Raw genomic sequence first — 56,110 nt, 5'->3', positions numbered from 1 at the left:
TGCGGCGTCCACCGTCTCTTCAATGATGGCGCGATCTTCGGGCGTCGCGGGCGGCGTGGTGATGTAGCTGCGATAGCGCGGGAAGAAGATCAGCAGCGCCAGCATCGCCTCGCGCAGCGTCTCGGCATCCGGCGGGTCGAGCCGATCCACCACGAGCGCCGCCTGCGCGAGGTCGATCAGTTGGTGCAGCTCCGCGGCGAGGTCTTCGGGGATCACCTGCGCGCGCGCCTCGCGGCACATCGTCTCGTAATCATCGCAGCCGCCGGTGCGGTCGCGCCAAAGCGTGTCGAGCCGCGCGAAGCCTTCGGGTTCGGTCAGCAGGCGGCAAATCTGGCGTCCCGCCTCGTATCCGGTCGTGCCGTCGGTCTGCCACTCGGCGGGCATCGCCTCGTCGCCGGTCAGGATCTTCTCGACCCAGATCGGGATCGCATCGCCCACCGTGTGGCGCAGCCGCTCCAGATAGGTGGCGGGATCGGCCAGCCCGTCGATGTGATCGATCCGTAGCGCGTGGGCGAGCCCCTCGCGAACCAGCCGCGCGGGCAGCTCGGTCATCGCGGCGAATACCGCCGGATCCTCTACGCGCATCCCGATCAGCCCGGTGACGTTGAAGAAGCGCCGATGCGAGAGCGCGCCGCGTTCGCGCGTCCAGTCGCGCAGCTGCCAGTGCTGGTGCGTCAGCACCGCAGCGATGTCTCCCAGCGCCGCCGTGCCGGGCGCGAGCGGAAGCCAGCCGCCTTCCCATTCCACCGCGCCACCGTGATCCTCAGTCAGTCGCAGCTCACCCTTCGCCAGCATGTCGTCGAGCGGCTCCGGAAGGAAAGGCAGGATCAGTTTTTGCGACCAGTCGATCGCGAAGTAATCGGCATAGGCGCTGTCGGGACCATGGCGCATCGCATCGCGCATCCACGGATTGTCGAGCGAGAGTGCGGTGTGGTTCGGCACGAGGTCGAGTACGATGCCGAGCCCCACCGCCTGCGCGGCGTCAGAGAGGTCTCGAAACCCGTCCTCGCCGCCAAGCGCCGGGTCGATCTCCTGCGGATTGGCCACGTCGTATCCGTGGGTCGATCCCTCGGTCGCGGTGAAGATCGGCGACAGGTAGAGATGGCTCACGCCCAGTTCGGCGAGATAGGGCAGGAAGGTTTTCGCCGCCGCGAAATCGATGCCGTTTCGCAATTGCAGCCGGTAGGTCGCGATCATGGGGTGAACGGTGGCAGCGGGCAGATCGGACGGCATCACTCAATCCTCATGTCGATGGCGAAGACGTCCCAGCGCGGGTCGCCCATCGAGAATAGCGCAGGCTCCCGGCGCGGCGCATTGGAGGCGGGTGCCCCGAGGCTGACGAGAATATCGAGCGTCCCCGCCGCGAAAGGCCAGCGTGCGTGGAAGGCCTTCGCCCCGTGGCGCGTGACCTCGCCGGGCCCGGTCTTGCCGCTGCGCGAGAGTGGCAGCACATGCGTCCGGCGCAAGCTCAGAAGGTGGCGCGTCAGCCGCAGCCACTCCTGCGCGCGAGGACCGGTGTCGCGGTAAGGGTAGCACAGGCGCGGCGTGTCGGGAGAAGCCGGATCGATCATCGCCCCCGTGTCATAGCCGATGCCTTGCAGCTCTTTCGCTCGGCCTGCGCGCAGCGCGGCGACGGCGTCCGGCGGCGGATCGGCGAAGAAGGGGAAGGGCGCGGTCGAGCCGACCTCTTCGCCCATGAACAGCATCGGCGTGAAGGGCATCAGCAACAACAGCGCATGGATCACCGCACCCGCCTCGTCGCCGATAAGGCTCAGGAGGCGTTCGCCCCCGGGGCGGTTGCCCGCTTGGTCATGGGTGAGGTTGGCGTTCACGAAAGCGGACCACGGTAGATGGGCGGCGGGCGCGCCGCGCGCTTTCGTCCCGTCGGCCCGCGTCTGGCCTTCCTCGACCTGGCCCCGCGCCATTGCCTGCGCAAGGTCACCGAACGGATCGGCGGCATGGGCTTTGTAGTAGCCCTGCGTCTCGCCGGTCAGGGCGACATGCAGCGCATTGTGCCAATCGTCGTTCCACTGCGCATCGAAACCGGCCTCGCGCAGGTCAGGGAGGTTGCGCTCGTCTTCGAGGATCAGATGGATCGGACGGCCTCGATCCTGTGCGCGGATCGTTTGCAGAAGCTCGATCAGGAAATGCGGCTTGGACGGATCTCGGATCGCGTGGACCGCATCGAGCCGCAGCCCGTCGAGCCGATACTCGTCGATCCATCCCGTCGCCGTGTCGCGCAGCAGGGCGCGCAGCTCGGGCCGTGTGAAGTCGATCGCATCGCCCCAAGGCGTGGCCTCCCCGCCGAAGGTCTGGGGCGCATAGGCGTGCAGGTAGTTCCCGAAGGGGCCGAAATGGTTCAGCACCAGATCGAGGATCACCATGATCCCGTGGCCCTGCGCTGTGCGAATGAAGGCGCGCATCTCGTCGGGGCTGCCATAGTCGGGATGCGGCGCGCGCAGCAAAACCCCGTCATAGCCCCAGCCATGAGCGCCGTGGAATTGCGAGACCGGCATAATCTCGATGGCCGTGATGCCGAGCTCTGCCAGTTCGGGCAAGCGTTCCGAAGCAGCAGCGAACGTGCCCTCGGGGGTGAAGGTGCCGATATGGATTTCGAGGATCACCGCTTCGTCCCATGGCCGCCCTTGCCACGGCGCGCCCCAATCGAAAGTGGCCGGATCAGCGGTCAGCGACGGCCCGTGAACATCGCCTTGCTGGCGGCGCGCGGCCGGATCGGGGTAGTCGGTGCCGTCGAGGTGGAATGCGTAGGGCAGTCCGTCGCGGGCCGCGACTGAGATCTGCCAGCCGCCGTCTCCGACCGGTGTCATGTCATGTGCCGCTCCGTCCAGCACCAGCTCTGCGCGCTTCGCGGCAGGGGCCCAGATGGCGAAGTCCCAGTTACCCTCCGCCCCCGGATGCGCACCCCAGCGAAGGGGCTGCCGATCGCCTGCCGCCGTCACGCGTCGCCCTCGTCGCTCGCAGCTTCACCCTCACGACAGAACGCGTGCAGCGATTGCCACGGCAGCGACTGCACTCCGTCGACTGCCTCGTCGCAGCGCGGATCGTCCCGGGTCGTGTCGAGGATATGGTGCCAGCCGTCGCCGGGCAGGGTGAACTCGCATGCATCGCCCGCATTGGCGACGATCAGCAGCTCGGGGTAGCCGTCCAACCGGTGCCGCAATCCCACGCAGCAAAGCCCCGCTTCCTGCCAGTCGCCATCCTTCATCTGCCGCCCCGACGCGTGCCACCAGTCGCTGACCGGGGTCGCGGCGTTAGGGGCGAAGGCGGGCGGGGCGAGGTGGTAGCGCCAGTCCTGCCGGAACGCGACCATCGCGCTGAGGCTGTCGCGCAGGTCGGTCCGCGCGCCCTCCCAGTCGATCCAGGTCGTCTCGTTGTCCTGACAATAGGCGTTGTTGTTGCCGTTCTGGCTCTGGCCCATCTCGTCGCCTGCGAGGATCATCGGCACGCCGTGGCTGACCATCAGCGAGCCCAGCATCGCGCGCGCCCTACGCAGGCGGGCGGCATTGATCTCGGCGTCGTCGGTCGGTCCTTCGACGCCCATATTGTCGGACAGGTTATGGTCGTGGCCGTCGCGATTGCCCTCGCAATTGGCCTCGTTGTGCTTGTGGTTGTAGCTCAGCGTATCCCACAGCGTGAATCCGTCATGTGCAGCAAGGAAGTTGATCGACGACGTCGCGGGGCGATGCGTGTGGTCGAACTGCACCGGCGAGCCCATCAGCCGCTGGGAAATCTTCGGCAAGAGCCCCGGATCGCGGCGCCAGAACGCGCGGGTGTCATCGCGGAACTTGTCGTTCCATTCGCGGAAGGGCCAAGGAAAGCCGCCCACCTGATAACCGCCTTCGCCGATATCCCACGGCTCGGCGATCAGCTTTACGCCGGACAGCACCGGGTCCTGCCGGATCGCGTTGAAGAAAGCGCCCTCGCGTTCGAAGCCGGCGGGTTCGCGGCCAAGTGTCGAGGCGAGGTCGAAGCGGAAGCCGTCGACATGCACCGCCTCCACCCAATAGCGCAGGCTGTCCATCACGAGGCGCAGCACCATCGGATGGGCGACGTTGAGCGTGTTCCCGGTGCCGGTCGTGTCGAAGCCGTGGCGTTTGTTTTCCGGCGACAGCAGGTAGTAGCTGCGATTGTCGATGCCCTTGAAGCTGAGCGTCGGGCCGAGCTCGTTACCCTCGGCGGTGTGGTTGTAGACCACGTCGAGGATCACTTCGATCCCGGCCTCGTGGAACCGTTTCACCGCGGCGCGCACCTCGCGCACGTCCTCGCCGGCGAGATAGCTGCGATTGGGTGCGAAGAACCCGATGGAGTTATATCCCCAGTAGTTCGACAGGCCGTTCTCGACCAGGTGGCGATCCTGCACGATGGCATGGATCGGCAGCAGTTCGATCGTGGTCACGCCGAGCGTCAGCAGGTGGTCGATGATCTGCGGAGAGGCGAGCGCGCGGAAGGTCCCGCGATCGGCCTGTACGACGCCCGGATGGCGCATCGTCAGGCCCTTCACATGGGCCTCGTAGATCACGGTTTCCGACCACGGGCGGTGCAGCACCTGATCCTGATCCCAGTCGAACTGGGTATCGACCACGATGGCTTTCGGCATGAACGGGGCGGAGTCGCGGGTGTCCTGTTTCAGATCGGAGCCGCCAATGGGATAGCCGAACAGCGCATCGTCCCATTTCAGATAGCCCCGCATCGCCATCGCATAGGGGTCGAGGAGCAGCTTGTTCGGGTTGAAGCGCAGCCCTTCTTCGGGGGCGAACCGCCCGTGGACGCGGTAGCCATAGGCGAGGCCTTCCTGCGCGCCGGGCAAATGGCCGAACCAGATCCCGCCCTCCTGCTGCGGCATCTCCAGCCGCGCGAGTTCCTCCTGGCCCTCATCGTCGAAAAGGCACAGCTCCACCTTCTCGGCCTCTTCGGAGAAAATCGCGAAATTCACACCGTCTCCGGTGACGCGCGCGCCAAGAGTATCGGGTCGCCCCGCATACGGATCGAAACGCAGCGAACTGGGGGGCATAGGGGGAGGCTCCATGTGCGGAAGAAACGGCGATGCGCCAACGTGATCAATGCGCTGCAGTGTAATCGGTTCCCAAGCGTAAGTCGCTAAGGGCCGGATCGGGACGGGCTGCACGCATTTCGACCAACATATCGGAGCCGTGAATTCAGTCGTGGAAACTTCAAGGAACTGCGCCACGCCCCCTGCGTTTCCGAACCGATATTTTCCAAAATTAGAGGTTCCGACATGACGAACGACAAGCGCGGACGCCCCGCCACCACAGACGGGGGTGCACCCGTCCAAAGTCTCGAACATTCGCTCACGGTCGGTTCCGACGGTCCGATCGTTCTGAACGATCACTACCTCATCGAGCAGATGGCGAATTTCAACCGCGAGCGCATCCCGGAGCGCCAGCCCCACGCCAAGGGCTCGGGCGCGTTCGGCCATTTCACCGTGACGGGCGACGTCTCGAAATACACCAAGGCGAAGGTGTTCCAGCCGGGCGCGAAGACTGACATCGTCGCGCGGTTCTCGACCGTCGCAGGCGAGCGCGGCAGCCCCGACACATGGCGCGACCCGCGCGGCTTCTCGGTGAAGATGTATACCGAGGAAGGCAACTTCGACATGGTGGGCAACAACACCCCCATCTTCTTCGTGCGCGATCCGCTGAAGTTCCAGAGCTTCATCCGCAGCCAGAAGCGCCGCGCCGATAACGGTCTGCGCGACCACGACATGCAGTGGGACTTCTGGACCCTCTCGCCCGAGAGCGCGCATCAGGTCACCTATCTGATGGGCGATCGCGGCATCCCGCGCACCTGGCGCGAGATGAACGGCTATTCGAGCCACACCTATTCGCTCGTCAACGAAGCGGGCGAGATGTTCTGGGTGAAGTTCCACTTCAAGACCGATCAGGGCGACGGCAACGCGCATTTCACGCAGGAAGAAGCGGACGAGATGGCGGGCGCCGATAGCGACTATCACCGCCGCGACCTGTTCAACGCGATCTCCGAGGGCAACGCTCCGAGCTGGACGCTCTATTTCCAGATCATGCCCTTCGAGGATGCCAAGACCTACCGCATCAACCCGTTCGACCTGACGAAGGTCTGGCCGCACAAGGATTATCCGCTGATCGAGGTCGGCAAGATGGTGCTCGACCGCAACCCGACCGATTTCCACACCGAAATCGAGCAGGCGGCCTTCGAGCCCAACAACATGGTCCCCGGCGTGGGTCTCTCGCCCGACAAGATGCTGCTGGCACGTGGCTTCTCCTATGCCGATGCGCACCGCGCGCGGCTCGGGGTGAACTACAAGCAGATCCCGGTGAACAAGCCGCAGGCCGAGACCAACGCCTACACCAAGGACGGCGCGCTGCGGGTCAACAAGTCCGAGGATCCGGTCTATTTCCCGAACTCCTATGGCGGGCCGGAAGCGCATCCGCAGAAATCCGAAGCCGGTCTGTGGTACTCCGATGGCGAGATGGTCCGGCAGGCCTACACGCTGCGTGAGGATGACAACGACTGGAGCCAGGCAGGTTCGCTCGTGCGGGACGTGATGGACGACGCGGCGCGCGAGCGTCTCGTGAACAACGTCACCGGTCACCTCTGCGACGGTGTGAGCGAGAAGATTTTGCAGCGTGCGTTTGAGTACTGGCGCAACATCGACGGCGATATCGGCGCGCGCATCGAGAAAGCGGTCCGCGACAAGCTAGGCGGTGAATCGAAAGCGCCGGGCATGGCCTCGGCGAAAAGCATCAGCGGCTAATCTGATCGTTAGACATGCCACCAAAGGAAAAGGCGGGGCCGCGGCTCCGCCTTTTTGCTATCCGCTTAGCTTAGAGAGGCGTCACTCCTCGCCATCGACATAGAGCGCGACGACTTCCTCCTCCAACACGCCGCCGATCGCTTCGAAGGCTTCGCCTGCGTCGCGGAACTCGGACAGGGTCAGATCGGGGAACACGAAATACTTCCCGGCGACGTTTTCCTTTTGCGCCCCAAAGACGATCCGCTTGATCCCGGAGAACCGCGCCGCCGAGAGGCACATCTCGCAGGGCTGCAGGGTCGTCAGCAGCACGCAGCCCGCGAGCGACGGATCGTCCTGCGCCCGTGTCGCTTTCGCGATCGCCACGATCTCGGCATGGCGGGTCGGGTCGCAATTCAGATGCACCTCGTTCTCCCCCTCGGCGATGATCTCCCCGTCGCGCAGGATCGCGGCGGCGATCCCCGCCTTGCCCGGCTCCTGTGCGGCCTCTTTCGCCTTGGCGATCAAGCGGGCCATCGTCTCGCGTTCGGTCGGTGTGGTGTGCTCGGGCATGGATGCGATCCTTTCGGCGGTCGGAGGTAAACGGGCGGGCGCGGCGGCCGCGCAGGGACGAACGCCCACGGCTGCGCGCTGTTCCTCGCTTGCGGTTGCGACCAATCCCACACGCGCGCCGATTTTTTCGGGAACCCATGTCGACATTCGGCGTTGGGCGAGACTTACAGGTGACCGAAAGGCGCGCCGCGAAGCTGCTGCGTCTTCGTGGGGTCCAAGTCTCCACGGGGCGAATCGGGTGGTGGTTTCAGGTGCGGTGACGTGTCCGGAAGCCAAAATCCGGCCTCTCCCCCGTGTGAGGCTGTCCTCGCGCTCCCTCGCGCCTGCGTGACCTGCAAGGGCTGCGCGGGTTTCAAGAGGTAACATCCGTTCAGATGACCTTGAGGTGGAGGCGTCTGTCGGCAGGTCCCCGCTGAGCTCTCGGCATTTGGCTGCTGGTTCCATCGATGGAACCGTGTGCGGCCCTTTTGTTCGTCGCCGAAATTTCGAATTTGCGCCCTTCGACACGCATTCGAAGGGACATCTATCATGGCAAAGGCATCAGGACTGCTCCGTCGCGAGTTTCTCCTGGGCGCGGCGGGCGCCCTCGCAACCCCCTATATCGTCACCCCGGCACAGGCAGGCCAGACGGACGAGCGCCGCCTGCGCTTCCACAATCCGCATACCAACGAGAATTTCGACGCGGTCTATTTCGCGAAGGGCCAGTATGACGACGACGCGATGCGCGAGTTCTACCGGATCGCCCGCGACTGGCGTCAGGAGAAAGAGGTGAAGATCGACAACCGCACGGTCAACATCGCTTACAACATGCAGAACATGCTCGAGCAGAGCACGCCGCTGATGCTGGTGTCGGGCTACCGCACGCCGAAGACGAACCGTCTCGTGCATGGCGCGACGCATAGCTACCACATGCGGGGCGAGGCGCTCGATCTGACGCATCCGCATGTCTCGACCAGCATGCTGCACAAAGTGGCCCTGCGCATCCGTGGCGGCGGTGTGGGCTACTATCCGAGCGAGCATTTCGTGCATGTCGATTGCGGCCCCGTCCGCACCTGGCGCGGCTGAGCGCAGGCCTGCCAAAGACCATCGGCGCGGCGCGCGGTTTCCCTGCCTTCACGGGATCGACACGAGGGCAGGACGCCCCGCCGCGCTGACGCGCCGGCACCCCCGGCGGTTCCATCTTCTCGCGAAGTTTTCACGACAATTTAGTGCCTCGCGCCACTCGTGCCCTAGGTGGAGAGCGGCCAACCAGCGCCGCGCGAGCGCTCACCGATGAAACGGCGAGGAGGAATTCATGAAATTGAAAATCAACGGCAAGTCCGTCGACGTGCAGTCCGGCCCGGATACCCCGCTCCTTTGGGTGATCCGCGATGAGCTCGGCATGACCGGCACGAAATTCGGCTGCGGGATCGCACAATGCGGCGCCTGTTCGGTGCTGCTTGATGGCACGGTTCAGCGCAGCTGTGTGCTGCCGGTCAGCGCCGTGGGCGACAGCGAAGTCACCACCATCGAAGAAATCGAGAACGACCCCGTCGGCAAGCGTGTCGTCGAGGCCTGGGTCGACAAGGAAGTGCCGCAATGCGGCTATTGCCAGTCGGGACAGGTGATGGCGGCGACCTCGCTGCTGAAGTCGAACGACAAGCCCACCGAAGATGACATCACGGCAGCTATGACCAACCTGTGCCGCTGCGGCACCTATAACGCGATCAACGATACGATCGCCTCGATTGCCGGCACCGATGCAGCGAAAGCGGGGGATGCGCAATGAACGACCACGATCCCAAAATCTCCGATCCCGGCTACCCGACCGGCGCGCCCGAGAACGTCTCGCGCCGCCGCTTCCTGCTGGCCTCGGCTGGCATCACCGCGGGCTCGCTCGTGCTGGGCTTCGGCCTGAGCGTCGCGCCCAACAAGGCAGCCGCAGCCGCGGCGAAGGACATGCCGCCCGGCTCGAACGTCCCGGCCTTCCTCGAGCTGCGCCCCGACGGCAAGGTCCGCCTGCTGAGCCCGTTCAACGAGGGCGGCCAAGGTGTCTTCACCGCGATGGCGCAGATCGTGGGCGAGGAAATGGACGTGGCCCCCGAGAGCTTCATCGTCGAGAACGCACCTGCAGGCAGCGATTACCTCGTGGTCTATGGCAAGATGCGGATCACCGGCGGCTCGATGTCGGTGCGCACCAGCTACGACACGATGCGCAAGCTCGGTGCGGCGGCACGGCAGATGATGCTGGAAGCGGCGGCGAAGAAGCTCGACGCGCCGGTGTCGGATCTGTCGACCGAGCCGGGCAAGGTGGTCCACAAGGCCTCCGGCACGTCGCTGGGCTACGGCGAGCTGGCGGGCGATGCGCTCGACCAAGACGTGCCCAGCCCCGACTCCGTGACTCTGAAAGACCCGAAAGACTTCAAGTGGATCGGCGAGCCCGTGAAACGTGTCGACGTCTACGAGAAATCGACCGGCAAGGCGATGTATGCGATGGATGCCAAGGTCGACGGCATGCTCCACGCAGCCGTCCAGCACGCGCCGCGTCTGGGTCTCAAGCCCGGCGACATCAGCAACCTCGATGAGGTGAAGGGCATGGCCGGCGTGATGTCGGTGCATAAGCTCGACGGCGCTGTCGCGGTCGTGGCCGAGCGGTTCTGGGATGCGAAAACGGCGGTCGAAGCTGCCAAGGTCGACTGGCAGGAGCCGAGCGAGGACGAGAAGTCCAAGATCCGCTACATGCCCGCCGATTTCTCGACCGAGGACTTCGCCAAGCAACTGGCCAACACGAAAGGCGACGGCACCGAGGCCGAGAGCGAAGGCGACATCACCTCGGGCTTCGACGGCGCGGCCAAGACCGTCGATGCGACCTACCAGAGCCAATATCTGCACCACGCCCAGATCGAGCCCGCCTCGACGCTGGCGCGGTTCAACGAGGATGGCACGCTCGACATCTGGCTGCCCAATCAGGCGCCCGAGCAGTTCCAGGCCCAGATCGCGGATGCGGCCGGGATCAAGCCCGAGCAAGTGAAGGTCAACTCGCCGATGCTCGGTGGTTTCTTTGGACGACACTTCCTGTACCCCTCGGCCAACCCCTTCCCGCAGGCGGTCCAGCTTGCGAAAGAGGTCGGCAAGCCGATCAAGGTGATCTGGACGCGCGAGCAGGAATTCCTGCGCGACCCGCTGCGCCCGATGGCGGCGGTGCGCTTCCGTGGTGCGCTGGACGATCAGGGCATGCCGGTGGCGCTCGAGGCGATCTCCGCCTGCGAAGGCCCGACGGAGGCGCTCAACGGCAACAACCCCGACAAGGTCGACGCGATGGCGGTCGAAGGGCTCACCGGCAAGAGCTACGCGATCCCCAATCGCCGCATCGCGCAGAACTTTGTCGAGAACCCGACCTCGCTCGCCTATTGGCGCTCGGTCGGTCATTCGATGAACGACTTCTTCTACGAGGCCTTCCTCGACGAGATGGCCGATGCGGGCGGGCAGGATCCCTATGAGCTGCGCATGAAGCTGCTCGAAGGGAACGAGCGTCTGACCAATCTGCTCAAAGCGGTCGGCGATCTGTCGGGCGGCTGGAAACGTGGCCCCTTCGATGCCGAGGACGGCACCCGCCGCGCCCGCGGTGTCGCGATGGCCTCGCCCTTCGGCAGCGAGGCGGCGGCGATTGCCGAGGTCTCGATTCAGGACGGCCAGATCGTCGTGCATGACATCTGGGACGTGCTCGATCCGGGCAGCATCGTGAACCCGGCGATCATCAAGGCGCAGATCATGGGGGCCGCGACGCTCGGCACCTCCGAGGCGCTGATCGAAGAGGTCGCCTACAAGAACGGCGAGCCGACCGCGCGCAACTTCGACTACTACCCGATCCTCGGTGGGGCGCGGGCGCCGCGCATCCATGCGAAGGTGATCGAGAGCGGCGCGAAGATGGGGGGCGTGGGCGAACCGCCGCTGCCCGCCGTGCCGCCGGCGATCGCGAATGCGGTCTCGGTGCTGACCGGGCAGCGCGTGCGTTCGATGCCGATGGACAAGCTCGACCTGAAGAAGGGCTGAGCCCGTCCGGACGGAAAGATTGGGGGGAGGCGGCGCGATCCGCCTCCCTTTTTCAGTCCTGCGGGGCGACAGCCTTGCGGGCGAGCGCGATGAACTGCGCGGCCTCTTCCTCGCTCAACCCTTCCAGAATCTCCGCCTGCAGCCGCGTCACTACGGGCCGCGCGCCGTCCAGTGCCGCTGTCCCCTCCGGTGTCAGATGCAGGCTGCGCGCGCGCCGATCAGTCTCGCTGATGGCCCGCGCGACAAGCCCCTTCTGCACCAGCCGCTTCACCACGTCGCCGATCGTCGCGCGGTCATAGGCGATGCGCGCGGCCAGCTGCGCCTGATCCATTCCCGGCTCGCGCGACAGCGCGTCGAGCGCCGCGAATTGCACCGAGGTTAGCTCCACCGGGGCGTCCTTGATCCGCTTTTGGAACACCGCCGTCGAGCGTTGATTGAGACGTCGGATCAGGTGGCCGGGCAGGGTTTCGAGATCGCGTTTCATCGAGGGCGCTCCGGTTTGGGGGTCCTATTCGATATGTATACTTACCATATTGACGTGGCGCCAGCCTTTCCGGTAATGGTAAGTATGCATATCAATTGGGAGGGCGCGCTATGCAGTTTCATCTGAACGGGTTCACTACCGGCGATCCGGCCATCGCGCCGCGTCATCCGCAGGCGGGGGAGACGCTCGACGCGGTCGATGTGCTCATCGTCGGATGCGGCCCGGCGGGGCTGACGCTTGCGGCACAGCTTGCAGCCTTCCCCGAGATTTCCGTGCGCATCACCGAGCGCAAATCCGGCCCGCTCGAAGTCGGGCAGGCGGACGGCATAGCCTGCCGCTCGGTCGAGATGTTCGAAGCTTTCGGCTTCGCTGAGAAGGTGATGAAAGAGGGTTATTGGGTAAACGAGGTCGCCTTCTGGCGGCCCGGTGCGCAAGGCGAGGGCCTGCAGCGCGCCGACCGGATTCAGGACGTGGCCGATGACCTCTCAGAGATGCCGCATGTCATCCTCAATCAGGCGCGGGTCCATGATTTCTACCTCGAGACGATGCGCAACGGCGCGCGCCGTCTGGCCCCGGATTACGACCGCGCGCTGACCACGCTCACCCGCACCGACGACCCCGATTACCCGCTGGTCGCGACATTCGACTGCCTCGATGCGCCGGGCGAGACCGAGACGATACGCGCGCGCTATGTCATCGGCTGCGACGGCGCACGCAGCACGGTGCGCAAATCCATCGGGCACGAATTGCATGGCGAATCCGCGCGACAGCTTTGGGGCGTGATGGATGTACTGCCGGTCACCGATTTTCCCGATATCCGGCTCAAGGCGGCGATCCAGTCGGCAACCGAGGGCAGCATCCTGATCATCCCGCGCGAAGGCGGCTATCTGGTGCGGCTCTATATCGAGCTCGACGCGCTGCATGGCGACGAGCGCGCCGCGGATCGCAATGTCAGCGCCGAGATGCTGATCGAGAAGGCGCAGTCGATCCTCGCCCCCTATACGCTGGAGGTGAAGGAGGTCGCGTGGTGGTCGGCCTATGAGATCGGCCAGCGTGTCTGCGACGGGTTCGACGACAGCGACAGCGACAGGGACGGCGACGGCGCGACCGAGCCGCGCATCTTCATCGCGGGCGACGCTTGCCACACCCATAGCCCGAAGGCCGGGCAGGGGATGAACGTCTCGATGGCGGACACGTTCAACCTCGGCTGGAAACTGGCCGCTGTGCTGCGCGGACAGGCGCGGTCCGAATTGCTGCAGAGCTATTCCGAGGAACGTCAGGCCAAGGCGCAAGAGCTGATCGACTTCGACCGCGACATGGCGCGGCTGTTCAGCGCGAAGCCGCAGACCAAGGAGGAAGAGGCGCAGTTTCAGGCCTATTTCCAGAAACACGGGCGCTATACCGCCGGGGTCGAGACGCAATACGCGCCGGGACTTCTGATTGGCGACGCCGCGTATCAGGCGCTGGCGGCTGGGCAGGTCGTGGGCAAGCGCTTCCACTCCGCGCCGGTGGTGCGTTTGGCGGATGCGAAGCCGGTGCAGCTGGGACATGCGTTCAAGGCGGACGGGCGCTGGCGGCTGCTGGCGTTTGCGCCGACGGGAGACACCGGCGAGACGGGCGGGGCGATCGCGCAGCTATGCGACCGGCTCGACGGGCCGGAGGGGCTCATTCACCGCTTCACGCCGGAGGGCGCGGATATCGACAGCGTCATCGACCTGCGCGCGGTCTTCCAGACGCCGCATCGGGAAATGCGCATCGAGGCGCTGCCCGCGCTCCTGCGTCCCAAGAAGGGGCGCTACGGGCTGGTCGATTACGAGAAGGCCTTCTGTCCCGCCGTCCCCGGCCCCGACATCTTCGATCTGCGCGGCATCAACCGGGCGCAGGGTGCCTTGCTGGTGCTGCGGCCCGATCAATATGTCGCGCAGGTCTTGCCGCTCGACGCGGTGGATGCGGTCGCGGATTTCTTCGACCGCATCCTGATCCCGCAATCGGCAGGCTGAGGGCGCCTCAGTCGCGGTTCACCTGCACGACGCCGGTCATGTTCTCTGCGCCATGACCGGCCTCGCTGGCCCGCGCAAAGAGGCGTTTCGCGGCCTCGGTCATCGGCATCCGCGCTTCGCCGCCCTCGGCGATGGCATAGCGGAAGTCCTTCGAGATCAGATCGACCGGGAATTGCGGCGTGAAATCCGAGCGCTGCATCGTGCCGGTGATATAGGGCGCGTTCGGCGTCCAGATCGGGGTGGAGGACAACGCCTCCAGCGCAAGATCGACATCCATGCCGCCGCGCTCCAGCATCGGAATGATCTCCGCCCAGGCGGCGACCTGAACGCCCAGCATCGCATTCGTGGCGAGCTTCATCCGCGCGCCCATGCCCCAGGTGCCGACATGGTGCTGCGCCTTGGCCAGCGGGTCCAGCACGTCATGCACCCGCTTGGCGGTCTCGGCCTCGCCGCCGAGGAAATAGACCAGCACACCGTTCTCCGCCTGCGGCAGCGTGCCGGAGACCGGCGCTTCGAGAAAGCGTCGCTGCTGCGCGGTGGCAAAGCTGGCGAGCTCTGCCGCCCCCTCGGGCGTGATGGTCGAGCTTTCGATTGCGATGGCATCTTCGGGAAGCCCGGCGAAAGCGCCGGTTTCCGGGTCGCACCAGACCTCGCGCGAGACCTCGGTGTCGCGCAGCATCGAGATCGTGAACTCGGCCTGTGCTGCGGCGTCGCGCGGGGTCTCGGCCTGCGTGGCCCCGGCCTCGACGAGCGGCGCGCAGCGCTCCGGCGTCCGGTTCCAGACGATCAGATCGTGGCCCGTATCCAGAAGTGTCCGCGCCATCCGCGAGCCCATCGCGCCCATGCCTAGAAATGCGATCTTTGCCATGCTCTGCTCCTGTTCGTGAGGGTGTTGCTGGCCGAATGCGACGTGCCTTCGCGGGGTTCCGGAGGTGGCGCGCACATCCCGGTGACCGGGCCGATTTCAGATGCGGCCGCGTTCGTTTGCGAGAATACGTGAGGGGATATCGAACGCGCATCCCGCGGCCTTTGTTCCTTGACGATAACGTGCGGTAGCGGGCGGTTGCTGGCCCCGACTGCGGCCCTACCGTCAACCTACGCCACCCCGAATGCGTGAAAGCGTCACGATTATGACGAAGGCAGCCACGATCCGACCGCTCCTTCCGCGCGATTGCGCGGGGATTGAGGGTCACTGCGCATGGCTGTTGCTTACGCTCCGTTTTTAGCCCCGGGAGGAGGATGCCATGAGCCTCGACCGCAGACGTTTTTTGATCGCCCTGGCAGGCACCGTGCCACTTGCAAGTTTGACACCCGGTTTCGCCCGTGCCGCCGATAGCGCCGCGCCCAGCGATGCCTTTCTTTCCGTGAGCCGCGCGATCTGCGGCAATGACAGCCTCTCGAAGGAAACCGCCGCGCGGATCGAGAAGCTACTGAGCGAGGACGAGGCAGGCTTTGCCGGTAAGCTGGACGGGCTCGCTAATGCGTTCGACGGCAAGGACCGCGCCGCCGCGATTGAAAGCCTCAGTGACGACCAGACCACCCTCGCGCTGAGCATCGCGAAGCCGTGGTATCTCGGGTTCACCGGCTCCCCCTCCGCGCGCATCCTGAAAGACGATGCCGAATTCGCGACCTTCCTCGAGGCGCAGGCGCTGACGAAGGTGAGCGACATCGTGCCCCTGCAGACTTACCCCTCCGGCGGTGCCGGCTGGTGGCAGGAGGTGCCCAAAGGTGTCGATGCCTCGGACCTGCCCGAGGAAGCCACGAGCTGGGAGTACCAGCCCAAATCCAGCTACGAGCTGCAATATCCCGATCCGGCATGGCTGGCCTATGCCAAGGGTGAGGCCGACAGCGTCGACGCCGCCCGCAAAGCGCAAGGCGCGGACAGCGGAGGTGGCACCGGTCAGGGCGCCAGTGGCTCGCCCAACCCGGCATCCAATTCCGACTCCCAGCAGGAGGCACAGTAATGGCTGATTTCGATGCAGACGTGATCGTGGTCGGGTCGGGCTCGCTCGGCGGTCTGGCCGCGCAGCAGATCGCACAGGCGGGCCATTCGGTGATCGTGCTGGAGGCAGGTCCCGACATTCCCGACTGGAAAGTCACCGAGAACTGGCGCAACTCGCCGCGCAAGAACAACTTCAACGATCCCTTCGGCGATGTGCCCTATGCGCCCAACAGCTTCACGCCCGGCTATGTCGATCCGCATCTGACCGGCGGGCTCGAGGTGTTTCCCGGCACGCTGCGGGTGCTGGGCGGTACGTCGCGGCACTGGACGGCGGCGACGTGGCGGCTCTTGCCCGAAGACATGGCGATGCACTCGACCTATGGCATCGCCGAGGACTGGCCGATCAGCTACGACGATCTGGAGCCCTTCTACACGCAGGCCGAATACGAGATCGGCGTGAACGGCCAGAAAGGCTTCGACGAGAGCGGTCTGGGCAAGGGCGAGACCTACCCGCCGCGCTCGAAACCCTATCCGCTGCCGCCCGAGGCGAAACCCTACGCGACCCAGCGGTTGCAGCAGCAGGTGGCGTCGATGGGCTTCCGCGTCGATATCGCGCCCTCGTCACGGCTGTCGCAGCCCTACGACAACCGGCCCGCCTGTATCGGCAACAATATCTGCAACTGGAATTGCCCGATCGGTGCGAAACATTCGGGCTATCACGTGGTTCAGAAGATCCGCGACCTGGGCGTCGAAATCCGCACGCAGGCCATCGTCGACAAGATCGAGACCGGCGACAAGGGCAAGATCACGGCGCTGTCCTATATCAACCCCGAAGGCGACCGTACCCGGCTGACCGCGAAGATGTTCGTGATCGCCGCGCATGGCTACGAGACGCCGAAGCTCTTGTTGATGAACGATCTCGCGAACAGCTCCGACATGGTCGGGCGGCGGCTGATGGTCCACCCGACGATCGATATGACATGGCTCTCGCCCGAGCCGTATTGGACCGGGCGCGGCCAGAATATTCACGGTGCGATCATGCAGCGCCGCGCGCTTCCCGATCGCGACAAAGTGCCGTCGACGCGCTACGACCTGCTCAATGCGCCACCCGAGGAAGGCATCGCGCAGGAGCTGTTGAAGGACGGCACGCTCGGCCCCGAACTCGACGCGAAAATTCGCGACCACTCGGCCCGCGTCTTCACCGCAGAGGCGCTGACCGAGGACCTTCCCGATCCCGCGAACCGGATCGAGGTGAATCCCTCGTGGAAAGACGCCGTGGGCCTGCCCGGCATCAAACTGACCTACAAGCTCTCGGATTACACCAAGGCGAACCTGCCGCGGCTGATGGAGGATTACGCGCGCTTTCTGCAGGCGACTGGTGGCACCCGCGTCTCCGCGCCCGAGAAGTTTATTTGCCAGCAGCACGTGATGGGCACGACAGTCATGGGCAGCAAGGCCGACGAGGCGGTCTGCGACGCCGATCTGCGCTGTTTCGACCACGAGAACCTGTTCCTTGTGACGACCGGCGTGATGCCCACGGCGGGCGGTGTGAACCCGACGCTGACCGGCATGGCGCTTGCGATCCGCGCGGGCCAGACCATCGCGAAGGAGCTTTGAGATGCGTGTTCTGATCCTAGCGGCCTCCGTCTTCGCTGCGATGTCCCCGCTCGCAGCCAACGCGCAATCCGGCTCCGATGCTTCGGGAGGCGACCTCGTGAAGCGCGGCAAATACCTCGCCATCGCGGGGGATTGCTCCTCCTGTCACGCGGAGAATTTCTCGGGCGGCAAGGAGATCGAAAGCCCGATCGGCGCGATCTATGCGCCCAACATCACGCCCGACCAGAAGACCGGGATCGGCGACATGACCGAGGCGGATTTCGAAGGTGCCCTGCGTCGCGGCAAGTCCGACACGTGGCTTTACCCCGCGATGCCTTACACCCATTACACCGGTCTGACCGATGCCGATGTGAAAGCGCTCTGGGCCTATTTCAAACAGGTCAAACCGGTCGAGAACGACGTGCCCGAGACCGATCTGGGCTTTCCCTTCGTGCGTCCGGCGATGATGGGCTGGAACACGCTGTTCCTCGACAAGGGGCATCCGCCCGGCGCGGCGGATGTCTCGGGCGATCAACTTCAGCGCGGGCGCTATCTGGTGGAGACGCTGGAGCATTGCTCGTCCTGTCACAGTCCGCGCGGGACGCTGATGCAGGAGGATACCAGCAAACACCTCGCCGGGGGGATGCTGAACGGTTGGTATGCGCCGAACCTCACGCCGTCTGACAAAGGCGGTCTGGGCGACTGGAGCGAGGCCGATATCGTGGCCTATCTCAGCAAGGGCCGAAATGCGCATGCCGTCGCCGGCGGCGAGATGGGGCTCGTGGTCTCGCGCTCCACCTCGAAGCTGTCGAGCGACGACCTCACGGCTATTGCGAAATACCTGAAGGCTGTGAAGCCGGTTGACACGCAACCCGAGGCCAGCGGACCCGACGGTCAGGCGACGCTCGATCTGGCCGCTTTGGAGGTGCCCAATGGCGATTGGCAATCCGTGGTCGGCCACAATACGACAGACGGGGCGACGCTCTATCAGGGCGCCTGTGCGACCTGCCACGGCATGAACGGGCAGGGGACCGCCGCGCCAGCGCTGTCCAAGATCTCCGACGTGCGCTCTGCGAATGCGGCGAATGTCGTGCAGGTGATCGCGCATGGGATCAACATGCCAAACGATACGCGCCACGTCGCCATGCCCGGATTTCAGCGCACGATGAGCGATGCGCAGATCGCTTCAGTTGCGAGCTATGTGCGCACCAATTTTGGCGGCGTCGATGGCGAGGTGACCAAAGGGAGCGTCGCCAACATCCTGAGCGGCAAACAGCAGGTCAGTTGGATCATCGCGAACGCCGCGCAGTTGGCTTGGGCGGCGATCGCCGTGGCGGTGCTTCTGGTACTGGCGCTGATCGGTTGGGCTGTGATGCGGACGCGGCGCAGGGCCTGACGCCGCGCCTCACCCGGCAGGCAGATCGACCCGCGTATGATGCCCGTCCGCGCGCATCTCGAAGCTGAGCGTGCCGCCCAGACGGGTCAGCGCGTCGTGCGCGATCGAAAGGCCGAGGCCCGAGCCATTCGCGTCCGCGCCCTTGCCCTTGACGAATTTCTGCCCCGCCTGCTGCGCGATCTCGGGTGGCAGGCCCGGCCCGTGGTCGTGAATGTCGACCAGAAGCGCGGCGTCGGAGGTGGTCACGCTGACCTTGATCGCCGCGCCGTCCGGGCTCGCCTGCACCGCGTTCTCGATCAGGTTGCGCAGGGCGAGCGACAGAAGCAGCGGGTCGCCTTCCACCGTCGGCGCGCCCGGCGCGCTGTCGAGTTCCAGCGTCACGCCGCGCCGCGTGGCCAGCCCCGCCAGATCGCCAAGTACCTGCCGCAGAAGCCCGTTCAGCTCCACCGACGTGGCGCGCGCCTCGCGACTGTCCACCTGCGCCAGATCGAGAAGTTGGCGCACCATCCGATCGGTCCGGTCCACCGAGGTCGAGATCGCGGCGAGCGCGTGTTCGCGCGTGTCGGTATCGGGCGCGTGGCGCGCGATGTGCGCTTGCGTCTTCAGCCCGGCGAGCGGCGTTTTCATCTCATGCGCGGCATAGGCGATGAATTCGCGTTCGCGCCCGCGCGCCGCAGCCAGACGTGCCAGAAGGTCGTCGAGAGCGCCTGCAAGCGGGCGGATCTCGCGGGGCTGTCGCGCGGTGCCGGGTAGGGCGCGCAGATCTTCGCTCGGCCGCGCGTCCAGATCGCGGGCGAAGCGGTCGAGCGGGGCCAGACCGCGCGAGATCGCAACCCAGATCAGCCCCCACATCACCGGCAGGATCACCAGCGCGGGCCAGAGGAACCCCTCTATCACATCGCGCACCAGCCGGTTGCGCATCGCGAGACTGTCGCCCACCGTGACCTGCCCGCCCAGATCGGGATCGATGATCGTGTAGACCCGCAGGCCCTTGCCGTCGCGTGTCACATCGCGGAAGCCGGTCGCATCGGCGGGCACCAGCTGCGCGCTCGGCGCCCCGTTCGAGCGTCCGACGAGCCCTTGGGTGAAAGACCAGATCTGGCAGAATTGCTGATGCTCGTAACTCTCGTTATGCGACAGTGTGATCTGTGCGGGACCGTCCCGATTCAGCGAGATCTGGTTCTTCGACACCAGCGACGAGACCATGCGCGCCGCCTCCACCAGTCGCGCATCGAGCACCCGCGTCACCTCGGCGCGGGTGGAATTCTCGATCCAGAACACGGCGGACAGCCAGACGGCCAGCGTCGCGCCGGTGAGGATCAGGAAGAGGCGGAGGCGGAGCGAGATGGCGAGGTCTCCTCTGGGCGCAGACGGTAGCCGATGCCGCGCAGGGTTTCGATGAAATCGCGCCCGAGTTTGGCGCGCAGATGGTGGATATGGACTTCGACGGCGTTGCTCTCGACTTCCTCATCCCAGCCGTAAAGCCGGTCTTCGAGGTCCGATTTCGCGAGCACCCGTCCGGGGCGTTCGGCCAGCGCCTGCAACACCGCGAATTCCCGGCGCGAGAGTTTCAGTGGCTGGCCGTTGAAGGCGGCGCTGCGGGTGCCGGGGTCGAGCTCCAGCCCGGCATGGGAAATCTGCGCGACCGCCCGCCCGTCCGACCGACGCGAAAGGGCCCGCAGCCGGGCGGCCAGCTCGTCCAGATCGAAGGGCTTGCCGAGATAGTCATCCGCGCCTGCATCCAACCCCGCGACCCGGTCCTCGACCTGATCGCGCGCGGTCAGCAGCAAGACCGGCAGCCCGGCGCGGCCCGCGCGCAATTCGCGCAGCAGTTCGAGACCGGAGCCATCGGGCAGCATCAGGTCCAGCACGAGCGCGCGATATTCCGCCCCGGCCAGTGCCGCGCGGGCGTCCTCAAGGCAGGACACGACATCGGCGGTGAACCCGGCCATGCCGAGCCCGACCCGCAGGCCGTCCGCCAATATGCTGTCATCTTCGACGACGAGTATGCGCATCTTTTCTCCTTCGCGGCGGATACACCGCACGAATCTTAAGACTGACTTAAGCTTCACCCGCGATCCGGCCAACATGAACGCAAAGGCTCTTTCCCGTCTATCGCTGCGCGCCCTCTGGGGCGTGTTTCTGGTCTCATTGCTGTTGCCCGGCCTCGCTGCGGCGCAAAGCTTCGATCTTCTGAAGCCCAAGGGAGGCAGCGGTCCGCTGTCGCCCGAAGAGGCGTTTCAGGTCGAGACCGCGTGGCAGGATGACGGGACGCTTGCGGTCTCCTTCGATATCGCGCCGGGCTATTACCTCTATCGCGAGCATCTGACGGTGAGCGCCGAGGGCGGCGATTCACCCGCGATCGAGACGCAGCGGGGCGAGATGAAGGACGATCCGAATTTCGGCACGGTCGAGGTCTGGCACGATCATACCGAGGCCGTGGTGAGCGACATTACCGCGCCCTTCACGCTGCATTGGCAGGGCTGCGAGGAAAAGGGGCTGTGCTACCCGCCGCAAAGCCGCGAGATCGTGCCGCCGGGCGGGGCTGCGACTGTACCCGCATCCGGCGCGGCGCAATCGAACCAAGCCGCCGGGGTACCGGATTATGCGCAGAGCGCCGCGTCCTCCGCGCCTGCTGCGAGTTCCGAGGCCGATAAGCCTACGCCTCCCGCATCCGCCTCCGAAGCGAGCGGAAACAGCCTGAACCTCTCCTCCGATGACGGCCTCGTCGCGGGGATCGCGGCGAAGGGCGGCTGGGCACTGGTCGTGGCGTCCTTCTTCGGCTTCGGTCTGCTTCTGGCCTTCACCCCTTGCGTGCTGCCGATGGTGCCGATCGTGGCCGGGATGCTCGGCGCGCAAGGCAAAGACCTGACGCCTGCGCGGGGGCTGGCGCTGACCGGGACCTATGTGCTGGCGATGGCGGTGGCCTTCGGGCTTCTGGGCATCGTGGCGGCGTGGTCGGGGCAGAACCTGCAATTCCTGATGCAGGCTCCTGCGACGGTGATTGCGCTGGCGCTGTTGTTCGCCGTTCTCGCGCTGTCCTCCTTCGGCCTGTTCGAGCTGCGTCTGCCGCAGGCGCTGACCAACAAGGTCAGCTCCGTGCAGGGGCGGCGTGGCACGCTGGCGGGGGCGGCGATCCTCGGCTTCTCCTCGACGCTGATCGTCGGGCCTTGCGTGACGGCTCCGTTGGCAGGTGCCTTCCTCTATATCGCGCAGACGGGCGATGCGGGGCTCGGAGCTTCGGCGCTGTTCGCGCTGGGGCTGGGGCAGGGTGTGTTGCTGATGGCCGTGGGGCTGTTCGGCTCGGCGATCCTGCCGCGCATGGGCGAATGGATGGTCGGCGTGAACCGCGCCTTCGTCTTCGTCTTCCTAGGCGTGGCGATCTGGCTCTTGAGCCGCGTCATCGCTGGGCCTGTGATCCTCGCGCTCTGGGCGCTGCTGCTGATCGGCGCAGGCGTGGCCCTGGGCGGTCGCGACCGGTTCGGACCGGAAAGCTCGGGCCTGCGCCGCGTGGGCGGCGCACTGGGTGTCGCGGCGCTGCTGGCCGGTGCCATCGAGGGTGTCGGCGCGGCGAGTGGGGCTGCTGATCCGCTGCGCCCCCTCGCGCCCTTCACCGCAGGCCAGACAGTCATGGCGGCCTCCTCGGACGTGCTGACCGAAGACGACTTCACCCATGTCGAGACGCCCGAGGCGCTCGACGCTGCGCTGGCCGCCGCGAAGGGCGCGCCGGTGATGCTGATCACCACGGCCGAATGGTGCACCGAATGCGTCACCATCGCGCGCGAAGTGATCCCCGACCCGCAGGTGCAGGCCGCGCTGCGCCGCGTCACGCCCATCGCGGTCGATGTGACCAAGACCGGCGCGCCGCAGCAGGCGCTTCTCAAGCAGTTGGGCGTGATCGGCCCGCCGACGCTGATCTTCCTCAGCCCCGACCATTCGGAGGCGCAGGGCACCCGGCTGATCGGGGATGTAACCGCGCCGAAACTCACGACCTCGCTTTCGGAGATCGCTCAATGACCCTCACCCGCTTCGCCCCGCTCGCGCTGATCGCCCTCGCGGCCTGCGCGCCCGAGCCTCCCAGCCCGGCCCCGCAACCCGCGCCGCAAGCGCCGCAGCTCAGCGCGCGCGTGAAAGCAATCTACGGCGCGATGGAGGATGACGGGCGCACGATCCCGGCGGTGGATCCGAAACTTCTCAGCGAAGAGAAAGCCCGTCAGGAAGTCGATTACTGGACCGACGAGCCGCCGGGCACGATCGTCGTCGACCCTTGGGCGCGCAAGCTCTACCTCGTGCAGAAGAATAACCGCGCGCTGCGCTACACGGTCGCCGTGGGAGAGGATGGGCGCGGCTTTTCCGGCGAGGGGCATATCCCCTATCAGCGCGACTGGCCGAGCTGGACGCCGACCAAGAGCATGATCAAGGAAGACCCTGAGCTTTACGGCCCGGTGAAGGACGGGCTGGCAGGCGGGCTCGACAATCCGCTCGGCGCGCGGGCGCTTTACCTGCATCGCGGGAACAAGGACACGCTCTACCGCATTCACGGAACGATGGATGACAGTTCCATCGGCAAGGCGACCTCGGCAGGCTGCATCCGGCTGTTCAATCAGGACATCATCGACCTCGCCGACCGCGTCCGCTCCGGCACGCATGTCGTCGTGCTGACCCGTGCCGAGAGCGGCAAGGGTACGGTGCCGCCGGGCCAGCCGCTGCCGTCCGTTCCCTACTCCCCCGAAGATTTCCCCCAAACCACAGGAGACGACACATGATCGATCGCCGGAATTTCCTCACCCTTGCAGGCGTTGCCGCGGGCTCCACGCTGATCCTGCCGACGGCGAGCCTCGCGCAGGCCGATATTTCGCCCGAAGCGGTGTTCCACGACCCCAAAGCGCCCGCGCTCGGTAACCCGGATGGGGACATCACGCTGGTCGAGTATTTCGACTACCAGTGTCCCTACTGCAAATCGAACCATCCGGTGGTCGAGAAGGTGACAAAGGAAGACGGCAATTTGCGCGTCGTGATGAAGGACTGGCCGATCTTCGGCGCGCCGTCGGTCTATGCCTCGCAGCTTGTGCTGGGCGCGCAGAGCATGGGCAAATACGAAGCGGGCCTCGAGGCGCTGATGGCGACGCAAGGAAAGCTGTCGAACGACCTGATCGAGAAGACGCTCTCCGAGGCCGGTGTCGATCCGGAGAAGGCGATGGCGGGCTACAAGGCCAACCGCAAGGAGATCGACGCGCTGCTCTCGCGCAATGATGCGCAGGCGGTGGCGATCGGGCTGCGTGGCACGCCCGCCTATATCGTCGGGCGCGACGTCTATCCCGGCGCGGTCGATGCCGACACGCTGCGCAAGGCGATCAGCGACGCGCGCCAGGCCTGAGCCGCGCGCCACTTCGCCGGACAAACAAAAGGCCCCGGGGGTGAAGCAAACCCCGGGGCCTTTCTCATCGCGGGTCTTCCCCAGACGGGGAAGACGCCTGCGATTAGCTGTTGTCGCCGTTTTTCCAGATGCGCAGCGTGCTGACCTTCGCGCCGCCGTTCAGGCCCGAGCTGTCGAAGACATAGACGCGCGGTTTGCCGCTCTCGACATTCGCGGTCGCATTGGCGTTGACGACGGTGATGCCCGCGCCTGCGCCGACATGCCATTCGCCGCCATTCTGCACTTCGCTGACCGATTTCTTGGTCGGGAAGACGTAGATCTGGCTGGCCTGCTTGGCGCCGAGCTGGAGGCCGACCGACGCTTTGCCGATGTCGTAATAGCCCTGAACCTTTCCATTCTCGATCAGCGCGCCGGAGCCGCCCGAACCGCCGATACCGAGGTCGACTGTGGTCACTTCGGGAAAGACCAGAACGGCTGCGGAATTGGTCGCGACCTGCTGGCAGGTCTCCTGGAGGCTGGCGCATTGCTGCAGTGCTGCAGCGACGTGCTTGTCGAGATCCGGACGCGGCTTGACGCCTTTCGCGTGGTCCATCGCATTGGCGGGCGATGCAGCGAGCGCCATCGTGCCCATCAAGGTTGCGGCGATACCAGCGGTGAGGGTGCGGGTCTTGGATTTCATGAGATGCCTCCTTTTGAAATTACGAAGATGAAACGGCCTCGCACGCTCAACGTTCCTTTTCGGATCAATCACATAAGGCAAAAAATCGTGTCGGAACCGAAGGCGCGATCCGTGAATTCGCGCGCCCGGAGGGAAGAGGCGAGGCCGCCCGGTTTTCGTTCCGCTCAGAGGCTGTCGAGCACCGCGCCCATGATCGCCGCCGTGTCGCGCCAATCCGGCAGGGCGGTCCCCGCCACCGCCGAGGCCGCGCCCATTCGCTCCCGCAGAGCAGCGTCTTGGAGAAGCTGTCGCAGTGCCTCGGCGAAGTCGAGATGCGCGTCCACCGGCACGAGAAACCCGGCATCGGGCGGCACCGTGTCGGGCACCGCGCCCGTGCGGCAGGTTACGATAGGCAGCCCGTGCAGCATCGCCTCGCCGAAGACGATCCCGTAGCCCTCATAGCGCGTCGCAAGCGCGAAGATCGAAGCCGCGCGATAGGCCGCATCCAGAGCGTCGCGCTCCATCCGTCCGGCAAGCTGCACCCGCTCGCTCAGGCCGAGCCGTGCGATCCTTGCCGCGAGCGCGTCGGCGACCTCCGGATCATGCGCGCTGCCCACGATCTGCGCGCGCCAGTCCAGATCGGCGATCTCCGCCAAGGCATCGATCAGCACGTCATGACCCTTGCGCGGCGCCAATAGCCCGACCGCGAGAATCAGCGGCGGGGTCGGTCTCGCGCCCTCAACGACCGGCGGACGGTCGAAGCCCGGAAGCGCGATCGAAATCCGTTCAGGGGCGACGCCGAACTCCTTTTGCAAAATGGCGCTGGTATGCGGGCTCGGCACGACGACGTGGGCAGCGCGGCGCAGGTTCTCTGCCTCACGTGTCAGCAAGTGCTGCGCGCGGTCCTCGGTCAGCCCGGTCTCGAGCCCAAGCGGATGGTGCAGCATCGCCACCACGGGCGCGGACATCGCGTCGAGCACCTCCGGGTCGATCGAGCCGAAGACCAGCCCGTCGATGATCACCGGCACCTCCGCGGGAATGGCGGTCAGTTGACGTCGCGCGGTCTTGGTCTCCTCGGGCGTCGCATCGGGGAAGCCGGGCGGCAGTTCCAGATGCTCCACACGGCGACCTTCGGCCCGCAGCGCCTCGAGCAGCTTGCGCTCGTAGATGAACCCGCCGGTCAGTTGCGTGATATCCCCCGGAATGGCGAAAACGGCTGGCGTCATGTCATGTCTCTCCCGATCTTATCTGGCGCGTTGCTCTGCCCCGTAGCGGCGCAGCACCACGCGCTCGACCCGCTCAATTCCGAGATAGGCCGCGACCGCCACGAGGGCGAGGAGAACGACCGAACTCCACAGCATTCCGTATTCCGAGGTCGCGGCGGTCAGCGCCTTCAGCCCGCTTAGTGCCCGCGCGTGGATCGACGTTGCATGACCTGGAAGCCGAGGTCGACGACCTTTTCCTGCGCCGCACTCCCCGACAGCGCATCGAGGATCAATTGCACCGCGCCTTCGCCCATTTCGCGGCGGAACGTGCGCACCGAGGAAATCGAGGGCTCCGCGGCGGCCATCATCTCCATGTCGTTGAACCCGCAGATGCCCAGATCGTCCGGGATCCGCAGGTTGCGGCGCTGCGCTTCGAACATCGCCCCAAGGGCTAGGTCGTCATTGATGCAGAAGATCGCGTCGGTCTCGGGGGCGAGATCCATCAGCTGCGCGAGCAGATGACTGCCCAGCGTCACCGAAGAAGGGCGGGTGGTCGTCTGGATGCGCTTGCCTTCCTCGATGCCATGGGCACGCAGCTCGTCGCGGAACCCGTGCAGACGGCGCTGCGTGCGCGGATCCATCCGCGCGCCCAAGAAACCGGGGCGGCGATAGCCCTGCGCGATCAGATGCGCGGTGGCGGCGCGGGCGGCATCGTAATGCGAGAACCCGATCATCCGGTCATAGGGGGCGCTGCCGGTCTCCATGATCTGCACCACCGGGCAGCCCGCCTCGCGCAACAGCGCCTGCGCAGCCTCGGTCTGATCGATCCCGGCCACGATCAGCCCGGCGGGGCGCTGGCGCAGGAAAACGCGGATCAGGTTCTCTTCCGACAGCGGCGCGTAGCGCGAATAACCAAGCTGCACCGAATGATGCGTGCCCTCGACCGCGGAATAGATCCCGTCCATCACATCGGCAAAGACGTTGTTCGACACCGAGGGCAGGATCACCCCGATAATGTCCGACCGTGTCGACGCGAGGGCGCGGGCCGCAGGGTCCGGCAGGTAGCCGAGCGATTCGATTGCGGCGGCGATTTTGTCCCGCACCGCCGGCGAGACGACCTCGGGATTGCGCAGGGTGCGCGAAACAGTGGCAACGCTTACACCGACATGATCGGCGACGTCGCGCATCGTAACTGATTTGTTTACATTGTTTTTATTCATTGCCCCTCCCCGTGGCCGCACCCCTTTTTTAAAAGGGAGATTGACGAATGTAACCGCTTACATTACGCCTCTGTGTCCAAGAAACACCTGCGAACCCGGTAAGGCAAGATGGTAAACAGCAGCAGCGCAAACGCGACACCGGTCCTTGTGATGGGCGTTTGCGGCACCGGCAAGACGACGGTGGCGCAGCGCGTGGCGCAAGCGGTGGACGGCGTGTTCCTCGATGCTGACGATTTCCATCCGCCCGAGAATGTCGCGCATATGGCTGCCGGTCTGCCGCTCAACGACGAGATGCGCTGGGACTGGCTCGACCTCGTGGCGAAGGGCGTGATCGAGGCGGGGCGGGACGGCCGGACGGTCGTTTTCGCCTGTTCGGCGCTCAAGCACTCTTACCGGGACCGCCTGCGCCAGAGTCTCGGCGTGATGCATCTCGCGCATCTCACCGGGCCGCGCGACCTGATCGCCCAGCGGATGGCCGCGCGCGAAAACCACTATATGCCGATCGCGCTGCTCGACAGTCAGCTGGCCGATCTGGAAATGCCGGGGCCCGACGAGGCCCCGCTGAGCTGCGATATCCGCGAAGCGCCCGAGGCGCTTTGTGCGCAGATATTGAACGCCTGGGGCCTCACGGCCCCACAAGTTTGATTTCGTCTTTTAAGGGAGGACACCATGACGAAACCGATCCGTAAAATCGCCCTCGCGAGCGTCGCCGTCGTGGCGCTGGCCAGCGCTGCGAATGCCGAAACCCACAAGTACAAGTTCCAGAGCTCGGACCCGGCGGGTAACCCGAACTTCGAACTGCAGCAGAACTGGGCGAAGGACCTCGCGGAGCGCACCGATAACCAGATTCAGGTCGAGATGATGCCCGTGGGCTCCGTCGTCGAGCATAACGAGACGCTGGACGCCACCGGTGCCGGTATCATCGACGGCATCGTGACCGACATCTCCTATTTCGCGGGCAAAGACCCGGCCTTCTCGCTGCTGGGCAACCCGGTCGGCGCATGGTCGAGCACCGATCAGCTGCTCGACTTCATGAACAATGGCGGTGGCCAGCAACTCGCGAACGACCTGTTCGAACCCTATGGCGTGCATTACGTCGGCTCGACCACGACGGGCCTCGAGTCGCTCGTCTCGAAAGTGCCGCTCGACGGCGTGGCGGACCTGAAGGGGCTGAAGATGCGCGCGCCGGAAGGCCTCGTGCAGGACGTCTTCGCGGCGGCTGGCGCGGCTCCGGTGAACCTGCCGGGTTCGGAAGTCTACACCGCGCTCGACAAGGGCGTGATCGACGCGGCCGACTACACTGTGTTCTCGACCAACCAGGCGCAGGGCCTCAACGACATCGCGCCGAACCCGGTCTATCCGGGCTTCCACTCGATGCCGCTCGTGGGCGTCGCGATGAACAAGAAGGAATGGGAGTCGCTCTCGCCCGAGCTGCAGAAAGCCTTCGAAGAGTCGGTGAAGCAATTCGCGGACAAGGAAGTCAGCGACCTCGCAGAGGCCGACAAGAAGGCCGTGGCCAAGGCTGAAGAAGGCGGCAAGATCCACATCCACGACTGGTCGGATGAAGAGCGCGCCAAGTTCCGCCGCATCGCGATCACCCAGTGGGAAAAGGTTGCCAAGAAGTCGGACAAGGCACAGCACGTCTATGACGTCCTGACCGACTACCTGAAGAAGAACAACCTTCTCTGATACCCTATCGGTGCGGGGCTGCGATCGCGGCCCCGCATCTTTTCCAGTTTCCTGACAGCAGCGGTTTTTGCAATGTCACAACCCGAGAATAACGGGGTGGATCACCCCGCACATGATCCGCACACGCCGGAACCGGTGCAGACCGAGGACGAGGCGGCGACCATCCCCGAAGCGGGCATCCTCGGCCGCGCGATCAACGCGGTGGGCATCGTCTTCGCGCTCGGCATCATCGCCTCCGCGCTGATCCTTCTGAACGAGGTCGTGCTGCGCTACGGCTTCGACAGCCCGACGATCTGGGCGCATGAGACGACGATCTTCCTCTGCGCGATGGCCTTCGTCTATGGCGGGCTCTACTGCGTCGTGCGCAACAGCCATATCCGCGTGGTGCTGATCTACGACATGGTCACCGGCCGGGCGAAGCGCATCCTCGACGCGATCATCTCGCTGATCTGCCTCTTCGCGGCCGGCTTCTTCGCCTGGGCCGCCTACGGCATGGTGATGAAGGCGACCTTCCGCCCCGGTGGCGATGTCCATTTCGAGACCTCGGGCAGCGCCTGGGATCCGCCATTCCCGGCCTATCTCAAGATTTTCCTTCTCGTGGTGCTCTGCCTCATGGTCGTGCAATTCATCATCATGGCGGTGAACTACCTGCGCGGCGCCTTCGCATCGGAGGCGGGTAAATGATCGAACATCTTCTGAGTTTCGACCTCTCCGCGCTGGGCATCGGCTACGGCACGGTTCTTCTCTTCGCGCTGCTGATCGGTCTTCTGCTGACCGGCATGCCGCTGGCCTTCGTGACGCTGCTCGTCGCGCTGATCTTCGCGCTTGGCTGGTTCGGGCCGATGGCGGTGCCGCTGATCACCAGCCGCGTCTATTCCTTCGTCTCAAGCTTCGTCTTCGTCTCGGTGCCGATGTTCGTGATGATGGCGGCGTTGCTGGACCGATCGGGCATCGCGCGCGATCTGTTCGAGGCGATGAAACTCGTTGGCGGCCGGATGCGCGGCGCGGTGGCGGTGCAGACGATCTTCGTCTCGGTCATCCTCGCGGCGATGTCGGGCATCATCGGTGGCGAGATCGTCCTGCTGGGTCTTCTGGCTCTGCCGCAGATGATCCGCCAGGGCTACGACCGAAAGCTCGCCATCGGTGTGATCTGCGCGGGCGGCTCGCTGGGCACGATGGTGCCGCCGTCGATCGTTCTGATCATCTACGGCCTGACCGCGAATGTCTCGATCGGGGATCTGTTCACCTCGGCCTTCATCCCGGGCTTCATGCTCGCGGCCTTCTACGTGATCTTCGTGATCATCCGGGTGAAGCTGAACCCCGATCTGGCCCCTATGCCGGAGCCCGACGACCGTCCGTGGTCCGAGAAGATCAAGCTGCTCAAGGGACTCGTCCTGCCTGTGCTGGTGATCGGTTTCGTGCTGGGCTCGATCTATGGCGGGATCGCCTCGGTGACCGAGGCCTCGGCGCTCGGTGTGGCGGGCGTGATGCTCTCGACGATCATCCGGGGCGAGCTGACGCTCTCGATGCTCAAAGGGGCCGCGCTGCAGACGCTCGCGACCTGCGGGATGATCGTCTGGATCGGTATCGGGGCATCGGCTCTGGTCGGCGTGTTCAACCTGATGGGCGGGATCGACTTTGTCTCGTCGCTGCTGAAAGGCGTTTCGGACACCCCGATCATCGTGATCCTGACGATGATGGCGATCCTGTTCTTCCTCGGCATGTTCCTCGACTGGGTGGGGATCGCGCTGCTGACGATGCCGATCTTCGTGCCGATCGTGAAAGACCTCGGCTACGATCCGGTCTGGTTCGGCGTGGTGTTCGCGATGAACATGCAGGTGAGCTTCCTGTCGCCGCCCTTCGGGCCAGCCGCGTTCTACCTGAAATCGGTCGCACCGAAGGACATCTCTCTGGGCGAGATCTTCCGCTCGCTGCTGCCCTTCATCGCGATCCAGATCTTTGCAGTGGGGCTGTTGGTGGCCTTCCCGGCGATCACCGGGCACTGAAGCGAAAAGGATTGAAACGAAAAGAGGCGGGCTTTCGGGCCCGCCTCTTTGCATGTCTAAGTGTCGAACCGTGCCTCAGGCCGCCGCGGGTTGCTCGCGAAACTCGCTCAGGACCTCGGCGGCGATCTTGAAGGACTTCTGACGCGCATCCGCGTCGTGGATCATCCCGGTCACCATCAGCTCGTCGGGCTCGTATTGCGCGATCAGGCGCGCCAGATCATCGCGCACCTTGTCCTTGGATCCCGTGGCCGAGCAGGACAGCGCGCGCTGCACCTGAACCATCATCTGCGGCGGTACTTCGGACAGATCGTCGGTCGGGTGCGGCAGCTTGCCGGGTTTGCCCGAACGCAGCCGCGCAAAGGCCAGCACCTGAGACGAACGCAGATATTGCGCCTCTTCGTCCGTGTCGGCGGCAAACACCCCGGCGGCCATCATCGCATAGGGTTTGTCGAGATAGGCCGACGGGCGGAAGCTCCGGCGATAGATGTCGAGCGCGTCGCCCAGCATGTCGGGCGCGAAATGCGACGCGAAGGCGTAGGGCAGGCCGAGATAGGCGGCAAGCTGCGCGCCGTAGAGGCTCGAGCCAAGGATCCAGATCGGCACATGCGTGCCCGCGCCCGGAATGGCGCGCACCCGGAAATTCTCTGCCTCGTCGCTGAAATAGGCGAGCAGCTCCTGTACGTCCGCGGGGAACGTGTCCTCGGGCGACATGTTGCGGCGCAGGGCGCGGGCGGTGCCGCCATCGGTGCCGGGCGCGCGGCCCAGACCGAGGTCGATCCGGTCGGGATAGAGCGTGGCGAGCGTGCCGAACTGCTCGGCGATCACCAGCGGCGCGTGGTTGGGCAGCATGATGCCGCCCGCACCGACGCGCATCGTCTTGGTCACCGAAGCGACATGGCCGATGAGCACCGAGGTCGCGGCGCTCGCGATGCCGGGCATGTTGTGATGCTCGGCCAGCCAGAAGCGGTGATAGCCCGCGTCTTCGGCCATCCGGGCCAGATCGGCCGTTCCCGCCAGCGCATCGGCTGCGGTCTTGCCTTCGGGCACGGGCGACAGATCGAGAAGTGAGAATTGCTGCATGGGGAACCTCCGTCGGGGCAGAGCTAGCGCGCCGCGCAGAGCTGTCCAACGCCGCGCGGCATTTGATCTCTGACTTATGACCCCGCGTTCCGCTTTGCGAGGGGGCGGCGGGTCTGCATAGTGCGCAGACCCAAGCGAGGAGGATGGACATGGCCGACCCGGTGCAGATTTCGGTGAGCGCGCAAGGCGTGGCGGAGGTGACCCTCAACCGCCCCGAAAAGAAGAACGCCTGGACCTTGGAGATGTTCGACGCGCTGGCTGACGCGGCACAGAGCCTGTCGCAGCAAAAGGGCCTGCGCGCGGTGATCCTGAGCGGCGCGGGTGGCTGTTTCTCGGCCGGGCTCGACCTGAGTGTGATGCAAAGCTTCGCCGCCGATCTGGCGGGGGTGAAGGCGCAGATGGCCGAACGCGATGGGCAAGGCGCGAACCGCTTTCAGCGCCCGGTGACGCGGTGGGCGCAGCTGCCCGTGCCGGTGATCGCCGCGATCGAGGGCGTGGCCTTCGGGGCTGGGATGCAGCTGGCTCTGGGCGCGGACTTCCGGATCGCGGCGCCCGATGCGCGGCTGTCGATCATGGAGGCGAAATGGGGGCTGATCCCCGATATGGGCATCTCGCAGAGCCTGCCGAAACTGACCCGTGCGGATGTCGCGAAAGAGCTGATGATGACGGGCCGGGTGCTGGAGGCCGAGGAGGCGCAGAGGCTTGGGCTGATCACGCGCGTGGCCGAGAGCCCGCTGCAGGCGGCGCGCGACATGGCCGCCGAATTCACCCTGCGCTCCCCCGAGGCGCTGGCTGCGAGCAAGGCGCTGGTGGAGCAGGTATGGACCATGCCGCCGGGCGACGGTCTGGCGTTGGAAGCTGAACTGCAGGCCGAGATCATCGGCGGTCCCGCGCAGATGGAAATGGTGATGGCGAACCTGCAAAAGCGCCCGCCGAACTTCTCTCAAGGATAGAATGTCAGCGAAATGTCTATAAGGTGAGGGCGTAAACGCACGAAAGGAGAGCGCCGCTCATGCCCGCAGGAGAACGCCGCATCGTCTCATCCCGCCATCTGGCCGAAGGGCCGGGCTGGGAAGCCTCGGAATTCGAATACGGGATGATCATCGCCTACAACTCCTTCGCGCGATGGATGCAGCGCTGCATGGCGGCCTCGGGGATGGAGCTGTCGCCGCTCGAAATTCTCGTGCTGCACAACACCAATCACCGCGACCGCGAAAAGCGGCTCAACGACATCACCTTCCTGCTCAATATCGAGGACACGCATACGGTCAATTATGCTCTGCGCAAGCTGTTGAAGCTGGGGCTTCTGGATTCCGAGAAGCGCGGCAAGGAAGTGTTCTATCGCACCTCGGAAAGCGGGCGCGAGCTGTGCGAACGCTATCGCAAAGTGCGCGAGGAATGTCTGCTCGAGCCGATCCAGAAAGGCGGCATGGCGGGCGAAGATCTACGTGAGATCGCCTCCGCCCTGCGGGTGCTGTCGGGCTATTACGATCAGGCGAGCCGCGCGGCCTCCTCGCTCTGAGGCCGCGCGTCGGTTCGGTCAGTTACCCATCAGCGAGGGCAGGTAAGTCACGATCCCCGGCACCAGCGTGATCAGCAGAACCGCCAGCAACAGCAGCCCGAAGAAGGGCAATGCCGCGCGGGCGACCTTGAGGATGTTGTAGCCGGTCAGGCCCTGTATCACGAAGAGGTTGAAGCCCACCGGCGGGGTGATCTGGCTCATCTCGACGACCAGCACGAGGTAGATGCCGAACCAGAGCGGATCGATCCCGGCGGCCTCTACCATCGGCAGGATGATCGAGGTGGTCAGCACCACCACCGAGATCCCGTCGAGGAAGCATCCCAGCAGGATGAAGAACACCGTCAGCACCGCCAGAAGCGTCATCGGCGACAGCCCGAACGTGCCGATCCACGCCGCGAGGTTGCGCGGGATGCCGGTGAAGCCCATCGAGACCGACAGCACCGAGGCCGCCAGCAGGATGAAGGCGATCATCGCGCTGGTGCGGGTGGCGGAGAACAGCGCCTCCTTGAAGTCGCGCCAGCGGAAGCTGCCCGTCGCCATCGCAAGGATCACCGAGAAGACCACGCCCACGGCCGCCGCATCGGTGGGCGAGGCGACGCCGGTATAGATCGAGCCGATCACGCCGCCGATCAGAATCACGATCGGGATCAGGCGACGCGACGCGCGCAGCTTCTCGCGCAGGTTCAGGGTGATGTCCTCGCGCGGGATCGCGGCAGGGTTCATCCAGGCGCGCAGCGCGACATAGCCGCCGAACAGGCTCACCAGCATCAGCCCCGGCAGGATGCCCGCGATGAAGAGGCGCGCGATGGATTGCTCGGTCGCGACGCCATAGACGATCAAGATCACCGAAGGCGGGATCAGAAAGCCCAGCGTGGCCGAGCCCGCCAGCGTGCCGAGGATCAGGCTCTCGGGATAGCCGCGGCGGGTGAGCTCGGGCACCGACATCCGCCCGATCGTGGCCGCCGTTGCCGCCGACGAGCCAGAGACGGCGGCGAAGATCGCGCAGCCCAGCACGTTCACATGCAGCAAGCGGCCCGGTGCGCGGCCTAGCCACGGGGCGAGGCCGGAGAACATATCCTCGGACAGCCGTGAGCGCAGCAGGATTTCTCCCATCAGGATGAACAGGGGCAGAGCCGCCAGCGGCCAGCTATGGCTGTGGCCCCAAAGCGTGGTCGCCATCACCAGCCCGGTCGGCGCGCCGGAGAAGAAGGCCAGCCCCGCCAGCGCCACGATCAAGAGCGACAGCGCCACCCAGACGCCGCCCGCAAGCAGCACCAGAAGCAGCCCCAGAAGAATTGCGAAGGTCATTGGATCGGACATGGTTTACTCCGAAACATCATCGACGAGCACGGGGCGCTTGGCGCGGATGCTCTCGATCAGCGTGTCGAGGAAAGCGAGCGCCAGAAGGCCCAGCCCCACCACCATCGTGCATTGCGGGATCCAGATCGGGATCGCGACGATGCCGGTGGACATATCGCCGTAATGCAGGCTCTCGAGCATCAGCGACGTCGCGAACCACACGGCGTAGACGCTGGCCACGAAGCCAAGCGCGAGCGCCACGATCTCGGCGACCCATTGGCCGCGCGCGGGCAGGCGGGTCAGCACGAGATTGACGCGGATATGGCTGCCGTGGCGCAGCGTGTGGGCCAGCGCCATGAAGCTTGCCGTCGCGAGGAAGTAGCCCGCGAAATCGGCATAGGACGGGATCGTGTAGGAGAGGGCGGGACCGCCCAGACGGGCGAGCACGTTCAGCCCGACCTGTGCCGTGACCAGCAGGCAGATCGCGAGGATCGAGACGGCCGCGATCCCTCCGGACAGAAGATAGACCTGATCGAGCAGGCGACGCATGGCGAAAGCTCCGAAAGCTTGAAGTGGGGGTGAGCATCGAAAAAGGCCCTCCCGCGCGGGACGCGGAAGGGCCGGATCGGGCGGGCTCAGTTGCCCTGATAGGCCTTGAGCACCTCAAGCGCGTCGGGGCTGGCTTTCTCTTTCCAGTTCGCCAGCATCTCGTCGCCGATCTTCTTCAGCCCGGCTTCCAGCTCGGGGCTGGGATCGACGATTGCCATGCCGTTTTCCTTCATCACGGCGGTCTTCTCGGCGGCCTCTTTCTCAGACATCTCCCAGCCGCGGGTCTGCGCGGTGGCGGCGGCGTCCATCACCGCGGTCTGCTCGTCTTCGCTCAGACGGTCGAAGGCGCGCTTGTTCACCACGACGATGTTCTTGGGCAGCCAGGCGTCGATCTTGGTATAGGTGTCGACGAAGTCCCAGGCCTTGGAATTCGCGCCGGTCGAGGGCGAGGTGATCATCGCCTGCAGTTGACCGGTCGAGAAGGCCTGCGGAATGTCGACTGCCTCGACCTGCACGGGCGCGGCCTTGGCGAGCGTCGCAAACTCTTCCAGCGCCGGGTTATAGGCACGGAAGCGCAGCCCCGCGAGGTCGTCCACGGACTTGATCTCGCCATTGGTATAGAGGCCCTGCGCCGGCCACGGCACCGAGAACAGCGGCATCAGGCCCTGCTTGTCGAGAAGCTTGGTGATGACGGGCTTCTGCGCCTCCCACAGCTTTTCGGCCTGATCGTAGCTGGTGGCGAGGAAGGGCTGGCTGTCGACGCCGAAAGCCAGATCCTCGTTCGAGAGCGTCGAGAGGAAGAATTCTCCAAGCGGCACCTGGCCCGAGCGCACGGCATTCTTGATCTCGGAATGCGGGAAGAGCGAGCCCGCCGAATGCACCTTGATCTCCAGCTTGCCGTCGGTCGCTTTCGACACGTCCTCGGCGAAGTCGCGGATGTTCACGGTGTGGAAGGTGGTGTCGCCATACGGCGTCGGCATGTCCCAGGTCTGCGCCTGAACGGCCGTGCCCAGCCCCAGCGCAACCGCGAAGCTTGCAGCAAATCTGATCATATCTCTCTCCTGTCGGGTCGCGGCGGAATTCGTGTCCGCCTCCTTTTCATAACGTTGACAAATTGTCAGTAAAATGAAATCAAAGTCAACGATAACTTTTTAAATCGCGGTCTGAGCCAGTGGAGATGCCCTGACATGATGCTCGAAGAAGCATTGCGGCCCGGAACGGCCCAATCGCGTAGGCCGCAGATTTTGCCGGCTGGCGGGGACGGGCTGCTCGTGCGGTTCGCGCTGGTCGCGGAGCCGCGTGCGATTGCGGCGGCGCAGAGCTTTCATCAGCGTGTGACGGAAAGCGATCTGCCCGGTCTGCGCGAGATCGTCCCGAGCCTCGTGTCGGTTCTGCTGCGTTTCGATCCAGAGGCGGTGACGCGGGCCGAGATGGCCCAGCGGCTCGAGATCCTGCTGTCCGAGGCCGATTGGCAGAGTGCGGCGCCGCATCCCGCGCAGCGCGTCTGGCATCTGCCCGTGGCGTTCGGCGGCGAACACGGTCCCGATCTGGAAGAGGCGGCGAAGCTTGCGGGTCTTTCCCCTCAGGCGGCCATCGACGAGATCACCGCGATCCCGCTGAGTGTTCTCGCCATCGGCTTCGCGCCCGGTCAACCCTATCTCGGTCTGCTGCCCGAGCATTGGAATCTCGCACGCCGGTCCGAACTGAACCCGCGCGTCCCGAAAGGCGCGCTCTGCGTGGCGGTGCGCCAACTGGTGCTGTTCGCGAATGCCTCGCCCACCGGCTGGCACCAGATCGCGCGGACGGCCTTCGATGTGTTCCGCCCCGATCAAAGCGACCCCGTGCCGCTGCTTGCGGGCGACGAGGTTCGCCTCGCGCCGGTCTCTGTTACCGAGATGGACGCGCTTTTGAAAGCGGACGATCCGATGGGCGGCGCGCGCTGCGAGGTCCGGTCATGAGCGGCGGATCGGTGATCCTGCGCGCCCTCGGGCCAAGCGTGAGCGTGCAAGACATGGGCCGCCCCGGCCGCATGGCGCAAGGCATCTCGCGCGGGGGCGCGGTCGATCCGCTCGCACTGGTCGAGGCGGCGGCGCTTCTGGGATCGCGCAAACCGCTTCCCGCGCTGGAAATGGCGGTAAGCGGCGGGCGGTTCGAGGTCACGGCCCCGACGCGGATCGCGCTGACCGGCGCGCCGATGCAGGCGGAGCTTGACGGACGCCCCCTGCGCTGGGGCGCGAGCCACAGAATGGAACCGGGCGAGGTGCTGTCGATCGGTGCCGCACGCGCAGGCATGTTCGGCTACCTCACCTTCGCGGGCGGGATCGAGACACCCGAAGTGCTGGGCAGCCGCTCGGCGCATCTCGTCGCCGGGATCGGATCGGCGCTGGAATCGGGCGCGCGCCTGCCGCTGGGCATGGACTCTGAACCCGACGCGCCCGCGATGGTTCTCACGCAGGACGACCGTTTCTCGGGCGGCACGCTGCGGATCATCCCGGGGCCGCAGACGGGCCTGTTCGACGAGGATACCTTCGCGCGGCTCACCACGACCGAATTCACCCGCGCGCGGCAGGGCAACCGTCAGGGCGTGGCGCTCGAGAGCGATGCGCCCGCGCTCACCTCGGACATGGCCAAAGGGCTCGCCTCGGATGTGATCTTCGAGGGGGATATCCAGATGACGGGCGCGGGCACGCCCTATGTGCTGCTCGCCGAATGCCAGACCATCGGCGGCTACCCTCGGATTGGCACCGTGCTGCCCTGCGATCTGCCGCGCGTGGCCCAGGCCGCGCCGGGGACGAAGCTGCGGTTCAAAGCGGTGACGCTGGACGAGGCCGACGCGCTGGCCCCGCGCTGGGAGGCGCAACTGCAGGCGCAACGCGCCAAGCTGCGGCCGCTGATCCGCGATCCGCACGACATTCATGACCTGCTCGGTTACCAATTGATCAGTGGCGTGACGGTAGGGCGCGAGTTGGAGGAAGAGAATGGCTAAGATCGACCTGAACGCCGATATCGGCGAAAGCTTCGGCCCGTGGGTCATGGGCAACGACGCGGCGCTGATGGAGGTGATCTCCTCGGCCAATGTCGCCTGCGGCTTTCACGCGGGCGATCCGGATGTGATGGCGCAGACGATGCGCGCGGCGGTGGCCAATGACGTCGGCATAGGCGCGCATCCGGGCTTCGCCGATTTGCAGGGTTTCGGACGCCGTCGCCTCAACCTCAGCGCCGAGGAACTGACCAATCTCGTGACCTATCAGCTGGGCGCGGCGCAGGCGATGGCCCGCGCGGCTGGCGGCGCAGTGCGGCATTTCAAGCTGCACGGCGCGCTGTCGAACATGGCCTCGGAGAATGCCGAGATCGCGCGCGCCTGCTATGCGGCGGCGCTGAGGGTGCAGCCCGACATCATCCTCGTCGTGCTGCCGCAAACCGCGATGGAGCAGGTCGCGCGCGACTTGCAGGCCAATTGGGCGGGCGAGATTTTCGCCGATCGCGCCTATGAGGATGACGCCTCGCTGGTGGCGCGTTCGAAACCCGGTGCGGTTCTGCACGACGCCGAAGAGGTCGGCGCGCGGATCGAGACGATGCTGCGCAAAGGTGCGATCGTGACCGCGTCGGGCAAGGAAATCCCCTGCAAGATCGACACGGTCTGCCTGCATGGCGACGGGGCGGAGGCGCGGGCGATGGCGCGCGCGCTGCGCGGGCATCTGACCGGGGCCGGGTTCGAGATCGCGCGTTTCGGCTAAACCGCGTTTGCCGTCAGCCCATCTACACGCATCGCATCACGCCCGGCGCGTCATGTCCTGCGGACACAGATCGTGGCGCTTCGCCCAATGCAGGAGCGTGTCGTCGAACTGCTCGGGCGGGACGCCTTCGAGCCCGGGAAATTCATGCAAGATGATCCGCAGCGCGCGGCGCTGGTCTTCGGTGAGCCGGTCGTCGTGCCAGAGCCGATAGATGCCGCGCGGCAGGCGGCGCTCGGGTCGCGCGGTGCTGTAGAACAGTGCGAAGGGGATGGATTTCACCTGTGCCACGTAGCTTGATAATTGCGGCAGAAACTGCCCGGTGAATTCGTCGGAGCCGGGTGGGAAGACCTCGGCCAGCGCCATCACCGCACGGCCCTGCGCCGCTGCCTGCGTGGTGGAGAAGACGAAACTCACCGCGAGCGTCAGCACCAGCATCCCGGTCACCCCCGTGATGACCGAGATCAGCGACCAGCCGGTGCCTGCGGGCGTCGCGTAACCTCCACCCAGCGTCGAGAGCAGGTGCCCCGCATAGGAGAGGCTGTCCCCGAAGCTCGCCGCGGGGAGCCCCTTGGTCGTCTCCAGAGACCGGGTCGCGGCGAAGAAGATCAGGCTCCAGCCGAAAGCGACCATGATGATCCAGACGCCGCCGAGCCATGCCATCGTCACCGGGCCGCAGATGCGATGCGCGAGCCGTGTGTGCCCGAAGCTGCGGATGCGCTTGAAGCCGAACCGTGCGATGGCCAGCGAGATTGCCCCGGACTGGCCAGCACCAAGCGCGCAGAGCAGAATGTCCCAAAGCGAGATCGCAACGATGGCGGCACCGAGGAGGATCAGGAAGGTCGTCAAAACGGGCTCCGGAAATTGGAAAAGGGCGTGTGATCAGGCGGTCTCGGGCCTGACCAGCGGCAGGTAGTGGCGCCGGGTCATCATCATCAGAACGGCCAGCAGCGGGGTCGCCAGCGCAAGGCCGAGAAGACCGAAGAAGCTGCCCATCAAAAGCTGGAAGGCGATGATGAGGGCCGGGGGCAGCGACATCGCCTTTTCCTGAATCTGCGGCGTGATCAGGTTGCTCTCGAGCGCCTGTACCGTGAGGTAGAGGACGACCACCCAAAGCATCGTCATCGGGCTGACCGTCAGGCCCATCGCCAAGGCAGGGATCGCCGACAGGACCGGCCCGATATTCGGAATGAAGGTCAGAAGCCCTGCAAGGATCGCAAGGATCGCCGCCAGCGGCACGTTCAGCAGCCACAGCCCGACAAAGGTCAGCAGGCCGATCACCGTCATCGAGATCAGCTGCGCAAACAGCCAGCCCGACAGCGCCGCCCAGCCGGTCGCGAAGCTCGCGACGACCCAGTCACGCTTGGAGGAGGGGAAGAGTGCGGCGATCCCGCGCCGATAGAGCTGCGGCTCCACCGCGCCATACACACCGATGAACAGGATCAGCATCGCGTTCCCGATCACGCCGATCGACATCATCACGGTCGTGGCGGCCCCCTTGCTCGACGGGGCGATCGAGCCGAGGTCGATCGAGCGCGTGATCGAATGCAGCCAGCCATGCGAGTCGATGAAATCCTGCACCTGTTTCATCGCCTTGGGCAGGGCGGTGGTAAGTTGGTCGAGCTGATCGGAAAGGCCCTGCGCGGCATAGAGAAAGAACAGAACCGCGAGGCAGACCAAGATGATCGAATAGAGCGCGAGCCCCCAGCCTTCGCGGATGTGCAGCCTGCGCGCGATGGCATTGCCGCCCATCCGCAGGAAGACCGCGACCAGAAGTCCCGCGAAGACCAGCAGCAGAATATCGGGCGCGATCAGCACCAGAAGCGCGAAGATCGCGATCGGCAGCCAGAAGGCAACCCGCTCGCGCGAGGCTCGCGCGCGCAGTCCGGCCGGCTTGGGGTCCGCATGGTCGGCGCGATGCGGTCCGGGGTCTGACATGGTGCTCTCCGTCGCGGCTTGTGTCGTGTGACAGGCCAACCTGTCGCCCGCGCCGTGGTTCCGTACCCAAAGCGCGTCGCGGCGGAGAAATTGTCACCCGCCATGTGTCCGGCGCCGCATGCGCGCGAGCTGGGAGAGATGTCACAAAACATCGCGGAAGGGCTTGAAAATGTGTAAAAAAATGCATCCCGGTGAGCCGGTTTATTGTCTTATGTTAAAGATGTGAACTTTTTTCGGCTGAGAGGCTGTTTTCGCCCTCAGAGAGAGGAACTGCCATGCGTAAGGAGGAGTTGCTCGGGCGAAACATCCCAACAGGGACAAACCCATTCAGCCGCCCAATTTCGGAGGTCTCTTTCGTCATGTTCGCCCGCCTCATCGTCGTCTCCAACCGTATCCCTTCCGAGGCCACGCCCTCGGGCGGGCTCGTGGTGGCGCTCCACGAGGCGCTGCGTGAGAAAGGCGGCATCTGGATCGGGGCGCATCCCGAAACGGGCCCGGAAGAGCCCACCCTCATCGATATGGGCGGGACGCAATATGACAAGCTCGCCTTCCGACTGACCGAGGAAGACCGCGCGGCCTACTACCTCGGCTTCGCGAATTCCGTGCTCTGGCCGATCGCGCATCACCGCACCGATCTGGTCGAGATCAATCGCAGCTTCGACGAAGGCTACCTGCGCGTGAACCGTCGGATCGCCGAGCAGATGGCCGAGGTGATCTCGCCCGAGGATCACATCTGGATTCACGACTACCATTTCTTCCCGCTGGCGGAGGAGCTGCGCAGGTTGGGTGTGACCAACCGCATCGGCTTCTTCCTGCATATTCCTTTCCCCAACATCACCGATCTCGATGTGTTGCCCGACCCGCCCGCCTTCGCGCGGTGGCTGGCGCATTACGACCTGGTCGGCCTGCAGACGCGGGCTGACGTGGCGCGATGCCTCGAGATGTTCCGCGCCGATCCGAGGGCAGAAATGCTGCCCAACGGCGCGATCAAATTCGGCGCGCAGGAGGTGTCCGTCCGGTCTTTCCCGATTGGCATTTCAGCTGAGAGCTTCGCCCGGGCGGCGCAGGACTGCGCGCCGCCGCCCGCGCACGAATTGTTCGGAGATGCCTATGTCATCGGCGTCGATCGGCTCGACTACTCCAAGGGCTTGCCGCAACGCTTCCGCGCGTTCGAGCGCTATCTGGAGACCTACGACACGGGGCCGCGCGCCTCGCTGGTGCAGATCGCGCCGCCGTCGCGCGAAAGCGTGCGGGCCTATCAGGAGATCACCGCCGACCTGCAGCAGATCGCGGGGCAGGTGAACGGGCGCTTCGGCGAGGTCCATTGGGCGCCGATCCGCTTCCTGCACCGCCCGGTGCCGCGCGACGAGATCGCGGGGCTACTGCGCGGCGCACGGGCGGCGCTGGTGACGCCGCTTGCCGACGGGATGAACCTCGTGGCGAAGGAATATGTCGCAGCGCAGGACCCGGACGATCCGGGCGTGCTGGTGCTGTCGCGCTTTGCGGGCGCCGCCGAGGACATGACCGAGGCACTGCTGGTCAATCCGCATGACGTCGACGAGACCGCCACGGCGATCCGTCGTGCTCTGACCATGCCGTTGAAGGAACGTCAGGCGCGCCACGCGGCCTGCCTGAAGGTTGTCGAGGCGACCGATACCGGCGCTTGGGCGCGCAGCTTCCTCGATCAGCTCGCCGCCTGCACACCCGCTTTGCGCATTACCGGACGCGCCGCCGAATGGCTGCGCGGAGAAGAGGGCCGGGAATTCGACCCCGGCGCGCATCGTTCTATTTCAAAGGAGGAGGTCTGATATGACCATGATGTCACGAAATATGAAGCCGACCGCGTCGGAGGAGGGCGCGCTCGTTCTGATGCTCCACCCCGAAAATTGCGATCTCGATTGCCATGGGGCGTTCATCGAAGCTCTCAAGGGCGACCGTGCCCATATCGTTTGCCTGTCTCAGGAAGGCGGCGGGCGTGGCGAGTTGATCGCCCGGCTCGGTGCCTGTGGCGCGACGCCGATCTGTGCGTCTTTCCTGACCTATGAAGATGGGGCGCTGTCCGATCCCGAGGAGCATGGTTCGATCGCGCATGTGCTGTCCTACATCATGCAGGCGCACAATCTGACGCGGATCTTCGTGCCCAAGCACAATGGAGATCACGCGTGCCATGCCGCAATTGAGGCGATCGCGCAGAACCTGTCGCGGATGACCGATGCGCCGGTTATTCACGAGGATGATCTGCCGAGCCAGAGCGAGGTCGTCCCCGGGAGCGGTGATCCGAGCGGGAGCGGCACCCTTCTGAGCTCTTACGCCTGACCCGCCCCGATCTGCGCGCCCCGCTGGCACCCCTAAAAAGAAACCGCCCGCGCATCCGAAGTTGCGCGAACGGCCCGGGAGCGGTCTGCCAAGAGGGGGACCTTCCGGCAGACCTCCCCGTCACTGGGGCTTTTCACATAAGCCCGTCACTTGGGCATGATCACCTTGTCCATCACGTGGATCACGCCGTTGCTGGCTTCGATGTCGGCCTGGGTCACGCTGGCTTCATCGACCATCACGGCGGGGTCGGTTTTCACCATGACTTCCGAGCCCTGCACAGTCTTGGCCATCATCCCGTCGCTCAGATCGCCGGACATCACTTTGCCGGGCACGACGTGATAGGTGAGGATCGAGGTCAGCTTGTCCTTGTTCTCGGGTTTGAGCAGGTCGTCGACGGTGCCTTCGGGCAGGGCTGCGAAAGCCTCGTCCGTGGGTGCGAAGACGGTGAAGGGGCCTTCGCCCTTGAGCGTCTCGACCAGACCGGCGGCCTGCACGGCGGCCACGAGCGTCTCGAAGCTGCCAGCGTTCACCGCGGTGTCGACGATATCCATTCCGCCATGATTGTCGGCATGGGCGGGGGCGGAAACGAGCGCGGTACCGGCGAGCACTGCGGCCATGAAGGTTCTTCTCAGCATTCTCTTTCTCCCTGTGTTGGATCGTGGGCAAATCCGGTTGTGGATCGTGCAGGAGATACGGGGAATGCCGTGATATGGATCACGCGACGCTCGCGATTTTGCACTGAGGCGTGAGGTGGTGTGAACGGCGCGCTCAGCGCGTGCCGCCGTCGAGAAGATGCAGTAGCTGCGCCTCGGCCTTGCGCAGCCCGTCGATCGCCGGCGCGGTTTGCGCAAGAGCGACAAGCGCCTCCGGCTCCGCCTCGCTCAGCGCGATCACCTGCGGGTGGATGTAGGAGTTGCGCGCGATCGTGGGCGTGTTGTGCAGTCGCTCAGAGGCGGCCTCTGCCATCGCCTTGATCGTCACCCGCCCGTCATCCGCCTGACGCAGCGCGGCCTCCAAGGCTGCCGCCGATCCGTTCCACGTGCGGAAGGTCTTAGCGGTCAGCCCCTCGGCGCCGGTACGGTCGGCGAGGAAGGCGTTTACCTCCTCCGAGCGTACCGAATGCGGGTCGCCATCCTCGTCGATCCATGTGATCAGCTCTGCCCCGGGCAGATCGTCGAGCTGCGTCAGCGCGCGCTCCAACGTCCTGTCGCGCAGCTCGCTTTCGATCTTCGTGCCGCCCTTGCCGGTGAAGGCCAGCCGCAGCGTACCGCCGTCGAGCGTCATATGCGCGCCGCGCAGCGTGGTCGCGCCGAAGCTGCGGTTCTCGCGCGCGTAATCGGCATTGCCGACGCGGATCGCGGCGCGGTCCAACAAGGCGAGGACTGCGGCCAGCGCGAAGGCCCGATCCCCGGGATCATGGCCGCGCAGATCGCTCAGGATCGCCCGGCGCAGACGCGGCAGGACGGTGCCGAATTCCGCGAGCCGGTTGAACTTCCTCTGCGACCGAAACTCGGTCCAGTCCGGGTGATAGCGATATTGCTTGCGCGCCCGCGCGTCGCGGCCCGTCGCCTGCAGATGGCCGTTCTGCCGCGGGCAAATCCAGACATCTTCATAGGCGGGCGGCACGGCCAGTGCCTCGATCCGTTTGCGCTCTGTGCCGCGCGCGATGGTCGTCCCGTCAGGGGCCATATAGGAAAACCCGCGCCCGCAACGCCTGCGCGTGATGCCGGGTCGGTCATCGGGATAATAGACGAGATCGGGCAGGTCTTTCATGGAGCAAAAACGCCGGGCGTATCGGCGCAGTTCCCGTTCCGCAGGCCTATTGTGGGGCGTTGCGAAGATCTTCAGGCCGGTCGATATCGCGGAGCGTGCCGGGCGGTAGCGCAACGCGTCGCAGGTCCGGCGCGCGACGCAGCAACGCCCCGGCGCCCCGGTCGCCCGTCAGCCGCAAAGCCGCACCGAACAGCCTGCGCGGGATCAGCGCCGGCGGCGCGAGGCGACCGTCCGAAGTGGCCATCGCTGGGTGGGGACCGGGTGTCTTGAGAAGCTGGCGCAGATGCGCGCGCGAGACTTCGGGCATATCGCCGAGGACGATCAGCAGATGGCTCGCGCCACTGGCTTGAGCAGCGCGGATCGCGCGGTGCAGGCTCGCGCTCTGGGCGCGCCCCGCTCCGATGCAGAGAAGGTCGATGCCCGCGCCACGCAGCTCTTCGGGAAGCCCGGGGCTGCGGGTGATCGCAGCGCGTCGCGCGAGGCCAAGGCCCCGAAGCGTCTTCACGGACCGCAGCACAAGCGCGGCCTCTCCGCCCGCGCGCGCGGCCAGTTTATCCCGCGCGCCGAAGCGCCGCGACGCGCCTGCCGCCAAGACCACGCCCATGATCTTGCGCGCCAAGTCTCAGACCCGCGCGAGTTGCAGCACTTCGGCCAGCACCGAGACCGCCAACAGCCGCGGCTCGCGTGCCTGTTCGATCAGGCCGACCGGGCCGCGCAGCCGCGAAATCGCGGCCTCCGACAGCCCCTTGCGACGCAGCGCCACTGCGCGCTGACGCGCCGTGCGGCGGCTGCCCTGCGCGCCGATGAAGAACGCGTCGCTCTCCAGAAGTTGCGCGAGGATCGGGATTTCCCGTTCGTGATCGTGGAAGAACAACAGCGCCGCCATGCGCGGGTCGGGCGCGATGTCTCCAAGCGGATCGCTGCGGCGGAATTCATGGCTCGTCACGCCGGGCAGACTTACTGGATCGGGCATGATCAGATCGGCCTGATAGCCTGCGCCCGCGGCAAGCTGCGCAAAGGTCTCGGCCTCCACCCCGGTGCCGAAAATCACGAAACGCGGCTCGGGCACGAGGTGCAGGCTCAGATCGGTTTCGGGTTGCGGCTCGAGCGTCAGGGTGCCCTGCGTGCCCGACAGGTGCAGCGACAAAGGCATCCGTGCGTCGATCGCTTCGGCCATGCGCTCCTGATCGACGACGGGCGGGGCCGGGATCACCGTGATGTCGAGCGCCCCGCCACAGGGCAGCACGAGGTCGATGAAGGGCGAGCCCTCGCCGTAGCGCAGATGCCGGGTGCAGCCGTCCTGCGCGACCTTGTTCAGGTGGTGTTCGATATCGGCATCGATGCAGCCCGCCGAGAGATGGCCGCGAATGTCGCCCCTATCATCGAGGCTCATCGCAGCACCGAGGGGGCGATAGCCCGCCCCCTCGATCCGTGTCAGAATGGCCAGCGCGGCGAGCCGTCCCGGCGCGGGCAACGGCATTTCCGCCATGCCCAACCGAGTTTCAGCGCGCGCACGCTGGCGAAGCGGACTACCGTCCATTGGCAAACCCCTCAAGTACCTTGTCGGGCGTGGCCGGATAGTCGTATAGCCGTACGCCCGTCGCATTGTGGATCGCGTTGATCACCGCGGCCCCCGCACCCGAGATGCCAAGCTCCCCCACGCCTTTGGACTGGATCGGGTTCGCCTCGTCATCGCGCTCGGGCAGGAACACCACCTCCATCTCGCGCGGGATATCCGCGTGCGACGGGACGTGATAATTCGCCAGATCGCGCGTGACGATATGGCCGGTCCGTGGATCGTGGCCAAGCTCCTCGTGCAGAGCCGAACCGACGCCCCAGACCATGCCGCCGACGGCCTGGCTGCGCGCGGTCTTCTCGTTGAGCACGCGACCGATGCCGAGCACGCCGAGCATCCGGCGCACGCGCACCTCGCCCGAGACCTCGTTCACCGCGACTTCGGCGAAATGTGCGCCGAAGCCGGCCGAGAAATGGCTCTTGGCGGTCTTGCCGCCTTCGATCTTGCCCTCGGCGCTGATCGGATCGCTTAGCAGATCGACCAGTTTCGCGGTCTTGCCGCCGCCCGAAACCTCGCCATTGCCAAGGCTCAACTCTTCGAACTTGCAGCCGAGCTTGTCGGCAAGCTGCTCGCGGATTTTGCGTGCGGCGAGGAAGACCGAAGACCCCGACGACGACGCCCCGAAGGAGCCGCCGGACCCGGAGGCCCCCGGCAGGTCGCTATCGGCCAGATGGACCGAGACCTTGTCGATCGGCAGGCCCAGCATCTCGCCCGCGATCTGGCCGAGGATCGCGTAGCTGCCGGTGCCGATATCGGTCATGTCGGTCTCGACCAGAGCGCCATCCGCGCTCAGCGTGACGCGCGCCGCCGACGGCACGAGGAAGTTTGCCCGCCCCGCAGCCGCGACGCCCATGCCGATCAGCCATTCGCCTTCGCGACGCGTTCCGGTCTCGGGGCGTTGATCCCAGCCGAAGCGCTTCGCGCCTTCGCGCAGGCTGTCTTCCAGCGCGCGCGCCGAGTACGCCTGACCGGTGTCGGGGTGCTTTTCGGGGATGTTGCGCAGGCGCAGTTCCACCGGGCAGAGGCCCAGCTTCTCGGCCAGCTCATCCATCGCGGTTTCCAGCGCGAAGGTACCAACCGCCTCGCCCGGCGCGCGGACCGAGCCCGTAGGCGTGCGGTGGTTGCGCGAGATGTGCTGACGCATCACCCGGTTGGGCGCGCCATACATGAAGCGGCTCGCGGCGTTGACCGGTTCGGAGAAAGCTTCTCCCTCGAGATTGGAGACACGATCCTCGTGGCCGATCCCGGTCAGCTTGCCGTTTGCGTCGGCGGCGAGGCGCAGGCGCTGCCATGTCTCGGTGCGGCGCAGCACGGCATCGAAGACGGTCTGACGGCTCAGCACGATACGCACCGGACGGTCGAGTTCGCGCGCGGCGATCGCCGCCGCGACATGCTCGGAGGAAATGCCCAGCTTGGAGCCGAACCCGCCGCCCACATAGGGCGCGAGGATGTGGACCTTGTCGGACTCGATGCCAACTGCATCGGCCAACTCCTCTTTGTTGAAACGCACCATTTGCAGCGAGCCATGTAGAACGAGGCGACCGTCCTTCCACTCGGCGATACCCGCATGTGGCTCCATCGCCGCAGCGACGTGACCGGCGGTGGTATATTCGAGATCGACCGATTGCGCGGCCTTCTCCATCGCGGCGTCGAGATCGCCTTGGATGCTTTCCCGCTTCTCGTTCAGCTCAAGCTCCACGCCTGCCGGATCGACGGGCGCGCCGGGGTTCTGCTCGTAGCTGATCTTGATCCGGGCGGCGGCGTCGCGCGCAGTCTCGAAGCTGTCGGCCACGACGAGCCCGATCGGTTGGCCGTGATAGTCGACGCGGTCGCCGGGCTGCACGGGCGCGGCGCCTGCCATGCCCTGCGCCGGGTTGCGGACGAATTCCGGGCCATGGAACAGACCCAGATAGCCGGGCAGCTTCTTCGCCTCCGTCTCATCAAAGCCGGTGACCTTGCCGCGCGTGATCGTGGCGCGCAGCATCACGCCATGCACCATGCCTTCGGGCTTGAATTCTGCCGCATAGGTCGCGGTGCCGGTCACTTTCAGCTTGCCCTCGGGGCGGTCGAGCGGAGCGCCCACCAGCCCCTGTTTGGTTTCGTCGAGCAGCCGCGGCTGCGCTTCATCCATCGTGAACGTGTCGCTCATGCCAGCGCCTCCACCTTGTCCGTTCCGGTCGAGGCCGGGGCCATGCCCGTCGCCTCGCGCATCACCGCGATCAGTGCGCGGCGGGTCATTTCGCGTTTGAAATCGTTGCCCTCATCGGTGACCGCTTCGGCCAGAAGCGTATCGGCGGCCTTGCCGAACAGCTCCTCCGACGGGGTCTCGCCTTCGAGCATCGCATTGACTTGCGCATCCGCCCAAGGGCGCGCGCCGATGCCACCGAAGGCGAGCGAGGCGGTCTTGATCGTCTCGCCCTCCATCTCGACCACGGCAGCGACTGAGACGAGCGCGAAGGCGTAAGACGCCCGGTCGCGGATCTTGCGATAGCTCTGCGTGGCGTTCGGCTGCGGGGCAGGGAGGATCACCGCGGTGATGATCTCGCCCGGCTTCAGGCTCGTCTCGATCTCGGGCGTCTCGCCGGGCAGCTGATAGAGCTCGTCCATCGCCACGGTGCGGGTTGCTCCATCGGTGCCGCGGATTTCCACCTGCGCATCGAGCGCGCGCATCGCCACCGCCATATCGGACGGGTGCGCGGCACTGCAGGCGGCCGAGGTGCCCAGGATCGCGAGCATCCGGCTGACACCGCCCTTGGCGGCGCAGCCCGCACCGGGATCGCGCTTGTTGCAGGCCATCGCCGGGTCGTAGAAATAGGGGCAGCGCGTGCGTTGCAGCAGGTTGCCGCCCGTGGTCGCCTTGTTGCGGATCTGGCCCGAAGCGCCCGCCAGCAGCGCGCGCGACAGCACAGGATAGGCGCGGCGCACCTGCGGATCGGCGGCGAGATCGGCATTGCGCACCAGCGTGCCGATCTTCAGCCCGCCTTCATGCGGCTCGATCTTGTCCAGCCCGTCGATATTGTTGATGTCGATGACCGTCTCGGGGGTCATCACCTGCAGCTTCATCAGGTCCAGCAGGTTGGTGCCGCCCGCGATGAACTGCGCGGTCTCGCGCGCCTTGGAGGCCGCGTCATCGAGCCCGCTTGCGCGAAGATAGTCGAAAGGTCTCATTACTTTTCCTCCGCTTCGGCCACGCGCGAGATGGCCTCGCGGATGAACGGGTAGGCGGAGCAGCGGCAGAGGTTGCCGCTCATCCGCTCGGCGATTTCGGCATCGCTCAGTTCGGATTTGCCGGTGAGGCTGTCGCTGACATGGCTGGGGGCGCCGTCGGCGGCCTCTGCCAGCATCCCGGTTGCCGACATGATCTGCCCCGGCGTGCAATAGCCGCATTGGTAGCCGTCGCAGGAGACGAATTCCTGTTGCAGCGGGTTGAGATTTTCGGGCGTGCCGAGCCCTTCGATGGTGGTGATCTCGGAGCCTTCATGCATCACCGCGAGGCTGAGGCAGGAATTCACCCGCCGCCCGTCGACGAGCACCGTGCAGGCGCCGCATTGGCCATGATCGCAGCCCTTTTTCGAGCCGGTGAGTTCGAGATGGTCGCGCAGCGCGTCGAGCAGCGTCACGCGCGGATCGAGGTCGAGCGCGCGGGCCTCGCCATTGACGTGAAATGAAACCTTCATGGGGTCCCCCTTGTCCGGAATTCAGGTTTGGCGCAGCCGTTTGGGGAGGCGGGCGTTCAAACCAGCTTAATGGGGAACACCGCGCGCGCGGAACGGTTCCTGCGAGAAAACCCTCACGTTGCGGTGAGGGCTTCGCGGACGCGGTGCGCGTCAGGGGCGGGGGCGTGGTTGATGCCACGCCGCCCGCGGTATGTTTTCGCGCCGCGATCAGTTCTCCGGCAGCGCGTAGACGGCTACCATATCGCCCACGGTGGGCTTCAGGATCGAGTTGCCGCCCGAGATGAAGGCCACGTATTCGCGCCCTTTGTACTCGTAGATCGCCGGGTTCGCGACGACCGGGGCTTCAAGCTGCGAGGACCACAACTCCTTGCCGGTCTGGATGTCATAGGCGCGCGCCTTGGCATCCATCGTCGCGCCGATGAAGATCAGCCCCGACTTGGTCACCGCCGGACCGCCGATCGTGGGCGAGCCCATGCTCTCGGGCATGAAGAACCCGTATTTCTGCGAGCTACCCAGCGGCTTGCGCCATTTCACGTCGCCGGTATGCATGTCGATCGCGACCAGTTCGCCAAACGGCGGTTTCCAGCACGGCATCCCGAGCGAGTTCAGCGCGTTGCCCAAGCTCATGCCGTAGGGCGCGCCTTTCTGCGGGTAGAAGCCGTTCTCGTTGCCCGAACCACCGGCGTTCTGCTCGTAGTCCTGGCGCTCCCAGAGCTTGATGTATTGCACGATGTGGCTCGTGTTCACGACCGCGATCTGTGCGTCGGGATCGAAGGCCACGCCGCCCCATTGCACGCCGCCCGCACTGTCGGGATAGGCCAGCGTGCCTTCGCCCTTGGTGGTGGGCGGGGTGTACATCCCCTCATAGGTGAGGTTGTCGAACAGTTTCGAGCAGGCCCCGCCCGAAACGAGATCGGCAATACCCCAGACCTCGGGCTTCTTCGACTGGTCGAGAAGCGGCGCGGGTTTGGTCGGGAAGGGCTGGGTCTTGGCATAGACTTCGCCTTTCACCGTGCCGTCGCCCTGCGGGACGGGACGTTCCTCGATCGGCCAGACATCCTCGCCGGTCTCGCGGTTCACGACGAACAGGAAGCCCATCTTCGTGCCCTGCATCAGCGCCGGGATTTCCTTGCCGCCGACGGTGATGTCCATCAGCGTCGGCGCGGAGTTGATGTCGTAATCCCAGATGTCGTGGTGCACCCACTGACGCGACCAGACGACCTTGCCGGTGTCGAGATCGAGCGCGGTGGTCGAGGTGGCGTAGGGAATCTGCTCGGTCCGGTTGCCGCCCCAATAGTTCGGCGAGGGCGAAGCCACCGGCAGATAGACCATGTTCAGGCCCGGATCGACGGACATCGCGGTCCAGACGTTCGCGGTGCCGGTCTTGCGGCGGATGTTCTCGGGCAGGGTCTCGAAGGACCATTGCAGCTCCCCGGTCTGCGCATCGACCGAGAAGACCGCGCCCGGAGGAGCTTCGGCCGACTCCCAGTCCTGACCGGCCCAGCCGAGGATCAGGTGATTGCCCGCAACCGTCGGCGGCTGCAGCACGGACAGCGGGAAGCTGTCATTGACCGTGTTCCACTTATCCACGTTCAGCACGCCATTATCGCCGAAATCGGTGCAGGGCTTGCCGGTATCGGCGTCGAGCGCGAAGAGCTGCGCATCCATCGTGCCGATATAGACGATCTTCTGACAGACCTTGCCCGCGACCGGGTTCTCGGCCTGCCAATAGGCGACGCCGCGGTTCTTCAGCGCGGGCTGGGTCAGCGCCTCCAGCTTCGATTTCGTGTCGAAGGCCCATTTCTGCTCGCCCGTGGCCGGGTCGAGCGCCAGCACGCGATAGAAGGGCGTGCCGATATAGAGCGTGTCATTGGCGAAGATCGGCGTGGCTGACCAGACCGTCGCGGGCTTTTCGCCCGAGCCATCCGAGACGTCGCCGGTATGGACTTGCCAGACCTTCTCCAGATCGCCCACATTGTCCGGGTTGATCTGGGTCAGCGGCGAATATTTCTGGGCGGAAAGCTGGCCGTGGAAGCTGTTCCAGACGGGCTGCTCGGGCACCAGCGGCGTGCCGTTGCGTTCACGCGGGCCGCTGGCGAGCATCGGTTGGGCCACGCTCTCGGCGACCGGCTTGGGCTGATCGGCATTGGCGTCGGGGCCGGGCGGCGTGGCCTCGTTGGCCGCGGGATTGTCGGTCTGCTGATCGGTGCCGGACTGGCTACCGGTGTCGCTGGTGCTGCCAGTATCGGAGTTGGTGTCGGTGCCAGTGTCGGACGTCGTAGCTGCGTCCGTGGTCGCCGAAGTGCCGGTATCGGTCGAGCCGCTGTCGGTAGAGGTCGCGGTGCCGCTGTCGGTTGCAGTGCTGTCGGTCGCGGTCGTGTCCTGCGCATACCCGGCGGCAGCAAAGAAGGCGAGGGCGAAGGCGAGCGAGACGGTCTTGCGGTTCATGCGTAGGCTCCTTTCGAACGCGCGCCCCGGCTCGAGGCGATGTCGTAGATGAGGCCGATCAGCACGACGCCCATCGCCGCGATCAGCCACCATTCGTGGAGGAAATAGGCGGCCGCTGCGGTTCCCAGCAGGCCGAGCGCGACGAGGACGCGCAGGATCGTGCGGATCGCTCCGGGTTCGGTCATCTGGATCACGATCCCTGCGAGGGCGATCAAAATGGAGGAGGCGATCACCAGCCCCGCGCCGAATGTGCCGGTCACGCCGGTCAGGGGGGTGACGTAATTCCAGATCGCGATGGCGGCGCCGATCAACGCCCCCAGAACAATCAGGATGCTGCGTGGCCGTGATGCTGAGCGGGAATGTGCCAAAGGAACTCTCCTTGGTAAGTGCTTTCCCGCTCAACGCGCTCTGTGTCTTTTGAGGTCCATGAAAAAGTGAACCGATTTGAGGCCGCAGCGTAAGCGTGCATCGATTGCGGCTCCGGTCGCAGACATGAAAAGGCGCGCCAAGGCAGGGTTGGCCAAGCCAACACCCGCCCGGGCGCGCCGATCGGTTCGCTGCGTGTTCAGCGCTGGCGGTAGCCGCCCTGACGCTCCAGCATCCAGCCCGGATATTCGGCGGGCAGGGCGCTGACCTTGTCGAGGGTTTCCTGCTCTTCCGCGTCGAGCGTGATCTCGGTCGCGGCGATATTGTCGGTCAGCTGGTCCTTGCGCTTCGCACCGACGATGACGCTGGTGACGACGTCCTGATGCAGAAGCCATGCCAGCGCGATCTGTGCCACGCTCGCGTCGCGCTTCTCGGCCATCGGGCGCATCGCGTCGATCGCGTCATGGGCGCGGTCCTTCTCGACCGGCGGGAAGTCGAAATTGGCGCGCCGCCCGTCGGAGCCCTTGCCGTCGCGGTCGTATTTGCCAGACAGCAGACCGCCTGCCAGCGGGCTCCAGACCATCAGGCCCATGCCCGTGTCGCGCAGCATCGGCACCACTTCGCGCTCCAGATCGCGCCCGGCGATGGTGTAATAGGCCTGCAGCGACAGGATCGGGGCGAGCTTGCGCGCCTCGGCGATGCCCACCGCCTTCATCACCTGCCACGCGGCCCAGTTCGACAGGCCGATATAGCGGACATGGCCGTGCTGCACGAGCGTGGTCAGCGCCTCGAGCGTCTCCGAGATCGGCGTCATCGGGTCGAAACCGTGAATCTGGTAGAGGTCGATATGGTCGAGCTGCAGCCGCTCGAGGCTCTGCTTGCACTGCTCCATGATGTGATAGCGCGAGGCGCCGCGCTGGTTGATGCCCTCGCCCATCGGGCCGAGCACCTTGGTCGCGATCACCACCTCGTCGCGCGCGATGCCGAGATTACGCAAGCTCTGACCAAGGATGCGCTCGCTCTCGCCGCCGGCATAGACATTCGCGGTGTCGATGAAGTTGATGCCCGCGTCCACCGCAGTTTTCACGAGGCCGTCGGCATCATCCTGACGTAGCTGGCCGATCTGGCCCCACATGCCCTCCGAGCCGCCGAAGGTCATCGTGCCGAGGCAAAGTTCCGAGACGAGGAGGCCGCTGGGGCCAAGAGGTCTGTAACGCATGGATCGCTCCTTTCGCATCTTTCGGGGGCCAGGTTCGGACGGCCCCTCTGGTTTGGGTAGATGGGGCGCGCGGCGCTCGGGGCGAGGGTCGCGTGACAGTTGTGGCGCACGATCATGTCATCGCGTGCGAAGCAGGAAGGGGACGGCGCGGGGCGCGCCGCTCGCTCAGTCTTTGGCGCGCTCGATCTTCATCGGCGTGAACCACGGTGTGAGGATCACCACGCTCGCGATGACCATTGCGTAGCCGATCGCCGACATCATCGCGCCGCGATAGGCTTCGTGGTCGCCCGGCTCCGCGCCGCCCAGCATGCCGAAAAAGATCCCGCCCATGATCGCGATGCCGAACGAGATGCCGACCTGCCGGATCGCTTGCACCGCGCCCGAGGCCGAGCCGCTGTCGTTGCTATCCGCCGCCGAGAGCGAGACCTGAAACAGCGGCGAGACGGTGTTGCCCAGGCCAAAGCCGCCAAAGAAGAACCACGGCGCCATGCGCCACCAGCTGATCGTGTCGCCCATCGTCCAGATCGCCCAGAGCTGCCCTGCGAAGCCCGTCGCGATGAGGATGCCGCCGCCCATCACGCGCCAGCGGACCCAGCGCGACCCGAACCAGCCGGTCGTGGCCGAGGCGAGCAGCACGCCCAGCGGGAAGGGCGTCGTCGTCAGCCCCGATTGCAGGGGCGTGAGCCCGTAGCCCGCCTGAAGATAAAGCGCCATGGTGAAGAAATAGCTGGGCACCGCGGTGAACAGCGCCGCGTTCAGAAGGCTCCCCGACAGGAACGAGCCCGAGCGCAGCAGCCGCATCGGCAGAAGCTGGGGCGCGTTGCGGTCTTCCTGATGCCGTTGCCAGCGGATGAAGACCCAGCCAAGGATCGGAGCGGCGATCACCATCGGATACATCCAGACCTGCCAGCCGATCGACGGGGCCTCGACCAGCGGGAACAGAAGCGCCAGCGTCGCCACGGCTGCGATCGCGATGCCCACCTTGTCGATGCCCAGCTTGCGGTTGCCCGCGCCCTTGGGCACCAGCATCAGCGCCGCGATGAAGGCCGCGATGCCCAGCGGAATGTTCACGAGGAAGATCGGTCGCCAGCCCAACCCGTAGATATCGGCGGTCAACAGCAGCCCGCCCACGATCGGCCCCGCGACCGAAGCCAGCCCCGCAGTCAGTGCGAAGAGACCAAAGGCCGCCCCGCGTTGCTCTGGCGGGAACAGCCGCGGCACCAGCGCCAGCGTCTGCGGCGTCATGATCGCAGCGCCCACGCCCTGCACGATGCGCGCGGTGACAAGCGTCCCGATCCCGGGCGCGATGCCGCAGACCAGCGAGGCGGCGGTGAACAGCGCGATGCCCGACACGAACAGCTTGCGCCGGCCCAGCAGGTCGCCCATTCGTCCCGCCGGCAGCAGCAGGATCGCGAAAGAGAAGGTGTAGCCCGCGACGATCCACTCGATCAGGTTCGGCGGGGCCGCTAACTCGTTCTTCATCGAGGGCAGGGCGACATTGACGATCGTGATGTCGATCAGGTTCATGAAATTCGCCAGCAGCAGCACGGCTGCAGCCGCCCAGCGGCGTGCGGGCGAAAGTGGAGAGGCACTGTCAGGTTTGTTCATTCAGGGTCCGTTCTGTCGCGGCTGTGACGCCAAGCCTAGCTAGCGGTGGGGAGGGGCGGGTCAATAGCACGACCGAAGG

Annotated in this window: 50 protein-coding genes (1 of these 50 cut by a window edge); 22 read left to right on the top strand and 28 right to left on the bottom strand. The window is 65.6% G+C overall.

The genetic code is table 11. From position 1 onward, the window contains the following. The 3 genes in view from treY to glgX are tightly spaced (each overlapping or abutting the next) and all read right to left on the bottom strand, a layout consistent with a single transcriptional unit that may run on beyond the window. Positions 1 to 1,233, bottom strand: partial view of a malto-oligosyltrehalose synthase gene (gene treY / locus BMI86_RS04275; protein WP_078539895.1) — the 5' portion only. 1,047 nt of this gene lie to the left of the window's left edge; only the first 1,233 of its 2,280 coding nucleotides appear in the window; the start codon lies at positions 1,231 to 1,233; its stop codon lies beyond the left edge, outside the window. Then, positions 1,233 to 2,960: a malto-oligosyltrehalose trehalohydrolase gene (gene treZ, locus BMI86_RS04270; RefSeq protein ID WP_078539894.1), complete on the bottom strand. Its 1,728-nt coding sequence runs from the start codon at positions 2,958 to 2,960 to the stop codon at positions 1,233 to 1,235. The genes treY and treZ overlap by 1 nt, the downstream gene beginning before the upstream one ends. After that, positions 2,957 to 5,047 carry a glycogen debranching protein GlgX gene (gene glgX, locus BMI86_RS04265; protein WP_078539893.1) on the bottom strand — a complete coding sequence of 697 codons (2,091 nt, stop codon included), beginning with the start codon at positions 5,045 to 5,047 and terminating at the stop codon, positions 2,957 to 2,959. The genes treZ and glgX overlap by 4 nt, the downstream gene beginning before the upstream one ends. Before the next feature lie 210 nt (positions 5,048 to 5,257). On the opposite strand from glgX, the gene BMI86_RS04260 reads away from it, so the two are divergent. Beyond that, positions 5,258 to 6,772 carry a catalase gene (locus BMI86_RS04260; protein WP_078539892.1) on the top strand — a complete coding sequence of 505 codons (1,515 nt, stop codon included), beginning with the start codon at positions 5,258 to 5,260 and terminating at the stop codon, positions 6,770 to 6,772. A gap of 81 nt (positions 6,773 to 6,853) precedes the next feature. On the opposite strand, the gene BMI86_RS21185 is transcribed toward BMI86_RS04260, so the two are convergent. Beyond that, on the bottom strand, positions 6,854 to 7,321 hold the full coding sequence (locus BMI86_RS21185; protein ID WP_168173774.1) for a nucleoside deaminase: 468 nt from the start codon (positions 7,319 to 7,321) through the stop codon (positions 6,854 to 6,856). Positions 7,322 to 7,849: 528 nt separating this feature from the next. On the opposite strand from BMI86_RS21185, the gene BMI86_RS04250 reads away from it, so the two are divergent. From BMI86_RS04250 to BMI86_RS04240, 3 genes are all read left to right on the top strand, one after another. Then, the gene (locus tag BMI86_RS04250; RefSeq protein WP_078539890.1) at positions 7,850 to 8,386 is read left to right on the top strand and encodes a DUF882 domain-containing protein; all 537 of its coding nucleotides are present in this window, start codon (positions 7,850 to 7,852) and stop codon (positions 8,384 to 8,386) included. A gap of 229 nt (positions 8,387 to 8,615) precedes the next feature. Then, positions 8,616 to 9,089 (top strand): (2Fe-2S)-binding protein, encoded by a 474-nt coding sequence (locus tag BMI86_RS04245; protein WP_075776330.1) that lies wholly within the window; start codon positions 8,616 to 8,618, stop codon positions 9,087 to 9,089. Continuing rightward, the gene (locus BMI86_RS04240; protein WP_078539889.1) at positions 9,086 to 11,353 is read left to right on the top strand and encodes a molybdopterin cofactor-binding domain-containing protein; all 2,268 of its coding nucleotides are present in this window, start codon (positions 9,086 to 9,088) and stop codon (positions 11,351 to 11,353) included. Before BMI86_RS04245 ends, BMI86_RS04240 begins: the two co-directional genes overlap by 4 nt. A gap of 52 nt (positions 11,354 to 11,405) precedes the next feature. Here BMI86_RS04240 and BMI86_RS04235 read toward each other — a convergent pair whose 3' ends face one another. After that, on the bottom strand, positions 11,406 to 11,837 hold the full coding sequence (locus tag BMI86_RS04235; RefSeq protein ID WP_078539888.1) for a MarR family transcriptional regulator: 432 nt from the start codon (positions 11,835 to 11,837) through the stop codon (positions 11,406 to 11,408). A 110-nt stretch (positions 11,838 to 11,947) separates the two neighbouring features. Between BMI86_RS04235 and BMI86_RS04230 the strand changes: the two genes are divergently transcribed. Beyond that, positions 11,948 to 13,837, top strand: coding sequence for an FAD-dependent monooxygenase (locus tag BMI86_RS04230; protein ID WP_078539887.1), 1,890 nt, complete (start codon positions 11,948 to 11,950; stop codon positions 13,835 to 13,837). 7 nt (positions 13,838 to 13,844) lie between these two features. On the opposite strand, the gene BMI86_RS04225 is transcribed toward BMI86_RS04230, so the two are convergent. After that, positions 13,845 to 14,705 (bottom strand): NAD(P)-dependent oxidoreductase, encoded by an 861-nt coding sequence (locus BMI86_RS04225; protein WP_078539886.1) that lies wholly within the window; start codon positions 14,703 to 14,705, stop codon positions 13,845 to 13,847. A gap of 376 nt (positions 14,706 to 15,081) precedes the next feature. On the opposite strand from BMI86_RS04225, the gene BMI86_RS04220 reads away from it, so the two are divergent. From BMI86_RS04220 to BMI86_RS04210, 3 genes are read left to right on the top strand one after another with little or no spacing between them, the layout of a single operon-like run. Further along, a complete protein-coding gene (locus tag BMI86_RS04220; protein ID WP_078539885.1) occupies positions 15,082 to 15,801 on the top strand; it encodes a sugar dehydrogenase complex small subunit in 720 nt (239 codons plus the stop codon). Beyond that, entirely contained in the window at positions 15,801 to 17,396 is a 1,596-nt protein-coding gene (locus tag BMI86_RS04215) for a GMC family oxidoreductase (RefSeq protein ID WP_078539884.1), read from the top strand. Before BMI86_RS04220 ends, BMI86_RS04215 begins: the two co-directional genes overlap by 1 nt. A gap of 1 nt (position 17,397) precedes the next feature. Continuing rightward, positions 17,398 to 18,771 (top strand): cytochrome c, encoded by a 1,374-nt coding sequence (locus BMI86_RS04210; RefSeq protein WP_078539883.1) that lies wholly within the window; start codon positions 17,398 to 17,400, stop codon positions 18,769 to 18,771. Positions 18,772 to 18,780: 9 nt separating this feature from the next. On the opposite strand, the gene BMI86_RS04205 is transcribed toward BMI86_RS04210, so the two are convergent. Then, the gene (locus BMI86_RS04205) at positions 18,781 to 20,061 is read right to left on the bottom strand and encodes an ATP-binding protein (protein ID WP_281480106.1); all 1,281 of its coding nucleotides are present in this window, start codon (positions 20,059 to 20,061) and stop codon (positions 18,781 to 18,783) included. A 29-nt stretch (positions 20,062 to 20,090) separates the two neighbouring features. Further along, positions 20,091 to 20,786 carry a response regulator transcription factor gene (locus BMI86_RS04200; RefSeq protein ID WP_078539881.1) on the bottom strand — a complete coding sequence of 232 codons (696 nt, stop codon included), beginning with the start codon at positions 20,784 to 20,786 and terminating at the stop codon, positions 20,091 to 20,093. Between the two features lie 73 nt (positions 20,787 to 20,859). Here BMI86_RS04200 and dsbD point away from each other — a divergent pair, with 73 nt between their 5' ends. From dsbD to BMI86_RS04185, 3 genes are read left to right on the top strand one after another with little or no spacing between them, the layout of a single operon-like run. Further along, on the top strand, positions 20,860 to 22,788 hold the full coding sequence (dsbD, locus tag BMI86_RS04195; protein ID WP_078539880.1) for a protein-disulfide reductase DsbD: 1,929 nt from the start codon (positions 20,860 to 20,862) through the stop codon (positions 22,786 to 22,788). After that, positions 22,785 to 23,537, top strand: coding sequence for a L,D-transpeptidase (locus BMI86_RS04190; protein WP_078539879.1), 753 nt, complete (start codon positions 22,785 to 22,787; stop codon positions 23,535 to 23,537). Before dsbD ends, BMI86_RS04190 begins: the two co-directional genes overlap by 4 nt. Next, the gene (locus BMI86_RS04185; protein ID WP_078519831.1) at positions 23,534 to 24,148 is read left to right on the top strand and encodes a DsbA family protein; all 615 of its coding nucleotides are present in this window, start codon (positions 23,534 to 23,536) and stop codon (positions 24,146 to 24,148) included. The genes BMI86_RS04190 and BMI86_RS04185 overlap by 4 nt, the downstream gene beginning before the upstream one ends. 103 nt (positions 24,149 to 24,251) lie before the next feature. Here the strand turns inward: BMI86_RS04185 and BMI86_RS04180 are convergent, their stop codons facing one another. The 3 genes from BMI86_RS04180 to BMI86_RS04170 form a co-directional block, all read right to left on the bottom strand. Next, positions 24,252 to 24,827: a YSC84-related protein gene (locus tag BMI86_RS04180; RefSeq protein ID WP_078539878.1), complete on the bottom strand. Its 576-nt coding sequence runs from the start codon at positions 24,825 to 24,827 to the stop codon at positions 24,252 to 24,254. A 164-nt stretch (positions 24,828 to 24,991) separates the two neighbouring features. Beyond that, entirely contained in the window at positions 24,992 to 26,032 is a 1,041-nt protein-coding gene (locus tag BMI86_RS04175; protein ID WP_078539877.1) for a glycosyltransferase family 4 protein, read from the bottom strand. A gap of 176 nt (positions 26,033 to 26,208) precedes the next feature. Beyond that, a complete protein-coding gene (locus BMI86_RS04170; RefSeq protein ID WP_078539876.1) occupies positions 26,209 to 27,231 on the bottom strand; it encodes a LacI family DNA-binding transcriptional regulator in 1,023 nt (340 codons plus the stop codon). 108 nt (positions 27,232 to 27,339) lie between these two features. Here BMI86_RS04170 and BMI86_RS04165 point away from each other — a divergent pair, with 108 nt between their 5' ends. From BMI86_RS04165 to BMI86_RS04150, 4 genes are all read left to right on the top strand, one after another. Then, on the top strand, positions 27,340 to 27,876 hold the full coding sequence (locus tag BMI86_RS04165) for a gluconokinase (RefSeq protein WP_210402685.1): 537 nt from the start codon (positions 27,340 to 27,342) through the stop codon (positions 27,874 to 27,876). A 24-nt stretch (positions 27,877 to 27,900) separates the two neighbouring features. Then, a complete protein-coding gene (locus BMI86_RS04160) occupies positions 27,901 to 28,920 on the top strand; it encodes a TRAP transporter substrate-binding protein (RefSeq protein ID WP_078539875.1) in 1,020 nt (339 codons plus the stop codon). 72 nt (positions 28,921 to 28,992) lie between these two features. Next, a complete protein-coding gene (locus BMI86_RS04155; protein ID WP_078519826.1) occupies positions 28,993 to 29,604 on the top strand; it encodes a TRAP transporter small permease in 612 nt (203 codons plus the stop codon). Next, positions 29,601 to 30,926, top strand: coding sequence for a TRAP transporter large permease subunit (locus tag BMI86_RS04150; protein WP_078539874.1), 1,326 nt, complete (start codon positions 29,601 to 29,603; stop codon positions 30,924 to 30,926). The genes BMI86_RS04155 and BMI86_RS04150 overlap by 4 nt, the downstream gene beginning before the upstream one ends. A gap of 75 nt (positions 30,927 to 31,001) precedes the next feature. On the opposite strand, the gene BMI86_RS04145 is transcribed toward BMI86_RS04150, so the two are convergent. Further along, positions 31,002 to 32,006, bottom strand: coding sequence for an LLM class flavin-dependent oxidoreductase (locus BMI86_RS04145; protein ID WP_078539873.1), 1,005 nt, complete (start codon positions 32,004 to 32,006; stop codon positions 31,002 to 31,004). A 149-nt stretch (positions 32,007 to 32,155) separates the two neighbouring features. On the opposite strand from BMI86_RS04145, the gene BMI86_RS04140 reads away from it, so the two are divergent. Continuing rightward, complete coding sequence (locus BMI86_RS04140) at positions 32,156 to 32,959, top strand: crotonase/enoyl-CoA hydratase family protein (protein WP_078539872.1); 804 nt, start codon at positions 32,156 to 32,158, stop codon at positions 32,957 to 32,959. A 59-nt stretch (positions 32,960 to 33,018) separates the two neighbouring features. Then, positions 33,019 to 33,528, top strand: coding sequence for a winged helix DNA-binding protein (locus tag BMI86_RS04135; RefSeq protein ID WP_075776310.1), 510 nt, complete (start codon positions 33,019 to 33,021; stop codon positions 33,526 to 33,528). Between the two features lie 18 nt (positions 33,529 to 33,546). On the opposite strand, the gene BMI86_RS04130 is transcribed toward BMI86_RS04135, so the two are convergent. The 3 genes from BMI86_RS04130 to BMI86_RS04120 all read right to left on the bottom strand — a co-directional run bounded on the left by BMI86_RS04130 (position 33,547) and on the right by BMI86_RS04120 (position 36,428). Further along, complete coding sequence (locus tag BMI86_RS04130) at positions 33,547 to 34,848, bottom strand: TRAP transporter large permease subunit (protein ID WP_078539871.1); 1,302 nt, start codon at positions 34,846 to 34,848, stop codon at positions 33,547 to 33,549. Positions 34,849 to 34,851: 3 nt separating this feature from the next. Beyond that, a complete protein-coding gene (locus BMI86_RS04125) occupies positions 34,852 to 35,376 on the bottom strand; it encodes a TRAP transporter small permease (protein ID WP_078539870.1) in 525 nt (174 codons plus the stop codon). 86 nt (positions 35,377 to 35,462) lie between these two features. Then, positions 35,463 to 36,428, bottom strand: a complete 966-nt coding sequence (locus BMI86_RS04120; RefSeq protein ID WP_078539869.1) for a TRAP transporter substrate-binding protein — start codon at positions 36,426 to 36,428, stop codon at positions 35,463 to 35,465. 135 nt (positions 36,429 to 36,563) lie between these two features. Here BMI86_RS04120 and BMI86_RS04115 point away from each other — a divergent pair, with 135 nt between their 5' ends. Genes BMI86_RS04115 through BMI86_RS04105 form a run of 3 tightly spaced genes read left to right on the top strand, consistent with a single transcriptional unit; the run spans position 36,564 to position 39,113 of the window. Then, on the top strand, positions 36,564 to 37,334 hold the full coding sequence (locus tag BMI86_RS04115) for an allophanate hydrolase subunit 1 (protein WP_143594675.1): 771 nt from the start codon (positions 36,564 to 36,566) through the stop codon (positions 37,332 to 37,334). Then, positions 37,331 to 38,362 carry an urea amidolyase gene (locus tag BMI86_RS04110; protein WP_078539868.1) on the top strand — a complete coding sequence of 344 codons (1,032 nt, stop codon included), beginning with the start codon at positions 37,331 to 37,333 and terminating at the stop codon, positions 38,360 to 38,362. The genes BMI86_RS04115 and BMI86_RS04110 overlap by 4 nt, the downstream gene beginning before the upstream one ends. After that, positions 38,355 to 39,113, top strand: coding sequence for a 5-oxoprolinase subunit PxpA (locus BMI86_RS04105; protein ID WP_078539867.1), 759 nt, complete (start codon positions 38,355 to 38,357; stop codon positions 39,111 to 39,113). The genes BMI86_RS04110 and BMI86_RS04105 overlap by 8 nt, the downstream gene beginning before the upstream one ends. A 36-nt stretch (positions 39,114 to 39,149) precedes the next feature. Here BMI86_RS04105 and BMI86_RS04100 read toward each other — a convergent pair whose 3' ends face one another. Next, on the bottom strand, positions 39,150 to 39,959 hold the full coding sequence (locus BMI86_RS04100; protein WP_078539866.1) for a hypothetical protein: 810 nt from the start codon (positions 39,957 to 39,959) through the stop codon (positions 39,150 to 39,152). 33 nt (positions 39,960 to 39,992) lie between these two features. Then, a complete protein-coding gene (locus BMI86_RS04095) occupies positions 39,993 to 41,048 on the bottom strand; it encodes an AI-2E family transporter (RefSeq protein ID WP_078539865.1) in 1,056 nt (351 codons plus the stop codon). Positions 41,049 to 41,407: 359 nt separating this feature from the next. Between BMI86_RS04095 and BMI86_RS04090 the strand changes: the two genes are divergently transcribed. After that, positions 41,408 to 42,856 (top strand): trehalose-6-phosphate synthase, encoded by a 1,449-nt coding sequence (locus BMI86_RS04090; protein WP_078539864.1) that lies wholly within the window; start codon positions 41,408 to 41,410, stop codon positions 42,854 to 42,856. 1 nt (position 42,857) lies between these two features. Then, positions 42,858 to 43,364: a hypothetical protein gene (locus tag BMI86_RS04085; RefSeq protein WP_078539863.1), complete on the top strand. Its 507-nt coding sequence runs from the start codon at positions 42,858 to 42,860 to the stop codon at positions 43,362 to 43,364. Positions 43,365 to 43,510: 146 nt separating this feature from the next. Here BMI86_RS04085 and BMI86_RS04080 read toward each other — a convergent pair whose 3' ends face one another. The 11 genes from BMI86_RS04080 to BMI86_RS04030 all read right to left on the bottom strand — a co-directional run bounded on the left by BMI86_RS04080 (position 43,511) and on the right by BMI86_RS04030 (position 56,031). Next, positions 43,511 to 43,999, bottom strand: a complete 489-nt coding sequence (locus BMI86_RS04080) for a fasciclin domain-containing protein (protein WP_078539862.1) — start codon at positions 43,997 to 43,999, stop codon at positions 43,511 to 43,513. A 133-nt stretch (positions 44,000 to 44,132) separates the two neighbouring features. Continuing rightward, positions 44,133 to 45,137 (bottom strand): DNA topoisomerase IB, encoded by a 1,005-nt coding sequence (locus BMI86_RS04075; RefSeq protein ID WP_078539861.1) that lies wholly within the window; start codon positions 45,135 to 45,137, stop codon positions 44,133 to 44,135. A 46-nt stretch (positions 45,138 to 45,183) separates the two neighbouring features. Next, positions 45,184 to 45,756: a nucleotidyltransferase family protein gene (locus BMI86_RS04070; protein WP_078539860.1), complete on the bottom strand. Its 573-nt coding sequence runs from the start codon at positions 45,754 to 45,756 to the stop codon at positions 45,184 to 45,186. Between the two features lie 3 nt (positions 45,757 to 45,759). Continuing rightward, positions 45,760 to 46,626, bottom strand: coding sequence for an XdhC family protein (locus BMI86_RS04065; protein WP_168173773.1), 867 nt, complete (start codon positions 46,624 to 46,626; stop codon positions 45,760 to 45,762). A gap of 40 nt (positions 46,627 to 46,666) precedes the next feature. After that, the gene (locus tag BMI86_RS04060) at positions 46,667 to 48,862 is read right to left on the bottom strand and encodes a xanthine dehydrogenase family protein molybdopterin-binding subunit (RefSeq protein ID WP_078539858.1); all 2,196 of its coding nucleotides are present in this window, start codon (positions 48,860 to 48,862) and stop codon (positions 46,667 to 46,669) included. Continuing rightward, complete coding sequence (locus BMI86_RS04055; RefSeq protein WP_078539857.1) at positions 48,859 to 49,881, bottom strand: xanthine dehydrogenase family protein subunit M; 1,023 nt, start codon at positions 49,879 to 49,881, stop codon at positions 48,859 to 48,861. Before BMI86_RS04055 ends, BMI86_RS04060 begins: the two co-directional genes overlap by 4 nt. Then, positions 49,881 to 50,390 carry a 2Fe-2S iron-sulfur cluster-binding protein gene (locus BMI86_RS04050; protein ID WP_078539856.1) on the bottom strand — a complete coding sequence of 170 codons (510 nt, stop codon included), beginning with the start codon at positions 50,388 to 50,390 and terminating at the stop codon, positions 49,881 to 49,883. Before BMI86_RS04050 ends, BMI86_RS04055 begins: the two co-directional genes overlap by 1 nt. A gap of 207 nt (positions 50,391 to 50,597) precedes the next feature. Then, entirely contained in the window at positions 50,598 to 52,838 is a 2,241-nt protein-coding gene (locus BMI86_RS04045) for a pyrroloquinoline quinone-dependent dehydrogenase (RefSeq protein ID WP_078539855.1), read from the bottom strand. Then, entirely contained in the window at positions 52,835 to 53,206 is a 372-nt protein-coding gene (locus BMI86_RS04040; protein ID WP_078569574.1) for a hypothetical protein, read from the bottom strand. The genes BMI86_RS04045 and BMI86_RS04040 overlap by 4 nt, the downstream gene beginning before the upstream one ends. Positions 53,207 to 53,403: 197 nt before the next feature. Beyond that, positions 53,404 to 54,423 carry an aldo/keto reductase gene (locus tag BMI86_RS04035; RefSeq protein WP_078539853.1) on the bottom strand — a complete coding sequence of 340 codons (1,020 nt, stop codon included), beginning with the start codon at positions 54,421 to 54,423 and terminating at the stop codon, positions 53,404 to 53,406. Positions 54,424 to 54,588: 165 nt separating this feature from the next. Further along, positions 54,589 to 56,031: an MFS transporter gene (locus BMI86_RS04030; protein ID WP_078539852.1), complete on the bottom strand. Its 1,443-nt coding sequence runs from the start codon at positions 56,029 to 56,031 to the stop codon at positions 54,589 to 54,591. Between the last annotated feature and the right edge of the window lie 79 nt (positions 56,032 to 56,110).

This window comes from Thioclava sp. DLFJ5-1 (assembly GCF_002020115.1).
GTDB lineage: Bacteria > Pseudomonadota > Alphaproteobacteria > Rhodobacterales > Rhodobacteraceae > Thioclava > Thioclava sediminum.
Note: the sequence above shows the minus strand (reverse complement) of the source record. Positions and strands in the feature narration are given on the sequence as shown.

What these genes read in the sequence shown, in the direction of transcription:
- BMI86_RS04210 (WP_078539883.1), top strand. Translation starts at nt 17,398, where the DNA reads ATGCGTGTTCTGATCCTAGCGGCCTCCGTCTTCGCTGCGATGTCCCCG.
- BMI86_RS21185 (WP_168173774.1), bottom strand. Translation starts at nt 7,321, where the DNA reads ATGCCCGAGCACACCACACCGACCGAACGCGAGACGATGGCCCGCTTG.
- BMI86_RS04245 (WP_075776330.1), top strand. Translation starts at nt 8,616, where the DNA reads ATGAAATTGAAAATCAACGGCAAGTCCGTCGACGTGCAGTCCGGCCCG.
- BMI86_RS04140 (WP_078539872.1), top strand. Translation starts at nt 32,156, where the DNA reads ATGGCCGACCCGGTGCAGATTTCGGTGAGCGCGCAAGGCGTGGCGGAG.
- dsbD (WP_078539880.1), top strand. Translation starts at nt 20,860, where the DNA reads ATGAACGCAAAGGCTCTTTCCCGTCTATCGCTGCGCGCCCTCTGGGGC.
- BMI86_RS04230 (WP_078539887.1), top strand. Translation starts at nt 11,948, where the DNA reads ATGCAGTTTCATCTGAACGGGTTCACTACCGGCGATCCGGCCATCGCG.
- BMI86_RS04085 (WP_078539863.1), top strand. Translation starts at nt 42,858, where the DNA reads ATGACCATGATGTCACGAAATATGAAGCCGACCGCGTCGGAGGAGGGC.
- BMI86_RS04120 (WP_078539869.1), bottom strand. Translation starts at nt 36,428, where the DNA reads ATGATCAGATTTGCTGCAAGCTTCGCGGTTGCGCTGGGGCTGGGCACG.
- BMI86_RS04045 (WP_078539855.1), bottom strand. Translation starts at nt 52,838, where the DNA reads ATGAACCGCAAGACCGTCTCGCTCGCCTTCGCCCTCGCCTTCTTTGCT.
- BMI86_RS04135 (WP_075776310.1), top strand. Translation starts at nt 33,019, where the DNA reads ATGCCCGCAGGAGAACGCCGCATCGTCTCATCCCGCCATCTGGCCGAA.
- BMI86_RS04030 (WP_078539852.1), bottom strand. Translation starts at nt 56,031, where the DNA reads ATGAACAAACCTGACAGTGCCTCTCCACTTTCGCCCGCACGCCGCTGG.
- BMI86_RS04250 (WP_078539890.1), top strand. Translation starts at nt 7,850, where the DNA reads ATGGCAAAGGCATCAGGACTGCTCCGTCGCGAGTTTCTCCTGGGCGCG.
- BMI86_RS04145 (WP_078539873.1), bottom strand. Translation starts at nt 32,006, where the DNA reads ATGCAGCAATTCTCACTTCTCGATCTGTCGCCCGTGCCCGAAGGCAAG.
- BMI86_RS04225 (WP_078539886.1), bottom strand. Translation starts at nt 14,705, where the DNA reads ATGGCAAAGATCGCATTTCTAGGCATGGGCGCGATGGGCTCGCGGATG.
- BMI86_RS04075 (WP_078539861.1), bottom strand. Translation starts at nt 45,137, where the DNA reads ATGAAAGACCTGCCCGATCTCGTCTATTATCCCGATGACCGACCCGGC.
- BMI86_RS04240 (WP_078539889.1), top strand. Translation starts at nt 9,086, where the DNA reads ATGAACGACCACGATCCCAAAATCTCCGATCCCGGCTACCCGACCGGC.
- BMI86_RS04080 (WP_078539862.1), bottom strand. Translation starts at nt 43,999, where the DNA reads ATGCTGAGAAGAACCTTCATGGCCGCAGTGCTCGCCGGTACCGCGCTC.
- BMI86_RS04105 (WP_078539867.1), top strand. Translation starts at nt 38,355, where the DNA reads ATGGCTAAGATCGACCTGAACGCCGATATCGGCGAAAGCTTCGGCCCG.
- BMI86_RS04170 (WP_078539876.1), bottom strand. Translation starts at nt 27,231, where the DNA reads ATGAATAAAAACAATGTAAACAAATCAGTTACGATGCGCGACGTCGCC.
- BMI86_RS04165 (WP_210402685.1), top strand. Translation starts at nt 27,340, where the DNA reads ATGGTAAACAGCAGCAGCGCAAACGCGACACCGGTCCTTGTGATGGGC.
- BMI86_RS04090 (WP_078539864.1), top strand. Translation starts at nt 41,408, where the DNA reads ATGTTCGCCCGCCTCATCGTCGTCTCCAACCGTATCCCTTCCGAGGCC.
- BMI86_RS04180 (WP_078539878.1), bottom strand. Translation starts at nt 24,827, where the DNA reads ATGAAATCCAAGACCCGCACCCTCACCGCTGGTATCGCCGCAACCTTG.
- BMI86_RS04185 (WP_078519831.1), top strand. Translation starts at nt 23,534, where the DNA reads ATGATCGATCGCCGGAATTTCCTCACCCTTGCAGGCGTTGCCGCGGGC.
- BMI86_RS04215 (WP_078539884.1), top strand. Translation starts at nt 15,801, where the DNA reads ATGGCTGATTTCGATGCAGACGTGATCGTGGTCGGGTCGGGCTCGCTC.
- glgX (WP_078539893.1), bottom strand. Translation starts at nt 5,047, where the DNA reads ATGGAGCCTCCCCCTATGCCCCCCAGTTCGCTGCGTTTCGATCCGTAT.
- BMI86_RS04050 (WP_078539856.1), bottom strand. Translation starts at nt 50,390, where the DNA reads ATGAAGGTTTCATTTCACGTCAATGGCGAGGCCCGCGCGCTCGACCTC.
- BMI86_RS04200 (WP_078539881.1), bottom strand. Translation starts at nt 20,786, where the DNA reads ATGCGCATACTCGTCGTCGAAGATGACAGCATATTGGCGGACGGCCTG.
- BMI86_RS04160 (WP_078539875.1), top strand. Translation starts at nt 27,901, where the DNA reads ATGACGAAACCGATCCGTAAAATCGCCCTCGCGAGCGTCGCCGTCGTG.
- BMI86_RS04060 (WP_078539858.1), bottom strand. Translation starts at nt 48,862, where the DNA reads ATGAGCGACACGTTCACGATGGATGAAGCGCAGCCGCGGCTGCTCGAC.
- BMI86_RS04175 (WP_078539877.1), bottom strand. Translation starts at nt 26,032, where the DNA reads ATGACGCCAGCCGTTTTCGCCATTCCGGGGGATATCACGCAACTGACC.
- BMI86_RS04190 (WP_078539879.1), top strand. Translation starts at nt 22,785, where the DNA reads ATGACCCTCACCCGCTTCGCCCCGCTCGCGCTGATCGCCCTCGCGGCC.
- BMI86_RS04065 (WP_168173773.1), bottom strand. Translation starts at nt 46,626, where the DNA reads ATGGCGGAAATGCCGTTGCCCGCGCCGGGACGGCTCGCCGCGCTGGCC.
- BMI86_RS04055 (WP_078539857.1), bottom strand. Translation starts at nt 49,881, where the DNA reads ATGAGACCTTTCGACTATCTTCGCGCAAGCGGGCTCGATGACGCGGCC.
- BMI86_RS04115 (WP_143594675.1), top strand. Translation starts at nt 36,564, where the DNA reads ATGATGCTCGAAGAAGCATTGCGGCCCGGAACGGCCCAATCGCGTAGG.
- BMI86_RS04130 (WP_078539871.1), bottom strand. Translation starts at nt 34,848, where the DNA reads ATGTCCGATCCAATGACCTTCGCAATTCTTCTGGGGCTGCTTCTGGTG.
- BMI86_RS04125 (WP_078539870.1), bottom strand. Translation starts at nt 35,376, where the DNA reads ATGCGTCGCCTGCTCGATCAGGTCTATCTTCTGTCCGGAGGGATCGCG.
- BMI86_RS04235 (WP_078539888.1), bottom strand. Translation starts at nt 11,837, where the DNA reads ATGAAACGCGATCTCGAAACCCTGCCCGGCCACCTGATCCGACGTCTC.
- BMI86_RS04220 (WP_078539885.1), top strand. Translation starts at nt 15,082, where the DNA reads ATGAGCCTCGACCGCAGACGTTTTTTGATCGCCCTGGCAGGCACCGTG.
- BMI86_RS04155 (WP_078519826.1), top strand. Translation starts at nt 28,993, where the DNA reads ATGTCACAACCCGAGAATAACGGGGTGGATCACCCCGCACATGATCCG.
- BMI86_RS04260 (WP_078539892.1), top strand. Translation starts at nt 5,258, where the DNA reads ATGACGAACGACAAGCGCGGACGCCCCGCCACCACAGACGGGGGTGCA.
- BMI86_RS04035 (WP_078539853.1), bottom strand. Translation starts at nt 54,423, where the DNA reads ATGCGTTACAGACCTCTTGGCCCCAGCGGCCTCCTCGTCTCGGAACTT.
- BMI86_RS04095 (WP_078539865.1), bottom strand. Translation starts at nt 41,048, where the DNA reads ATGTCAGACCCCGGACCGCATCGCGCCGACCATGCGGACCCCAAGCCG.
- BMI86_RS04150 (WP_078539874.1), top strand. Translation starts at nt 29,601, where the DNA reads ATGATCGAACATCTTCTGAGTTTCGACCTCTCCGCGCTGGGCATCGGC.
- BMI86_RS04110 (WP_078539868.1), top strand. Translation starts at nt 37,331, where the DNA reads ATGAGCGGCGGATCGGTGATCCTGCGCGCCCTCGGGCCAAGCGTGAGC.